We start from the raw sequence: 55679 nt of genomic DNA, 5'->3' as shown, positions 1-55679 counted from the left end.
TGGGATGCAGGAAGGGTTCGCCTAGAGAAATGGACGGAAACTCCAGCGGCAAACCTCCCGCGGCCAGCACACCGCGCTTGACGGCCTCAATCAGCTCCGGGAAATGGCGATGGCAGTTATTGAAGTCACTGCGGGAGCTGGCGATGCCGATGACCGGACGCTTGAGCAGGCGCTTCGAATACCCCATCGATTGCGCGAACGACATCCGTAGGTATTCAGAGAACGCCGTGTCTCCGTAATGCGTGAGACCCTTGCGTAGTCCCTCGTAGGCCGAGTTGTCCTCCATCGCGTCACACCTTGCGCGGCCAGAGGTTTTCGTTGACCAGGGCGCGCGGGCGCTCTCCATGCAGGCCAAGAATGAGATTTTCCACAGCCAGATCCATCATGGCGCGGCGCGTTTCTACCGTGCCGCTGCCCACGTGCGGTTGCAGCACGACGTTGTCGAGTTGGCACAAGGGGTGGTCGGCGCCGATAGGCTCGACTGTCATCACGTCTAGGCCCGCGCCGGCGATGCGGCGTTCCCGCAAGCAGGCGATCAGCGCATCTTCGTCCACTACCTTTCCGCGAGCGGTGTTGATGAGGAAAGCCGTGGGCTTCATCCAGCCGAGTTCGCGCGCCCCTACGCACCCAGCGGTTTCAGCACTCAGGGGCACATGCAGGCTCACCACGTCAGATTCGCGGAACAGCGCCTCGCGTTCGACCCAATTGGCCAGCCCGGTCCGCTCAGCTTCTTCATCCTTCCTGCGATTGTGATAGATCACTTTCATGTCGAAGGCTCTTGCTCGGGCGGCCACCATGCGGCCGATGCGGCCCATGCCGAGCAAGCCCAGCGTCTTGCCCGCTAGGTCAGTACTGAGCGGCAGGGCACCCTTCATCCACTTTCCCTCGCGTACAAAGTTGTGGGCGCGCACCATGTCCCGCATTGTGCAGAGCACCAACCCCATGGTGAGATCGGCGACGGCCTTGTCCAGAACCCGGGGCGTATTGCAAACCAGGACGTCGTGCCGCGTGGCGGCGTCGACGTCGATGTTGTCAAAGCCGACGGCGTAATTGGAGACCACCTCGACGCCGGGATATTTGGTAAGCAACGCGTCGTCCACCTTGAGCCGCAGCGTGCCAAGAAGTCCGTGGATGCCGTTGCGCATATCGACGGGAACCACGTCGTCGATGTTGCCGCCGACCGGCAGGTCGATCAGCTCGAATTCGCGCTCCAGTCGCTCGCGCAGGTCTTGAGGTACCGTCAGGCTGACGACGACTCGTTTTTTTGATGCGGCCATACTGCCTCGCTTGATCAAAGAAAGAGAAAGAGGGTCGATGTCTCAGTCCCGCCGCGACTCGAACCGGTCTTGCAGGCGGGCTTCGGTGTTGTCGATGTGGCGGCGCGCCGCTGCAAGCGCGCGCTCGGGATCCTCATCCCGAATGGCCTCGAATATGGCCCGGTGCTCGCGTTGCGCGTCGAGCGGACGGCCTGCGATCCTTGCCGATCGCCGGCGCGAGACTTTCAGGCCGTTACGGAGCAGCTCCGCGAGAAAACTGAAGAACAACTGGTAGTTCTGGTTCTCCGTCGCACGCGCGATGGCAGCATGAAACTGCAGGTCGGCCTCCACGCCTTTATCGATCTCTCCTAGCGCATTGGCGGTCTCCATGTCTTCCAATGCCTGGCTCATCGCCTGGATGTCTTCGTCTGTCCTGCGCAGTGCAGCGAGCCGTGCCGCTTCCACCTCGAAGCCGCGTCGCAGCTCGACGAGAGCCACGACCTCAGCACGATTCTCGGCGTCCGCTTCGTGTAGCCGTAACACCGCACTCGGCGTATTGGATACGACGATTAATCCCCGGCCGGGGCGGCTCGACACCAAACCGTCAGCCTTCAAGCGCGCCAGCGCTTCGCGCAGTACCGTTCTCGATACGCCAAGCCGTTCGGCGATGACGTGTTCGGACGGCAGTACTTCTCCCACGGCGTAATCGCCACTCGTAATTTCGTCGCGCAGCCGTTTCGCGACCCGATCCGAAAGTAGATCGGAACTTTCGTTCGTCTCAATTTTCTTGAGCAGATTCAAAACTCGAACTCCTGTTGTTTGGAGCACCGGCGCGCCTTGTTGTAGCCCCGGCATGCATGGTTGCTCCCTCCGACCACAAAAGCACATCGGAGCGCCGCTGTGCCACAAAGCGAACCGGTGACTCCGGCCCCGCAGGTCGATGAGCGACGACTCCCACAGGCCCGGGTGACTCGTGCAAGAGTTCACTGGCGCCTTCACGACCATGACAGCGCGCGTCTCGGCTCGGGCAATAGTAGTATTTATTTGTCATACAAACTTGCATATCCGGAGTACTACTACGGCTCAGTTTCCCGGCCTTCAAATCGGGCTTATGCCCACACTTTCACCAGCACCAGATTTGCTCGCCCGCCCGGAGTTGGAGACTGCAGACCCGGCGTACCCACACGCGGGCCAACTGTTCGAATCGCAGTGGGGCGGCCACACGCTGATCGCGTGGCTAACTTCGGCCTACAGGCAAAGTTCGATGACCTTGGGACCTGGTTCCCGCATGGCGCGGGCGAAGGCCCCGTCCAGTTCTTCGTTGGTGCCCACGCGCACGCTCTCCACTCCCAGCCCGCTCGCCACCGCGACCCAGTCAATGGTCGGATTGCCCAAATCAAGCAAGGCTGACACATCCGGCGTCGTCAGGACGTGTCCCGTGCGCCGCATTTCGTCCACCAGGATCTGGTAGCGTCGATTGGCAGCGATGCAGACAGTCACGTCGCTCCCGGTCCGGGCCAAGGTCCACAGTGCCTGCAGCGTGTACATGGCGCTTCCGTCCGATTGCAGCGCCACTACTTTGCGGTCCGGCGCGGCGATCGCTGCGCCCAACGCCGCGGGAAGGCCTTGGCCGATGGCGCCGCCGGTGAGGACAATAGCACTGTGGCGATTCGCCAAATGGGCGATACGGTTGAAGGGGAAAGCCAGCGTCTTGCCTTCGGCCGAAATGATGGCCTGCTCGGGCAAATGGCTGGCGATAACCAACGCAGCCGACTCTGCAGTGAGACGGTTGTCCAGCCCGCGCCAATCCGGCAAAGCCTCATGGACGGAAGGTCCGCTAGCCGGGGCAGGCCCCACTGCTTCCACCAGTGCCGCCAGCGCCTCCCCCGCGCCTTTGCCGCCCGCATGTAGCGTGACGAATTTCTCGCTGTCCCCAAGGAAGCTCGGCACGCCCTCCTCTCCAAAGAATGCGACGGGCCGCGCAGCCCCAGCCAGCACCACGAGCTCGAAGCCTTGTAGCCACTCGTGGGCGCGCTTGGCATCAGGATACAAGCGGCCGATCGGAGGCAGCCCCCTGCCATGCTCGCTGCGCGCCGGGAACGTTTCGCCCATGGCCGAGACGTTCTCCCACCGAAGCAGCTTAGCCACGTGGCGCAGCGATGCCTCGAATAAGGCGTCCCCTCCCAGCAGCAGCAATATCTTGCGGCTCGCCCGGATGGCCTGCGCAGCGACGTCCAGGCCGGCTTCGTTCTGCCGCAGGACATGTGTGCTGCGGGGCGGACAATAAGGCGCATACGCCACGGGCGCATTCTGGATGTCCATCGGCATGGCGAGGGTGTGGATCCCACCCTCTTCGCCTAATACGCCGTCGAGCGCCGCTGCCCCGGACCGTTGCAGCGCGTCGACCGAATCGGCTCGGTAGTACGCCCGCGACACCGGAGCCGCTAGCGAGGCAATATCGGAGGCCAGCGGAGGATCTGCGTCCGCGTGCCATGTCATGTGGTCGCCGATGACGTTGAAAACGCTCGAGCCTGCGCGCCGCGCATTGTGCAGATTGGCGATGGCATTGGCGAACCCAGGCCCCAGGTGCGTGAGCGTCATGGCCGGGCGCTGGGCGATGCGATAATACCCGTCGGCCGCGCCGCTGCATACTCCTTCGAACAAACACAAGATAGGCCGCAGCGTGGGGACGGACTCCATCGCCGCCACCAGGGGCAGCTCGGTCGTGCCAGGGTTGGCGAAGCAAGTATCAATGCCTGCGCCCGCCGCGCTTTCGAACAGCCACGACGCACCGTTGCGCCTTGCCAAATCCGTCATTCGTTAGTTTCCTTGGGTAGCCGCCTCGAGCGCAGCAGAGAGTATCGACAGCCCTTCCTGGAAAGTAGCGTCGTCAGTGTTGAGCGGATACAGGAAGCGGATTATGTTTCCGTGCACGCCGCAAGTGAGCAGGATGAGGCCACGCGCCCGGGCTTCGGCCTGGACTTTGCCGGCCATTGCGCCATCCGGTTCGCCGGCAGGCGAGACGAACTCCACGCCCACCATAGAACCCAGGCCCTTGATCCGGCCGATGCAGGAGAATTTTTTCTTGGCCTCGGCCAAGAAGGCGCGGATCGTGGCCGACAAGCGCTCCCCTTGCCCGATCACGCCTTCGCTTTCGTAGATATCGAGCACCGCGTGCGCGGCGGCAATTGCCATCGGCGCACCGGCGTAGGTGCTGCCCAGACCGCCTGGGATCACCGCATCCATGATCTCGCTGCGGCCCACGACCGCCGACAGCGGCGTGCCGCCGGCCAGGCTCTTCGCCAGGGTAGTGATATCGGCATGGACGCCGAAATGCTCCATCGCGAAGAGCTTGCCGGTGCGCCCCATGCCGCACTGGATTTCGTCGGCAATAAACACGATGCCTTCCCGCGTGCACAAGTCGCGCAGCGCCCGCATGAACGCGGGGGGCGCGGCATTGAAGCCACCTTCACCCTGGACGGGCTCGATGATGACGGCGGCGACTTCGGCGGGATCGATCTCGTACTTGAAGAGTCGATCTAAGGAAGCCAGCGCCGCGGCAACCGCCGCCTCGCTGTCGTCCTCCGGGAACAGGGCCTTATAGATATCGCCGGCGAATGGCCCCACCCCGACGCGATATGGCTTGACCTTGCCAGTGAGTGCCAAGGCCAAGTTGGTACGGCCGTGAAACGACCCTGTGAAGCTGACCAGGGCGCGCCGCCGCGTGTAGGCCCGCGCGATTTTGACGGCGTTCTCGACCGCCTCGACGCCGGTCGAGAAGAACGCCGTCTTCTTCGCATGGTCTCCCGGCGCCAGCCGGTTCAGTCGCTCGGCCAGGGTAACGTAAGACTCATAAGGGATCACCTGCGCACAGGTGTGCAGGAAGCGGTCGGCCTGCGCCTTGACCGCGCCCACCACCCGAGGGTGATTGTGGCCGACGTTCAGCACGCCAATACCACCGGCGAAATCGATATAGGTACGCCCCTCGTTGTCGGTAAGGTGGCTGCCCCTGGCCGATGCGGCGAAAATGTTCGTTCCGAAGGCCACCCCCCTCGGCACGGCCGCGGCGCGGCGGCTGGTCCAGTCGTTCGACATTGCATCCCCTCAGAAGAAAACCGTAAGCGCCTTGCCGAGCAGCACTGATTGGTCAAGGAAAATAGACCGCTTGATCACTTTCCAGCCACCCTCGGTCTCGATGAGTGTGTCGTCGCGCTTGCCCACGAACAGCACGGTCTCGGTTTCCAGCCGATTCTGATAAACGAGGAAGCGCGAGCGGACCTGTGCGCGGCGACGGCCGTCGCTGTCCTGTTCCACATCCAGGATGCGAACATTGGTGACCAAGTGTGACACGCGCGACACGGGCTCTTCAGCCCAGTGCATACCCGTTCGTAACTGCTCCACCCGCTGACGCAGCGTTTCGATGCCCTCGTCGAACCAAGCCGTATCCATACCCGGCCGTGTGTATTCGTTGGCTACGGATCGGCTTTGCACGTTGCGCGTGAGGGGCATCCAGTAATGGATGCGCTCATCGAGGGTTGCCAGCCATCCCTCGTAATCGCGGGAATCCAGCATGTCGCACTGCTGGTAGTAGAACTGCTCAATCGACTGCTGCAGCAGCAAGTCGGCCAGCTGGGTATCGACGTTTCGCTCGACAACGGTGGACATGTCACACCCCCTGTTCGGCCCTGGAAGCCGCCATCAATTCGTCCCACGACAGCCCGCGCACGAACTGGCTCCACCGCTTGTAATAGTTGCGGTTGTTTTCCTCAGTGAACTCTCCGGTCGTGACGGCCCCCCGCAGCCCAGGCACTGGCTGCGCATGGCCGAGACCCATTTGATAGTTAAACGGCATCTTGCGGGCAATGCTGCCCTTGCAGGCTTGAGTGGCATAAGTCCAATTTTCGGTGTCATCCGACTCCGTCATCCCGCCCGGCCCGGAATAACGCAGGTAATAATGGCGGTGCGCATCCTTGACCGCTTGCGGCGCATCCTTGTCGACAAGAAAGAATCGCCACATCTCAGTTTCGGTCGGGCTGATGGGATGGAAGACGCCGATAGTACGCGGCTGGCGGCCGTGAACCGACGTGTTCGGGAAGATGGCGCCTACACTGTGTAGCACTCTCACTTTCCCGGCAAGCAGCACTTCCCGCTTCTCATGGAGGCTGCGGTAATACGCCTCCGCTTCAGGATGATTGGCAAACAGGGGCCGATAAGGGCCTTCTGTGTCATACGGAGCGCGCCCGATGACGCCATGCCCCAGGTGTTTGAACGAGATTGACGTACGTTCGGGCGTCGGGTCGCGGCGCCCCTTCCCGCCCGGCCCGATGCCGATGGTGTCCACCGACCGGTGGCTGATGTCGTGGTAGAGGTCGCCGTTGAAGTTCTCGGCGATAATCTTCCAGTTCGTGCCGATGCGCCACTTCTGCACACCGGCAATGACCTCCGAGCCTCCCGGGCTGCCGTCGCGATGATCGAGGGCATAGTCCAGGTAAAGCCTCATGTCGCCCAGGTATTCCTCGAAATCCGGCGCATCCGGGTCCCAGGTTGCCCAGATAGTGCCCTTGTAATTGACCAACTTTCCTACGCGCCGCAAGCGCCACGCCGAGGTATCGAGTTCTCCGTAGTAATGCTTCTTCAGGCCGGGCACGCCGGTAAGCGCGCCGGGAATCGGCGAGAGCTTGCCGTCAGTCGTGAACGACCAGCCGTGATAAGGACAGGCGAAGATGCGCGTATTGCCCTGATCCTCACGACACAGCTTCATGCCCCGATGGGTGCAAGAATTGAGCAGCACCTGGATCTGATTCTGGCGATCCCGGGTGAGAATAACGGAATCGGTACCCATGCGGCTGACAAAGAAATCGTCTGGGTTGGGCACCAGGGACTCATGGCCAACGAACAGCCAGGCGCGGGAGAACAGGTATTCCTGCTCGAGGTCGAACAGCTCCTGGCTGACGAACAGCTCCCGGCTGACCATTCCAGCCTCGGCGTCGACCAGCTTGTCGAGTGAAAGTGACATCGATATTCCTCCGGCACGGCCTCTGCCGCACCCGGAGGAACGTTAAGGAATGGCTGCGAAGGAGTCTATCGAACGCCGGACATACCGACTATGCACCGCCGACATACTCGGGCATGCGCCCAGCGGATGGTAGAAAGCGGCGCTCGCCGTGAAATGCCAGGCGCCTCGGCGTCGCGGTCCCCGAGGCATGCCCCCCCGCCTACTCTTGAGCAAAACCCGGCACGTCGACCGTGTAGTTCAGCGCCAGGCGGCCACCGTCCACGAATACCGTCTGCCCGGTCACGTAGCTGGCGTCATCACTGGCGAGGAACACGGCGGCGCCCGCCACTTCTTCCGGCCGGCCCAGGCGCATCATGGGAATACGCGACAGCACCGTGCGCATGGCCTTGGGATCGGAGGTGATCGTGGCCATGATGTCGGTATCGATGCTGCCCGGACCCAGCGCATTCACGCGCACGCCATGCGGTGCCATCGCGAGGGCCATGGCCTTGGTCATCTGCCGGACCGCCCCCTTGCTCGCGCCGTAGGCGAGCTGGTTGGGCATGGCCAGCTCGGCCGTCATGGACGAGAGCGTGATGATGCTGCCGCCCCGCCCGGCGCGGACCATGGACTTCGCCGCTGCCTGCGCCACCAGGAAAGTGCCGCGCACGTTGACGTTCATGACGAAGTCCAGGTCTTCCAGGGTCATGTCCAGGAACTCGGCGGCCCGGATGACGCCCGCGTTGCACACGCACACGTCCACGCCACCGAACTCGCGCTCGCAGAGCGCCACCATCTCGGCCACTTGTTCCGGCACCGTGACGTCGCCCCGCATGGCGCGCGCCGGGCCGGCCATGGCCGCCAATGCTTCGGTCTCGACCTTTTCGGCGCGATCCACCAGCACGACGTTGGCGCCTTCCTGGCTATAGCGCTTGGCGATCGCCAGTCCGATACCCCCTGCAGCGCCGGTAACCAGCGCCGTCTTGTCCTTTAATCTCACGAGCAAGTCCTACAGAGAATCCGCGCCGCGTGACCGGCTGGATCGGCCGGGCGCGGGCGAGGTCAGACGCCCACGTACTGGGCGATGAGTTCGGGACGCGCCGACAGTTCGGACGAGGTGCCGCGCCAGACCGTCACACCCTTGTCCAAGATGAAGTTATGGTCCGACAAGCGCAGCAGCGCCTTGGTGTTCTTGTCCACGACGATCATGGTCAGCCCGTCTTGCTTGAGCTTGGCCAGCACGTTCCAGATCTCGGCGCGAACGATGGGGGCCAGCCCTTCGGTGGCCTCGTCGAGCACCAGCAGGCGCGGATTGGTCATCAGCGCGCGGCCGATGGCGAGCATCTGCTGCTCGCCTCCCGACAGCTGCGTGCCGAGGTTCGTGCGCCGCTCCTTCAGGCGCGGGAACAGCTCGTAGATTCTCTCGAGCGTCCAGGATGAAGAACCTTCACCGCGCTTGGCCGTGGCCACGAGGTTCTCTTCGACGGTCAGCGTGGGAAAGATCTGGCGCCCCTCGGGAACCAGCGACAGGCCCAGGCGCCCCACGCGGTAAGGCGCCATGCCGTTCAGGACACGTCCGTCGAATTTGATCTCCCCGGCAACCGGCTTGAGCAGGCCGAACAAGCAGTTGATGACGGTGGTGCGTCCCATGCCGTTGCGGCCGATCAAGCCGACCACTTCGCCACGCTTGACCTCCAGGTCGATGTCGAACAGCGCCTGGCAGGACCCGTACTTGGCCGCCAGCCCTTGTATGGAAAGCATGCGTGAACTCCTGCCTCAAGCATCGGCGTCGTCGCCGAGATAGGCGCGACGCACTTCGGGATGGTTGCGGATTTCCTCGATCGAGCCGGTGGCGACGATCTTGCCGTAGACCAGCACGCTGATGCGGTCCGCCAGCGAAAACACGGCGTTCATGTCGTGCTCGATCAGAAGAATGGTGTAGCGGCCCTTGAGCGACCTCAGCAGCTCGATCGCGGCAGCACCTTCGGCCGCGCTCATGCCGGCCATGGGCTCGTCGAGCAACAGGATCTTCGGGTCTGCCGCCAGCGCCATCGCAACTTCCAGCTGGCGGCGCTGCCCGTAGGCCAGGTTTGAGACGACCGTATCGGCCACTTCGCCCAAATGGCACTGCTCGATGATGGCGCGGGCCTTTTCCATGACGTCCGCGTAGGCGGACATAGGCTTCCACACCGCCCAACGCACGCCGCGCTTGCGCATCGCGGCGAGGCAGACGTTCTCGATCACGGTGAACGCATCAAAGATCGAGGTGATCTGGTAGGAGCGCAGCAGCCCCATGCCCACGCGATGCTGGACGGGCGTGCCGCTGACCTCTTCGCCGCCGATCTTGATGCTGCCCTCGTCCGAGCGCAGCTCGCCCGTCAGCAGATTGATCAGCGTCGTCTTGCCCGCCCCATTGGGACCGATGATGGCATGCAGTTCTCCCGGCCGGATCTCCAGGGATACGCCGTCAGTCGCGCGCAACCCGCCGAAGCGCTTGACCAGGTTCTGGGTGCTCAGTCCGATCAGGCTCATTGCGCTTCTCCTGCGGGGACTGCCGCGGCCTTGGCGGGTACCTCGCCCGCGACCGGCGCCCTGGTCTGCGCCGATTGGGCCTCGCGCTGGCGCGTCAGCCAACCGAAGCCGTTACGGGTCAGCAAGGCAATGACGACGATGACGGGCCCCATGATGAGCATCCAGTGTTGGGTGAGCCCCTTGAAGAATTCCTCCATGACCAGGAAGGCGACGGCGCCGATGATCGGCCCCACGATGGTTCCGAGGCCGCCGATGACCAGCATCACGATCAGGTCGCCCGACACGGGCCAGGACATGTAGCTGGGAGAGGCAAAGGCCGTGAGATTGGCCAGCAACACGCCCGCCACGCCGGTAAGCACGCCGGATATGACGTAGGCGGCCAACTGCACGCGGAAGACCGAATAACCGAAGGCGTTGACCCGGCGCGGATTGATGTGGGTCGCGCGCAGGACCATGCCGAAGGGGGATTTCTTCAACCGCGCCATGAACACCGTGGCCGCCAGCAGGACCACCCACGTCGCCCAATACACCTCGCTGCTGCCCGACAGTTCGAACAGCCCGAAGTTGCTCGGCTCATTGATGTTCAGGCCGTCGTCGCCGCCGAAGGTCGTCATGCTCACCATCAGGAAATAGAACATCTGGGCAAACGCCAGCGTGATCATGATGAAGCCGATGCCCGAAGTGCGCAGGCATACGCTGCCCACGACCAAGGCGACCAACGCGCAGACCGCCACGGCCACGCCCAGCTGCAGCCATCCGTCGCTAAAGCCGTAGTAGGTCAGGATCCCGACTGCATAGCAGCCCAGCCCGATGAACATGGCATGCCCGAAGCTGACCAGGCCGGCAAAGCCGAGCACGAGGTTCAGCGCGCAGGCGGCCAGGGCATACACCAGTACGCGAGCGAAAAAGGTGATGTAGAACGGTTCGCCGATGGCCTGCGCGACGAACGGCACGCAGGCGAGGAGAAGAAACAGGACCGGTATCAACCAAGCCCCGAGTTTGACGCGGTTCATGTCGTGTACCTTGCAGAAATATGCATGATGGCCCGGCCCCAACCGGGGCCAGGCGGCTCCTCAGCGCTTGGCAGGCGCCAGAATGCCATTGGGTTTGAAAGCCAGCACCAGCGCCATCAGCACGTAGATCAGCATGGACGCCAGGGCCGGCCCGACGGCGTTGGCCGTGGCGGGCTTCATGAAGGAACCCAACAGCTGCGGGATGTACGCACGGCCGAGCGTATCGATGACCGCAATGACCATGGCCGCCACCAACGCGCCCCGAATCGAACCGATGCCGCCGACCACGATGACGACCAAGGCCAAGATCAGCACGGGTTCGCCCATGCCGGACTGCACGGACAAAATGGGGCCGGCGAGCGCACCGGCCAGCCCGGCCAGGCCTGCGCCGAGCATGAAGAGCAGCTTCTTGAGCAAGTCGATGTTGACGCCCAGCACGCTCACCATCGGCGAATTGCTCGCGCCTGCCCGGATCAGCATGCCGAACCGCGTCTTCTGGATGAGATACCACGCGCCCAGCGCCACGAGCACGCCCACCGCGATGATCAGGATGCGGTAAATCGGATACTGGGTGCCGAACAGCGTCACGGCGCCGTCGAGCGCAGAAGGAATGGCAGCGTAATACGGACGATTGCCGAATATGACGATGGCCAGCTCGTTGAAGAACATCATCAGGCCAAAGGTGGCGAGCACCTGGTACAGGTGGTCGTGCCGGTATAGGGGTTTGGCGACCACGTGTTCGAGCAACAGCCCGACCAGGCCGGATGAAATGATGGCGGCGGCGATGGCGAAAATGAACGAACCACTCGCGTTGTACGTGGCCGCGCCGATGAATGCGCCGACCATGTACAAAGAGCCGTGCGCAAGGTTGATGAAATTCATGATGCCGAAGATCAGGGTCAACCCTGACGACAGCAGGAACAACAGCACGCCGAGCTGCAAGCCATTGAGCAACTGCGACAAAAACAGCGAACTATTCATTGACAGACTTCCGTGTCATAACAACCGGGACTTCCCCCGCACGCCCGGCTCCCGTGTGCCCGGCACCAGCGCTTGCGCCGCCCTCGGCGGCCGCGCCCAGAGCATACCGGTCCACGCTCCCGCGGACCATCGGTGCCACCCCTGGGTGACGCCATGTGATTCGCCGGCCGGACCGCAGTCATCCAACCGGCGCGGCCCCTGCACGACCCAACGGCAACGCCCTGGCCGCGGGCGGATGCGGCCAAAGCCGATCCTTCCGCGGCCGGACGGCACGCCTGGGGCGACGGGGGTTACTTCAACGGGCACTCAGCCGCGTACGCGTCCTTGTGATCGGTCAGGACTTGCGCGAGCAGCTTGTATCCGACGCCGTCGCCGTTCTGCACGATCTCATAGGCGTAGTAGTTCTGGATGGCAACGTTGTTGTTATTGAAGGCGAACTTGCCGCGCACCGACGGGAACTTGGAGCCGAGCTCCTTGACCGTGGCCGCGAAAGCCTTCTTGTCCGACACCTTGCCGCCCAGTTTGGCGATGGCCGCATCCAGCAAATAAGCCGCATCATAAGCTGCTGCCGCGTACTCGGTGGGAGGCCGGTTGTACTTGGCTTCGTAGCCCGACACGAATTTCTTATTTTGGGGATTGTCCAGCACCGGTGCCCACGGCGTGCCGAAGATGGACCCGACCGCTTGCTGCTTGAGGGCCGCGAGCGAGTTCGAATCGATCAAGCTTTCGGAGAGGAACGGAAGCTTGCCCATCAGCCCTGCCTGGTTGAGCTGGCGAACAAAGTTCACGCCCACGCCGCCGGGATAAAAGACGAACAGCGCATCGGGCTTGGCGTTCTGCACGGCGGCGATTTCGGCCGCGTAGTCGAGCTGTCCCAGCGGCGTATAGACTTCGTGCTTGATCTCGCCGCCATAGAACCGCTTGAAGCCCGCGAGCTTGTCCTTGCCCGCCTGGTAGTTGGACGTCATCAAATAGACGTTCTTGTAGCCCTGCTCTTTGGCATATTTGCCCATGGCTTCGGACATGCCGTCGTTCTGCCATCCCATCACGAACAGGTTGGCCATGCAGCCCTTGCCCGCGATAGGCGCCGGCCCGGCGTTGGTGCTCAATGCCAGTACGCCGGAATCCTTGATGCGACGGACCTCGGCCATCAGCACGTTCGAGAAGCCCAGGCCTACGATGGCGTCGACTTTGTCTTTCTCGATGAACTTCTGGATGATCTGCGCACCGACATCGGGCTTGAGCTGGTCGTCTTCGCGCAGCACGGTGACAGGCTGGCCACCCAGCTTGCCGCCCAGCTGTTCGACCGCCAGCATGAAGCCGTCGTACTGGTCCTGCCCCAGGGCCGCCATGGGCCCGGAGAGCACGCCGGAGAAACCGATCTTGACATCCGCCTGGGCAGATCCCGCAGCCATCAGGGCCGCCGCGACAAACGCGGCGGTTCTCTTTTTCATCATTTCTAACTGTCTCCTTCTTGGGGGGAAAGCGGAATCAGCGTCCCAGCGCCTTCGCTGTCTTGCCGCCTATTCCGAAATTCGTCTTCGGCACCTCCACCAGCACCACCCGCACGGACTCGCGGGGAGCGCCGATGGCGCGATGCGTCGCTTCGGTGAGCTCTTCGATGAGGGCGGCACGCTGTTCGTCCGTCCGCCCTTCCATCAGTTGCACTTGAATGATGGGCATGGTCAGCTCCTCATAGCTTCACGCAAACGTTGCGCAGCTCGGTGTAAAACTCCAGCGAATGCACCCCGCCCTCGCGGCCGATGCCGGATTGCTTGGCGCCACCAAAAGAAGTGCGCAGGTCGCGCAGGAACCAAGAATTGACCCAGCAGATGCCCACGTTCAGCGCCTTGCCCATGCGGTGCGCGGTTCCCACGTTCTGGGTCCACACGGTCGCGGCGAGGCCATACGGCGTGTCGTTGGCCAGGGCAATGACCTCTTCCTCGGTATCGAAGGGGGCGATGTGGCAGCAGGGCCCGAAGATTTCTTCGCGGATCACCGAAGCGGTCTCGGGCAGTCCGGTCCAGATCGTCGGCTGGACCCACGCGCCTTCGGCCATCTTGCCGGGCATGTCGGGCACGCCGCCACCGGTCACGATGGTGGCGCCTTCTTCACGTGCCTTGGCGTAGTAGCTCAGCACTTTCTCGCGGTGCACATGCGAGACCAGCGGACCGAAGTTGGTGGAGTGGTCGTGCGGGTCGCCCAGCTTGAACGACTCGGCCTTGGCCTTGAGCGCCTCGACGAACTTCTCGAAGATGGGACGCTGCACGTACACGCGCTCGGTGCCCAGGCACACCTGGCCGCTGTTCTCGAACGCGGAACGGGCGATGCCGGCGACGGCCTTGTCAAAGTCTGCGTCGGCGAACACGATGCCGGGGTTCTTGCCACCCAGCTCGAACGAAACCGGACGCACGCCCTTGGCCGCGGCGCGCATGATGGCCTCGCCGGTGCGGGTTTCACCGGTGAAGGTAATGCCATCGACGTCCGGATGCTGGGTCAGGAACTCGCCGGCCGAATCGGGCCCGAAACCGTGCACCACGTTGTAGACGCCGGGAGGCACGCCAACCTCGTTCATTACCTCGCCCAGCAGCGTGGCGGTGGCGGGTGTTTCTTCGGACGGCTTGACCACGACCGTGTTGCCGCATGCCAGGGCCGGGCCGACCTTCCAGGTCATCAACAGCAGGGGCAGGTTCCACGGGCAGATGACGCCGATCACGCCGCGCGGCACGCGCACCGCGTAGTTCAGCGCAAAGCCGTTGTCGGGCGTTTCCATGTCGAAGGTCTCGCCCGGCACGTTGCGGATCAGGTCGGCGAAGACCTTGAAATTGGCAGCGCCGCGCGGGATGTCGACGTGGCTGGCCAGCACGTGCGGCTTGCCCGTGTCGGCGATCTCGGCGTCCAGGAAGTCGTTGAAGCGGCGGTTGATGCCGTCGGCAATCGCATGCAGCATCTCCACGCGCTGCTGCACTTTCATCTTGGCCCACGGCCCGGACAGCGCGGCGCGCGCGGCCTTGACCGCAGCGTCGACTTCGGCGCGGCCCGCCTCATGCACCGGGCCGATGAGGCTGTTGTCGACCGGGTTGCGGTTCTCGAAAGTCTTGCCCGTGGCAACCCACTGGCCGTTGATGAAGTTCTTGAATTCTTTCATGAATGCACTCCTGAAAATGGTTCCGCGCGCTCGCGCGCGGGCTGCGCCGGGTTGCCGAGCGCTCAGATGACGTCCGCGAACTCAGGATCGCCGTCGCACAGGTATTCCCACATGCGCTCGAAGATGCGTCCCGCACCGGTAGCACGACGGGCGGCCTCTTCCGGCGATAGGATCGGACCGTCGGCCAGGCCTGCGGCGCGCAGCTGCAACTCGATGCGCGCGGCATCTTCCAAATACCAGGTCAGGACGACAGCCTGTTCGATGCTTGGCGCAGCCACGACGGCACCGTTGCCGCGCATGACGACGGCCCGCGCGTTACCCAGCGCAGCCGCCACGCCGGCCGCCTGCTCGTCGCTGCGCACCAATTGCGGGTCGTCCCAGAGCGGCACTGCCGGCGAGAAATACGACCCCATGCCATGCCTCGGGGCAGGCGTGATGCGTGCGCTCGACAGCGTCATCACGTCTCGCGGCATGCTCCGGACCACGGCGCCGACGTCTTCCCGCAGGCGGTAAATATGCTGATGGATGCGGACTTCGCCGAGAACGCCTTCGGGCAGCTCTCCGTGGACGGGAACCACCGTCCCTGCCTCGTGCGGCGCAATCATGCCCATGGGCTTGGCAGCGCAGACGAGGAAATGATCTTTGTCCAGGCGCAGGCTGCAGTGGCCGTACGCGTGGGCCAGGTTGGCACGCGCCAGGGCGCGGGCCGCCGCCCGCACCAAGCTTTGCTGGCGCGGGGTCGGCACGATGGAGGGCGCGCTCAAGACTTGAACTCCGGAATGTCGGGTTTGGAGCCCCACATGCAGAACCCCGTGGGATCGGCCGGGAAATTGCGCGGACGATAGTTCTTCTCGTCTTCCTCAGTGATGAGGCGCACGCCCGTCGAATACTCGTAGATCATGCCATCCGGGCCTTCGAAGTACAGGAAGATGGCGCTCGACGTCGGATGACGGCCCGGTCCGAAGCGGATGGGAATGCCCTTTTCCTGCAGCACGTAGAAGGCACGCATGATGTCGTCGATGCTTTCTACTTGGTGATTGATGTGCTGCACGCCCGGATAGGCGGAAGGGAAGAGCGCGATCTTGTGGTGTACCTCGTCGATGCGCAGCAGCGGCGCTTCGCCGATGCGGTCGCTGACCTTGGCGCTCAGCAGGCGCGTCCAGAAAACTTCGTCGCGGCGCGCGTCCAGCGTGCGCAGCCCGATATGGCTGAACCCCGTGATGCCCGCATCCCGCGAAGGGAAGTAGCGGCGGCCGCTATGCAGGGGCGCATATACGAGGTCGACGCTGTTCCCCGAGGGGTCCTTGAAGTTGATGAACTCGCGGACATAGCGCTGCTCGGCTTCGGCGGCCTTGCCGCGCGTGGCCTGGTAACCCGCCCGCTCCAGTTGCTCCAAGGCCTGCTCGAGCTCTTCAGGAGTGTCGACTTCAAAGCCCGTGGTGTGATCGCGGGGATCGCCTTCGAAATAGCAGAGCGTGTGATCCCGGCTGTCCGACTTGAAGTAAACGGCCTTGCCTTCGCGCCGCGCCACTTGCAGGCCCAGGATCTCCGTGGCGTAGCGAACGGCGCCGTCCAGGTCGGGCGTGCCGAGCCGCACGTAGCGGATGTCGTGTAGATGAATCACCAATGTCTCCCAGCTTGGGCCTAGAGGCCCGCCATCTTTCGTAGCGAACACAATACGCCACAAAATCTCGGTTGAAAATATTTTTATCGAGATTTTATGGTTTTCCCTAATACTGACGGTTTTACTCGATAATCCACTAGAATTTCACCAGTAAACAACGAGAGGGGGCAATAAGCCGCCCGTACCATCAGACATGCCTGGAAGCCCATTGGAACTGCCCCCGCTGGCTCACTCGGCCACCCCCACTACGCTGGTCGGGACGGCTTACGCGGCATTGCGCCGCGACATCATCGAAGGCCGGCTCGCCCCGGGTTCGCGCCTGCGCGTCGAGCATTTGAAAGATTCGTACGGCGTGGGGGCCGGCACGCTGCGCGAAGCCCTGTCGCTGCTCGTCTCAGACGCCCTGGTGGTCTCCCAGGGGCAGCGCGGCTTCCACGTAACGCCGATTTCGATGGAGGATTTCTACGACATCACGCGCAACCGCATCCTGCTGGAATGCGAAGCGCTGCGCCAGGCCATCCAAACCGGCGACGACGTCTGGGAAAGCCGCATCATCGCTGCCTTCCATCGGCTGAGCCGGGCCGAGGAGCGACTCGCCTCCAATCCAATCAATCGCTTCGACGAATGGGAAGACCGCAACCGGGAATTCCATCAAGCGCTGATCAGCGCCTGCACCTCGCGCTGGATGCACCACTTCCTCGGCATCCTGTACCAGCAGGCCGAGCGCTACCGCCGGCTGGTCGTCACCCGCAAGCCCATCCCGCGCGACGTGCATGACGAACATCGCGCCATCCTGGAAGCCGCCTTGGCTCGGGACGCAGATCGCGCCAGCGCCCTGCTGGCCGACCACATCAGCACGACCTACGAGGCCGTCAAGCACCTGCCTCCGGACCTCTTCACCAACCACGGACAGGCAGCGGAAAGCGCACCGGCCGCCTGAGGCGGGCGACCTTGCAAAAAAAAAGGACGATGCCTGGAGAGGCGTCGTCCTTTTTTCGCTTCGGCAGTGGCGGCCCGCACGGTGGCCGCCCAGGCATGATCAAAGATCCAGCACCAGCTTGCTTCCCTTGCAACCCGAGACGCAGACCATCATGGTCTTGTTCGACTCACGCTCGCGCTCGGTCAGCACCGAATCCCGATGGTCGGGGATGCCGTCCAGCACGGCGGTCTCGCAGGCGCCACACACCCCTTCGCGGCAGCTGTAGTCGGCATCGATGCCCGCTTCCAGCAGCGCATCGAGCAGCGACATGCCGGCCGGCACGTCGATGACCTTGCCGGACTTGGCCAGCTCGACCTGGTAGCTGCCCTCTTGCGAGGCCGTCACCTCGCCCGCGGCGGCAAAGCGTTCGATGTGGACGTTGGGATAACCCAATTCCTTGCAGGCGGCCTCGAAGGCGTCCAGCATGGGCGTGGGACCGCAGCAATAGAAGTGCGTATCGGCCGGATGCGAGGCCAGCAGCTCGCGCAGGTTCGGCGGACCGCCCGCCTCGTCGTCGAAGCGCAGCGTGACCTTGCCGCCGGAGGCGACGAGCTCATCGACGAAGGCGGCCTCTTTGCGGCTGCGGGCGCAATAAATCAACTCGACCGGCTTGCCGATGTCGCGCAGCCGGTTGTACATGCAGAAAATGGGCGTCACGCCGATGCCGCCGGCCAGCAGCACCGATTTGGGCGCCGACTCGTCCAGCTCGAAGTTGTTTCGCGGCGGCGCGATCTTGATGGTCGATCCCACGCGCAGCTGCTCGTGCACGAAGCGCGAGCCCCCCCGGCTATTACGGTCGTTCAGCACCCCGACCACATAGCGATGGCGCTCTTGCGGCGAATTGAAAAGCGAGTAGCTGCGCACGAGGCCGTTGGGCAGATGCAGGTCGATGTGGGAACCGGCCTCGAAAGGCGGCAGTTCATCGCCAGTGGGCGAGCGGAGCTCGACACTGACAATGCCCTGCGCTTCAAGGCGGATGGTGTGAACCAAAACCGTTAGGAGTGAGCTGCTGTTCATGAAGGGTCAACAAAAAGCGGTTATGCGTCGGCACGCAGGGTGACGTCGAGCCGCGCGAAAGCGTCGATCTCCACGGTCAACCCCGGGAAAACAAGGCCGCGCACCTCGACCAGTGTCGAACACGGATAAGGCGGCTGGAAGAACTCTTTGCGAGCGCGACCGACTTCGTCCTTGTCCTGGATGTTCGTCACGTAAATCACCAGTTTATAAATATTTTGCACCCCTCCGCCAGCCGCCTCGACCAAAGTGCGGATTTTCCCCAGGATGACGAGGGTCTGCTCATAGGTGCTCAACGGGGCCTCGGGCTTGGACTCCGGATTGGCAGTCATCCCGGACATCGCGATTTCATTACCCAAGACCAGGCAATTGGACCAGGTCGCCGTCTCGCGCTCTGGTATGGACGGCGCGATCACGCGCCGGGCTACGCTAGCTTGATTCATTGCATCTCCGAGGCGGGACGATCCCCTCCCCCGTCACGGCAGAGGAGGATCGTCCGCTAGCGCTGCTTACAGCAGGCCCTGGCCCTTGAGCCGCTCGAACTGCTCGGTGGCGAGGTTGCGCAGGTGACGGCGCAGGCGAACCAGGCCGATGTCGTGTTGGTACAGGTTCTCGCGCTGGTTGGCGTCGGGTTCCATCGACTCCAGCACTTCGCGGTCCTGTTCCAGCACCGCCCAGTGGCGCGCCTCGAGGCGGTTCTTGTACAGGAACTGCCACGCATGGCGCTGCCAGCCCGAAACCCGGCGGCAGCGCCAGTGGAACACGGCGCACAGGTTCTCGGAAATAGGCGTATAGGTGCCGACGATGCCGAAGCCGCCTCCCGGGCCGCCGGTGGGCGGATACGGGATCTCGAGGCGCAGCCAGTGCAAGCCAGTGTTGCCCCACTCCGTCCAGTCGAAGTTCACGCCGCGCTGCCCCTTCTTCTCGAAAATGAAGCCGTGCTCGGTGTCACGCACGCCGAACTCGGCCACGGTCGAGCCTTCCGACATCGAGTGCGACTGCTTGTGCAGGTAGGTCCCGTGCATGGGATCCATGACGTTGTCGATGACGTAGCGATAATCGCCGCGCCATTCGGTGTAGCAAAGGAAGGAAGCGAATTCGTCCGAGGCCAGCTCTTCCGGCAGGGTGAAATCCGGCGCTTCGTCGACGTTGGTCGCCGAGTTGTAGAGGAAGACGACCTCATTGCGCTCGACCACGTGGAACGAGCGGGCGGCGCGCTTGCCTTCCAGGCTGCAGCCGGGGCTACCGGGAACCTTGGTCACCACGCCGTCGGCGCGCACCTGCACGCCGTGGTAGGGGCAGCCGACGCGGTCGCCCAGGATGACGCCGCGCGACAGGGGCGCGCCGCGGTGCGGGCAATGGTCTTCCAGGGCGTAGAGCTTGCCGGCTTCATCGCGCCAGAGGGCGATTTTCATGCCGAGTCGGCGCAGGGAAACGGGCTTGTCCTGAATGAAGCTGGACGGACAGATCGCGTACCAGGTATCTTTCAGGCCGTTCGCCAACAGGGCGTCAGGGCTGTCGATCTTGATCATGACGGATTCCTCAAGCGTTCTCGGCCAGGCGGGCCAATTCGGATTTCAGCAGTTCTTCGGTCCAATCCACTCCATTGGGAGCCGGGGGCCCTGCCTGGTTCAAGTACTCGACGATGGGGGCGAGTTCATGCTTGCCGGCGGCAAAGGCGCGCTCGAGCGAATCGCCGAGCAGGTTTTCCCATTCGGTGGGGGGACGGCGCCGCGCCTGAAGCGGCTCCAGATAACGATCTTGCATCATTTACCTCCGTTGCGTACGCGTTCGCGGATGCGCTCGCGAACGGGAACAAAGTCATAAGTGGGATAGCACTCGGTGCGGAATACGCCCCAAGCCGAGCGTTCGAGTTCTACGTTCACCGTCGCGAGCAGATGCGGGGGCACCTCCAGGGTCACGATTTGCCCCAACCCCATCGCAACGGTCCAGGAAACAATCTTCACGCCTTCGGGCGGGAACCGCTCCCACCAGTCGGCCTCTTTCAATTTGGTCTGGACGGCGTCCAGGTTGTTCGACTGATCGTGCTTGAGCAGCACGGTCAACAGGATGTTCGCGGGATCCGCCATATCGCTCACCTAGCTTCGCGCTCGTCCGGGCCCGCCGCGTAGGGCGGGCCTCGTCCGGACGCTCAGCGCTTCTCCGTCAAGAATTTCCCGTCAGGGGCCTTCGCATTCTTCTGGCGCCGGGTATGGCCGTCCAGCCCACCCTCGATCGCCCACTCGGCGAACACCGTGGGGCCGGGCTCGAACTCGCGCGCCTCCCACTCTGCATCCAGGTAGTCTTCGTCGGCGTAGTACTCGATCAAGCCGCCGCCCGGGAAATTGAAATACCAGAAGTAAGCAGACGAGATCGGGTGGCGGCCGGGCCCCAACTGGGTGGACCAACCTTGGCGCGCCATGGCCATGCCGCCACCAAACACTTCATGGATGTCGCGCACGGTGAAGGCGACGTGGTTCAGGCCGGACCGAGGCTGGGGCGGCTGCAGCAAGAACAGGTCGTGGTGACCGCCCTCGGCCGAACAGCGCATGAAGGCACCGCGATTGGGATAGCGGTCGGAAGCGACGAAGCCGAAGTTCTCTGCATAGAACTTCTCGCATGCCTTCACGTCCTTGACGAAGAACACCACGTGCCCGACTTCGATGGGCGTCGCGCGCTCGTAGATCGGGCCGGGTTGGTTACGCCGGGCCTTCTCGTTCCAGGTATTCATTCCCGGCGTGTCGAGCTTCAGGTCGATCTTGCGGGTTTTCTGGAACCGCACGGCCAAGCCGTTCGGGTCGGTGCAGCCGACCCGGCCTTCCGCGTTCACATATCCCGGCAAGTCCTTGAGCTTGGCGGCGAAACGCTCCACCACTTCGTCGCTGGAAACGCCCCACACCACTTCGCGCAAGGTCGGGCCTTCCTCGATGGCGGGCGGCAGGCCGGGATAGTCGGTGGTCTTGACGATCACCCGGCACTTGTTCATCGACTCGAAAACGAGCGACTTGTCGGTCTCTTCGACCAGGTTCAACCCCCAGTCGAGCAGGAACCGCTTGCACGAGGCCAGGTCGTCGGCCCCGTAGGTGATTTCGTCAATACCCAATACGTCCATCATATTTCTCCAAACGCGGTGCTTCGCACCAAGTTGCCTTGCAGCCCGGGGCGCAAGGCTGTCGTTTCCGCCCCGGGCGCCCGGCGCTTCAGCGCGCCGGGGGCCTCAGTTCGCCCAGGGCAAGGGTTGCTCGTTCATGCCCCAATACATGCTCTTCTGCTCCATGTACTGCAGGATGCCGAGCCGTCCTTTCTCACGGCCGATGCCGCTGTCGCGCCAGCCGCCGAACGGCGTCGAGATCGAGAAGAGCTTGTAGGTATTGATCCATACCGTCCCGGCCTGCACGGCGCGGCCAACCCGCCAAGCGCGTTTGTAGTCGCGGGTCCAGATGCCCGCGGCCAGCGCGTAGACGCTGTCATTGGCCTGCTCGATCAGGCTGGCTTCATCGTCGAACGGCATCGCCACCAGCACGGGCCCGAAAATCTCTTCCTGGCAGATCCGCGCCCGATTGTCGAGGCCTTCGATGATGGTCGGACGATAGAAATAACCCTTGTCGTAGATGCCGCCTTCGGGACGGTGCCCGCCGGTGCGGATGCGTCCTCCTTCCGAGACGCCCAGTTCGACGTAACGCTCGATCGACTCGCGATGGCGCGCGGTAATCAGCGGGCCCATCTGCGTGCGCTCGTCGGCGGGATCGCCGATGCGCAGCGCCGAAGCGCGCTGGACGAGGCGATCGACGAACTGTTCGTAGATCGACGACGCGACGAACAATCTCGAACCGGCGATGCACGATTCGCCCGAGGAACTAAAGATGCCGTAGAGCACGCCGTTGACCGCATGGTCCAGATCGGCGTCCTCGAACACCATCGTAGGCGATTTTCCGCCCAACTCCAGCGACACGGGCATCATTTTGTCGGCGGCGATGTGCGCGATGTGCTTGCCGGTCGTGGTGCCTCCGGTGAACGAGACGCGCTTGACCAGGGGATGCTTGGTGATCGCATCGCCGATGACCGAGCCTTTGCCGGGCAACACGCTCACGAGGCCCTTGGGCACGCCCGCCTCTTCGCAGATGCGGGCCAGGTCGAGCGCCATCAACGGCGTCACTTCGGCGGGCTTGACCACCACTGCATTGCCCGCCGCCAGCGCCGGGGCCAGTTTCTGCGCCTCGCTGGCAATGGGCGAGTTCCAGGGCGTGATGGCAGCCACGACCCCCATGGGATCGTACACGCTCATCGATACATAATCGCCGCGGGAAGGCGTGATGACTTCTTCGAGCGTTTCGCAGGCAGCGGCGAAAAACTGGAAGGTGCCGGCCGCGCTGGCAACCAGCGCGCGCGTCTCGTTGATCGGCTTGCCGTTGTCCAGGCGCTGGCGCTGGGCCAGTTCCTCGGCCCGCTCGCGGATCAGCTGCGCGATGCGGTAGAGCACTGCCGCCCGCTCATGCGGCTTGCGCTGGGCCCAGCCGCTGGTGAGGAAGGCCTGGTGCGCGCCCTGGATCGCTTCTTCCACGTCATCGAGGCTGGCCGCATTCAAGTAAGCGACGGCCTCGCCCGTGGCGGGATATAGGGTGGCATAGCGTTCGCCACCGCCTTCGCGCCAAACGCCCGCCACGCAGATCGGTAGGGTCTTGTCGGAAATCATCATGGTTCAAGCCCCCGTTTTCTCGGCCGCTGCCTTGACCGGAGGACCGGCGAATTTGGTATTGAAGCCACCGACGGACAACATGTCGATTTCGACGATGAACGGCCCCTTGACGGATAGGCCTTGTTTGATCGCGGCCTCGATCTCGTCCGCGTGCTTGACGCGGATGTGTCCCAGGCCCATCGACTGCGTCAACAGCGCATAGTCCGGCGTATGCAGCTGCACGTAGTGCTTGCGGCCGCCGTACACGGCGTCCTGGATGTTCTTGATGACGCCGTACGATTGGTCGTTCATCAGGATGATGAGCATGTCGGCCTGCTCCTGGACGGCGGTCGCCAGCTCTCCCAGGTTCAGGATGAAGCCGCCATCACCTGCCAGCGTAAAGGTCTTCTTGCCGGAACCGGTCACGGCCGCGCCGACGGAGGCGCCCACGCCCATCGCCAGGCCCAAGCCGATGCCGCCGCCCAGGGCATGCACGCCGGCGCGCGGGTCGTGCAGGCACGGCAGGCGATTGCCCCAGATGCTGTTCGAGAGCGTGACGTCGCGCACCCAGTTGAAGGACTCGCCAACCACGGATTGCAAAGCATCGATGAGCTTGGTGTAGGGACCGACGTCGTCGCGCAGCTTGGCCAGCGCAGCACGCTTGGCAGCCTGGATGTCGTCGAGGAACACCGGGTCCACCGCCATCTTGCCTTCCAGGCGGTCGGCCAACCCCTTGAGCGCCAGCGTGGCATCGCCATTGACGAAGAAATCCGTGGTGTAGGCGCGGCCGTCCGCCGTCGGGTCGGCGTCGATGCGATAGCGCGTCTGCGGCAGCTTGAGCGCGTACTTCAGCGTTTCGTTGCTGCGCAGCCGCGAACCGACCACCAGCATCGCATCCACGGTCTGGTAGAGATTCTCGACTGGCTTGACGGCGGTGAACGAACCCAGGCAGGCCGGGTCATTCTCGGGGATCACGCCGCGGCCCTGCGTGCTGGTGACCACGCCAAAGCCCATCTTGACCAGGCGGCGAACCTGTTCGCCTGCCTTGCGGGCACCGCCGCCGAGCCACAACAGCGGGCGCTTGGCCTTGGCAAGGCGATCCGCCAGTTCGTCCAGCGCGGCTTCGGAAGGCACCAAGTCAGCGACGGGCAGCGGGGTCAGGTCCGCAGGCATGTCGATCAGGGCTGCCTGCACGTCGATGGGGATCTCGACGCTCACGGGCCCCGTGGGCGCCGTCATCGCGATTTGCACGGCCCGCTTGATGATGCCGATGGCCGTCTCCGGCGTCCGGATGCGGAAGGCAGCCTTGGACACGGCCTGCAGCATTTCGAGCTGGTGATTGGCTTCGTGGATGAAGCCCAGGTTCTGGTCCAGGTAGGGGCTGTCGATCTGGCCGGTAAGGTGCAGCAACGGCGTGCCGGCCGTGATGGCCTCCACCATCGAGCCGGCCGCGTTGCCTGCTGCCGTGCCGGTGCTGGTCACGGTCACGCCCAGGCCACCCGTGGTGCGCGCGTAGGCATCGGCCATGTTGGTGGCGCCTGCCTCGCCCCGGGCCATCACGAAGCGGATGTTGCCGCGTTCGCCGAAGGCGTCGAGGATGGGCATGTTGTGGATCGAAATGACGCCAAACGCCGCCTTTACGCCGCAGTTCTCGAGAAACTGGGCAATGGCTGCGCCCACGGTGATGCGATTGGCATTAGGCATGACGGCAAACCCCTCCGGATACGTCGATATGGCTGCCCGTCGTGTAGGAAGACAAGGGCGTAGCTAAGAAAAAGATGGCGCGCGCAGGCTCTTCGGGACGGCCGAGGCGGCCGAGCGGGATCTGCTTCTCGGCCGCGATCCGCGCCGTCCACTGCTCCCAGGTGAGCGAACGGTCTTTGCGCTCTTCGTAGCGGCGGCGCCACTGGCCCGACTCCACCAAGCCCAGCAGGATGCCGTTGACGCGGATCTTCTTGGGGCTCAGTTCGAAGGCCAGCGAGCGCACCAGGTTGTGAATGCCTGCGCGGGCAGCGGAGGTCGCCACCATGTGGGGCTCCGGCTGGATGGCAAGCAGCGAGTTCACGCAAACGATGGCCGCGTCTTCGTTTTGTTCCAGTTGGGGAATGAAGGCGCGGGTGGGATTGATCACCGAGAAAAACTTGAGCTGGAGCTCGTCCAGCCAGGCAGAATTTTCGGTGCTGGCGAAGGTGGACACGCGCCCCTGGCCGGCGTTGTTGACCAGGATGGTCGCAGGCCCGAGCTCACGCTGCACATCGGCAGCGAAAGCCTCGACTTGTTCGGGCACGAGCACGTCGCAGCGCGCCGCATGGATGCGCGCATTGGGGAAACGCGCGAGCAGGCCGTCGCGGGCCTGCTTGAGCTTGTCCTCGTTGCGGCCGCAGAAAGCCACGGCGGCGCCCGCTTCGAGCAGCAAGCCGACCGTGGCCAGGCCAATGCCCGAGGTGCCGCCCGTAACGACGGCGACTTTGCCGTCAAGGTTGTACATAGACATTAAGCAACCATCCCGTTCAGTTTTTCATGAAGACCGTAAGCCACGGGCCCACGGTAGTTGAGCAATGCGGAAAGCTCGGCGGCGCTTTCGCAGACGGCGCGCGCCAAGCGTTCGAGTCTCGAGGCTTCGATGGGCACCGCCGGCATCGCAACGCCCAATGCGGCGGCAATGGCGCCGCCTTCCTGGCGCACCGGCGCAGCAAGAGTGGAAATACCCGACTCGAAAAAACCTTCGTGGAGCAGATAGGGACGCTCGCGATCACGTTGCAGCAAAGCGTAGAGCTGCTCGACGGTGCGCGGCGTGAAAGCGTTGACGGTGGGCAGGACGCCTTCGGGGTAGAGCTCCCGGAGCTGTTCCAACGACATATCCGCCATCAGGACCCGGCCCAGCACGGTGGCATGGGCAGGCAGGCGCGTTCCGACGTTGACGGAGCTGGCGAGCGGCGTGTTGGCGGCGGCCTTGGCGACATACACGATGTCCGGCCCGTCACGCACGACGAGATGGCAGGACAGATTGAACTCGTCGCGGACCCTTTCCAACAGAGGCGCGCCCAGTTGGGTGAGCTCGAGGGACGCCAGGTACTCGAAGCCCAGCCGCAGCACCGCCATGCCGAGCGAATAATCGCGGCCATTTTCGGCGCGCTGTACGAAGCCCAGCCGTTCGAGCGTTGCCAACAGCCGGAATACGGTGGTGCGGGGCACTCCCAGCCGCCGCGCCAGCTCAGGCGCCGTCGCCCCACCCTTGCCGCGCCCGATCTCGCAGAGCACGCGCAGGCCTCGTTCCAATCCTGGAACGACATATTTGTCTGGCGCGGCGTCCATGGCGGTGGGCGGATTCACGAGCGGCGAGGCGGTCAAGAGAGGTGGATGGGCTTCGTTTCAAATATGAACTAGCAGTCCATACACGAAACACGGTTGAAATATAGCCGCTCGGCCCACTGCACGCGACTAGGGTAAACCCTAGGTTCACGCAAAATGGCCCAGCCTGTTGCTCAAAGCCCGCGATCATCCAGCCCGTAGGCTTTCAACAAGGCGCGCAGGCGACGGATTTCATCGCTCATTTCGAAGATCAGGGCGGCCGCGTCGAGGTTGACGTCGAACGCGCGCTGCAGCGACCTGACCCGCAGGGCGCAGCGCAGGGCCGCACTGTCGAAACGCCAGCTTGCGAGATCTCCGTGCGCGTCCAGGATGCCTGCCTCCACCAGCTGCGCGACCCAGCCCTCGTCCGCCCGGCAAGCCTGCGCCAACTCCCGTGCGCTGAGCGGTTTTTCGTACCCCACGAGGGTGGCCGTAAGGGTCACGGTGTTCATCGGACTCCTCCAAGATTCCGGCGCGGGTCGAACGACAATTCCTGCGCCAGCTTTTTGTAGGCCTGCCGCGCCTTCTCGGTATCTGCCCGGGGCCAGACGACGTCAAGCACGAGGTAAAGGTCGCCGGGTGGGCTGGCCGGTATCCCACGCCCTTTCAGGCGCAGCCGCCGCCCGTGCCTGGAATTGGCCGGCACGGTCACCTCCACTGGGCCGAGCGGCGTCGGCACGCGCACGGTGGCGCCAAGGGCCGCCTCCCATGGTGCCACCGGCAGGTCCATATACAAATCGCGTCCGTCGACCCGGTAGCGGGGATGCGGCTTGAAGCGAACTTCCAGATAGAGGTCCCCGTTCTCCGCTCCTCCCGTGCCGGGCGAGCCCTGGCCTGCGAGGCGGATGAACTGCCCTTCTCTCACCCCTGCGGGAATGCGCACGTTGAGGGTGCGCTCGCGGACGTGCGGCCGCCCCTGCGCGTCGTACTCCACGGAACGCAGCGTGACGTCCCGGGAAGCGCCGCGCAGCGCATCCTCCAGGTCGATTTCGATCGCGGCGTGCCTATCCTCCCCGCGGGCGCGCGCCGTGGCGCGCGCGCGGCGACCACCGAACAGCGACGAGAAAAACTCGCTGAACAAATCATCGTCCGCCCCGCGGGCCCCATAAAACTCGAAGCCGCTATCCCAGCCCGGCGGAGGACTGAAACCGCCCGCCGACGACACCCCTGCGGCAAGCTGGTCGTAGGCCGCCCGCTTTTCCGGGTCTCCGAGGACTTGATAGGCTTCGTTGACCTCCCGCATGCGCTGCTCGGCATCGGGCTCCTTGCTGACATCGGGGTGATACTTGCGCGCGAGCCTGCGATAGGCGCGCCGGATCTCGTCTTCCGACGCGCCTCGTTCCACACCAAGCGTAGCGTAGTAGTCCTTGAACTCCATGGCCGCTCTCTCGCAAGTCAGATCCCGGCGGCCTTCCCGGCCGCCGGCTTCTCATGCCTTTAGATGAGGGCGGTGCGGACGGATTCAATCGATCGAGGGCGGCCAGGCGCGAGCTCCCCCGCGACTCCCCGCCCGACGGTGCTCACGGCAGGTCGAACAGCAAGACCTCGGCGCCCTTGCCACCGTCGATGACAAGGCTTGCCTCGTCCTCGATCGCCGCGGCGTCGCCTTCGGACAACGCCTCGCCATTGACACGCACCGCGCCTCGCGCCACGTGCACCCAGGCCCGGCGCCCTGGCGCCAAGGCATGCTCGGCATGTTCTTCACCGTCAAACAGCCCGGCGTAAACCCGCGCATCCTGGTGCATGCTCACCGAACCGTCGGCCCCATCCGGCGATGCAACCAGCCGTAACCGGCCCCGCTTGTCCGCCTCGGAGAATGCTCGCTCCTCATAACCGGGTGCAACCCCCTTGCGATCCGGCAGGATCCAGATCTGCAAGAGGTGTGTCATGCGCTGCGGATCGGGATTGAACTCCGAATGCATGACGCCCGTGCCTGCGCTCATCCGCTGGACGTTGCCTGGCCGGATGATCGAGCCGTTGCCCATGCTGTCGCGGTGCTCGATCGCCCCCTCCAGTACGTAAGTGATGATCTCCATGTCCCGGTGGCCGTGCATGCCAAAGCCACTTCCCGGCGCGATATGGTCGTCATTGATCACGCGCAGCGGGCCGAAGCCCATGTGGGCAGGATCGAAATAGTCCGCGAAAGAAAACGTATGGGCTGTCTGGAGCCAGCCGTGATCCGCCCTGCCCCGTTCGTGACTGCGTCTCAAGGTCAACATGATGTTCTCTCCTTTCGGCCTGCCTCTCGCTCGCGGTTGGCAAAACCATGCCGTGATGGAAGCATTGTGGTCTATCGGCAGGCGGGGTTGTGTCGTATCCTTTGAGGAAATCATTCAAATTACTTGAACGATCTTCCCCCCATGCCTGCGCTCTCTCCTGAATCGCTCCAAATGATCGACGCCATCGCGCGGCATGGCAGCTTCGCCCGGGCGGCACGCGAGCTGGGCAAAGTCCCGTCGGCCCTCACCTATTCAGTACGCAAGATCGAAGACGAGCTGGATGCACTCCTGTTCGACCGCAGCGGGCACCGGGCGCGGCTCACGCCCGCGGGGGAGGAGCTGTTGCGCGAGGGGCGCCCGCTGCTCGAGGCCTTCGAAGCGCTCGCCCAGCGGGTGCATCGTTATGCAACGGGCTGGGAAACCGAGCTGCGTATTGCGGTCAACGGCGCGCTCAATTGCTCGGCGCTGCTGGACCTGGTCGACGACTTCGAAGCCCTGGGCACGGGCACCCGCCTGCGCTTCAGTTACGAGGTGCTGCGGGGCAACTGGGATGCCTTGCTGTCGGGACGGGCCGACATCACCATCGGCGCGGATGCCGACAACGCGCCTGCAGAAGGCTTTCAGTCGCGCGCGATGGGCGCCCTCCCCTTCGTTTTCTGCATGTCTCCCCACCACCCCTTGGCCAAGGCGCAAGAGCCGCTACAGACCACCGACATCGACCGCCACACGGCCCTCGTGGTAGCCGATACGGCGCGACGCCTTCCCGCCGGCACCAAAGGCCTCCTATCCAAACAACACACGATCACCCTGCCTACCATCGAACTGAAAATCCAGGCGATGATCCGCGGCCTGGGTTGCGGCTACCTGCCGCAGCCACTGGCCACCGCCCCCTTGGCGCAAGGCCTGCTGGTTGCGCGCGCCGTGGAAGGCCCACCCGCGAGCGAGCGGCTCGTCTATGCCTGGCGGGGGCCAGCCGAAGGACGGGCAATGAAGTGGATGCTCAAGAGGCTGCAATCGGCGCGCCTGCACGCCGCCCTGCTGTCCCCGCCCCAGGCGTCCGCACACGTGGCGGGGGCGGCATGATGGCGTACGTCGGCCGCTTCGCCCCTAGCCCCACCGGCCCCCTGCACCAGGGCTCCCTGGTCGCCGCGCTGGCCAGCTACCTCGACGCGCGTGCGCACGGCGGCCGCTGGCTGGTGCGCATCGAAGACCTCGACGCGCCGCGGGTGGTGGAAGGCGCGGACCGCACCATCCTGCAGCAATTACAGGCCATGGGCCTGGCCTGGGACGGAGACGTCCTGTACCAGTCCTCGCGCCACGCTGCTTACCGCGAAGCGTTCGATACGCTTCGACAAGCCGGCGCCGCCTACCCGTGCGCTTGCACCCGGAAAGAAATCGCGGACTCCATCCTGAACCTGCGCGGCCGCTTGCCCTCTGGCGAGCTGCCCTACCCTGGCACGTGCCGCAACGGTTTGAACGGCCGTCCGGCGCGAGCTTGGCGCCTGCGCGTACCGCAAGGGCGCACGCGCATCGTGGACCGATGGGCGGGGCTCGTGGAACAAGACGTGGAATCCGAAGTCGGCGATTTCGTGCTCTTCCGGGCCGACGGCATGTGGGCGTATCAACTGGCCGTGGTCGTGGACGACGCCGCACAAGGCATCACCGACGTCGTCCGCGGAGCCGACCTGCTCGGTTCGACACCGAGGCAGAAAATCCTGCAGGACATGCTGCAGCTACCCAACCCCCGCTGGATGCACGTACCCATCGTGGTCAACGCGGAAGGTCAGAAACTGTCGAAACAAACTGGCGCCGCTGCCATTGACGCCGCCCGCCCCCTGGCGGCGCTGGAGGCCGCATGGCGCCATTTGCAGTTCGAGCCGTTCCAGGCAGCCGACGTGACGGCGTTTCTCGCCGAGGCGACCCGCCGCTGGGCGCGGCGGTGGCAAATCGAAAAATTTCCGGCGTAACGCCGTTAGGACGACGAGGTGTTCTTCCTGCCCGGCCCGCCCAGGAGCACGGCCAAGGGCCGCTTGGTGGCCGCACGCGACGGCGTAGCGCCCGCTTCGGGCTTGGACGGCGCGGGATCGGCCGGCGGCTCGTAGGGACGATAGAAGAAATCGTCGACCGGCGCCGCCTGCACCTGGTGACGATAACGCTCGCCCCGGCCGCCGGCACCACGCGCGGGACGCTCCCTGCGCGAGGATGACGCAAGCACCGATGCGGGCAAGTCCAGGCGACCCCGCGGAATCTGCCGCTTGATCAGTTTTTCGATCTCGAGCAGGAAACGCTCTTCGTCGTCCGTGAAGAGAGAGATCGCTTCACCCGAGGCCCCTGCACGCCCCGTGCGGCCGATGCGGTGCACGTAATCCTCGGCGTTGTAGGGCAAGTCGTAATTGATGACGCAAGGCACGCCTGCCACGTCCAGGCCGCGCGCTGCAACGTCGGTCGCGACCAGCACTTCCAGCTCGCCGGACTTGAAGGCCTCCAGGGCCTTCATGCGATCTGCCTGCGACTTGTCGCCGTGGATGGACTCGGCGCGCACGCCGTCGCGCTCGAGTTCGCGCGCCAGCCGGGCCGTGCCGATCTTGGTGTTCGAGAACACGATGACCTGCTTGAGGCCGCGCGACTTGACCAAATGCACCACCGCCGCGCGCTTGGCATCGCTGCCCAGCTTATAGGCCACCTGGGTGACGGTGTCGGCCGTCGCGTTGCGGGCGGCCACCTCGATTTCGACGGGGTAGTTCAGATACGACCGCGCCAGCTTGCGGATATCGTTGCTAAACGTGGCCGAAAAAAGGAGCGTCTGCCGCTGCTGGGGCAGCAGCCTGATGATGCGCTCGAGGTCGGGCAGAAACCCCATGTCGAGCATCCGGTCGGCCTCGTCCAGCACCAGCATGCCGACTTGGCCAAGGTTGACCGTTCTCTGCTCCACGTGGTCGAGCAAGCGCCCCGGCGTTGCGATGAGCACTTCGCAGCCGCGCCGCAATTCGTCCTTCTGGGGACCGATGTCGACCCCGCCGAACACCACCGCCGAACGCAACGGCGTGAACTGGCTGTAGCGCTTGACGTTCTCCGCGACCTGGTCGGCCAATTCGCGCGTGGGCGTCAAGATGAGCGCCCGCACCGGATGGCGTGCCGGCGACGCGCTCGTGTTGGCCAAAGGCATGAGCCGATGGAGTATGGGTAGGGTGAACGCCGCAGTTTTTCCGGTTCCGGTTTGCGCTGCGCCCATCACGTCGCGACCGGTAATGACCACCGGTATCGCTTGCGCCTGGATAGGCGTAGGAGTGGTGTACCCGGTGGCGACGACTGCCTTGAGTATGTCGGGGTGCAGGCCGAAATCGGCAAAAGAACTGGGCCCTAATGCCGCTGTATCTGTCATGGTGGGCGGACCACCAATGCCGCAACTCACTTGATGCGTATCAATAGTCCAGAAAAATCAAAGACTTAGATTTTACCCTAAATCTGGGCCCGCTCCCACACGCAAAGCCCGCCCCGTTGCGAGCCGTTTCCGGGCTCGGCCGTGCTGTAATGGCGGTCTCACCACACTGCTTTGCCGCGCCATGCGCTTGTCCGTCATCATCATCACCCGCAACGAGGCCAGCAACATTGCCGACTGCCTGGAGTCGGTGCGCTTTGCCGATGAAATCATCGTGCTCGACTCGGGCAGCGACGACGACACGGTGGAGATTGCGCGCAGGCATGGCGCTCGCGTGACCGTCGCGCCGGACTGGCCCGGCTTCGGTCCCCAGAAGAATCGGGCGCTGGATTTGGCGACCGGCGACTGGGTGCTGTCCCTCGATGCCGACGAGCGCGTGACGCCGGAACTGGCCGGCGCCATCGCGCAGGTATTGCGCCAGCCGGAACACGACGCCTACGACATGCCCCGCCTCTCGAGCTTTTGCGGGCGTTTCATCCGCCACAGCGGCTGGTGGCCCGATCGGGTATTGCGCCTGTTCCGCCGCGGCAGCGCGCGCTTCAGCGACGACCTGGTGCACGAAAAACTGGTTGCTACGGGCAGCATCGGCCATCTCGAGCCCCACCTGATCCATTACACCTACCCAGACCTGGACACGGCCGTCGCGAAGATGAACCGCTACTCCACCGACAGCGCCCGCGCCCTGCACGCCCGCGGCCGGCGCGCCTCGATAGGCACGGCGATCGGACATGGACTGTGGACCTTCGTGCGCCTATACGTCTTCAAGCGCGGATTCCTCGATGGTCGCCACGGGTTCCTGTTGGCTGCGACGGCCGCTGCCGGCAGTTTCTACCGGTACGCGAAGCTGAGTCTGCTGTAGGAGCGCGTACCCGGGTTTTCCGCTCTCATGCGCAAGATCATTCATTGCGACTGCGACTGCTTTTACGCGTCGATCGAAATGCGCGACGACCCGAGCCTGCGCGGCCGCCCGCTGGCGGTCGGCGGCCGCCCCGAAACGCGGGGCGTCGTGGCCACCTGCAATTACGAAGCACGCAAGTACGGCATCCACTCTGCCATGTCGTCGGCGCGTGCGCTGAGGCTATGTCCGGACCTGCTGATCCTTCCGCCCGCGATGGAGAAGTATCGCGCCGCGTCGGCGCAGATCATGGCGATCTACCGGGACTACACCGCCCTGGTAGAGCCCCTGTCGCTGGACGAGGCCTATCTCGACGTCACCGGCACCGACAAACTGCGCGGCAGCGCCACGCTGATCGCGGAAGAGATCCGCCGCCGCGTGAAAGAGACCGTGGGCATCACCGTGTCGGCCGGCGTTGCGCCCAACAAATTCGTGGCCAAGATCGCCAGCGATTGGAATAAGCCGGACGGCCTGTTCGTCGTGCCTCCGCAGGACGTCGACGCATTCGTGGCCGCGCTGCCGGTCTCGAAACTGCACGGCGTAGGCAAGGTCACCGGCGCACGACTCAAGGCGCTCGGCGTCGAGACGTGCGCCGACCTGCGTACATGGGAGCTGGAGAAGCTGCGCGAGCACTTCGGCAGTTTCGGCGAGCGCTTATATGATTTGTGCCGCGGCATCGATAACAGGGAGGTCTCGCCCACGCGCGAGCGCAAGTCGGTCAGCGTGGAACAGACGTTTGCCACCGACCTGACGTCCCTGGACGCCTGCCAGGCGCTGCTGCGCGGAATGCTGGACCAGCTCGACGCGCGCGTGCGGCGCGCCGACGCCCAGCATCGCATCCAAAAGGTGTTCGTCAAATTGCGGTTTTCGGATTTCTCCCGCACCACGGCCGAAGGGCTGGGCACCTCCCTCGACGAAGAGCAATACCGGATTCTCCTCGCCACCGCGTTTCACCGCAATCCGCGGCCCGTGCGGCTGATGGGCGTCGGCGTGCGGCTCGGAGCGCCCGACGGGCAACTTGCCCTGTTCGGCGCTCAGCCCAGCGTTTCCGACTCCGACACCGTATAGCCTGCCTCCTGGATCAAGCGGGCTACGCGCGCGGCATCATCGGCACGCTCGACGCGGACACGCCCCGAATCGAGGTCAACCTCCACGCGGGCATCGGGATATGCGGATTGGACGGCCTGCGTCACGGCCTTGACGCAGTGCGCGCAGCTCATGCCTTGTACCTGGAATTGCAGCATAACGAGACTCCTCATGAGATCTCGTACAGTATCACCCTTGCCGCAATGGGAAGGTCAAGCGGGCGAGCCCGCTGGAGCGCCGTGGCCCGCGGCCAGCCACCGGGCCGCGCCCTGCCCCGCCCAATGGCCGCTCGCCAGGCAGGCCGTCAGCAGATAGCCTCCCGTCGGCGCTTCCCAATCCAGCATTTCGCCGGCGCAGAACACGCCTGGAAGGCGCGTGAGCATGCCACGCTCATCGAGTTCGGAGAAGGCCACGCCCCCCGCGGTACTAATGGCTTCCTCGATCGGCCGCGGCGCGCGCAACGTCAGCGGCAGGGACTTTATCCAGCGCGCCAGGCGCGCGGGCTGGTGAAAATCGGCGGCGGGAACCACCTCGCGCAACAAGCCCGCCTTGACCCCGTCGACACGGACGCGCGCACGCAGGTGGTTGGCCATGGATTTGCTGCCGCGAGGCCAGGCGAGCTCCTCGGCGACGCGCTCCAGGCTCATTCCCGGCGTCAAATCGAGCGTAACGTTGACGCTCCCGTGCCGGGCGATCGCGTCGCGCAGCATGGCCGAGGCGGCATAGACCAGGCTCCCTTCCAGGCCGTATTCTGAAACGACGAACTCTCCCCGCCGGTGCCATGCCTGCCCGGGCCCTTCGCCCAGCGAGAGCGCCACCGCCTGCACCGGGTGGCCGGCGAAGCGCTGGCGGAAATGCTCGCTCCAATCGACCTCGAAACCGCAATTGGCTGGCGCCAGCGGCGCAATGGCCACGCCGCGCTCGGCAAGCCACGGCACCCACGCCGCGTCCGAACCCAGGCGCGGCCAGCTCGCCCCGCCCAATGCCAGTACGGTGGCGGCATGGCGATGCACGAGGGGGCCGCCGGGCGTATCGAACAGCAGGCCTTCATCTCGCCAGCCGCACCAGCGATGGCGCATGTGCAGCCGCACCCCCTGCCCGCGCAACCGATGCAGCCAGGCACGCAGCAAGGGCGCGGCCTTCATTTCCTTGGGAAAAACGCGGCCCGATGACCCGACGAAAGTCTCGATGCCCAGCCCGGCAGCCCACTCCCGCACCTGTGCGGCGCCAAAGGCCGAAAGCATGGGCGCAAGCACGTGGGCACGCTCGCCATACCGCGATAAAAACCGTTCCGGGGGTTCCGAGTGAGTGATGTTCAGGCCGCCTATGCCGGCCAGCAAAAACTTGCGTCCAGCCGACGGCATGGCATCGTAGACGTCGACCGGGACACCTGCACGGGCGAGCACCTCCGCCGCCATCAGCCCGGCAGGGCCGGCGCCGATGACTGCAGCGGAAAATGTCGTTGCCGTCACGCGCAACTCCCCTTGCCCATGAGGCGGCCCGAGCGCACGCACGTCATCGCGCCGGCGCCAGATATTGCGCCGCCCCGCACGTCACAGGTTGGCAACCTTGCCCATGGCCTGCATTTTCTCGGGCGAATAATTCAGTAGCCTGGACAGCTCCATGGCCGTGCTGCGCACTTTGGTCACCAGCTCGTCGATGCGCTCCGGATCGAAGCGGGACGAGGGTATCGTGGCGCCCAATGCAGCCACGATGCGGCCGCTCGCGTCGCGCACCGGCGCGGCAACGCTGGATACCCGCGCCTCGAAGAATGCTTCTTCGAGCACGTAGCCGCGCTCGCGATCCTTTTGCACCATCTCATAGAGCTGCTTGACCGTGCGCGGCGTGCTTGACGAAAACACCTCCAGCTCTTCCTCGGGAAAAAGCTCGCGCAGCTCCTCCAGCGTCAAGTCCTCGAGCAGGATGCGACCGAGCACGGTCGCATGGGCCGGCAGCCGCGTCCCGACGTGGACCGAACTGGTGAAAGGGGTCGGGGCAGATGACTTAGCCACATAGACGATCGAGCGCCCATCGCGCACCACCAGGTTGCACGAGAACCCGATTTCCCCGCGCAGGCGCTCGAGCAGCGGCGTACCGAGCTCCGTGAGCTCGAGCGAGGCAAGATACTCGAACCCCAGGCGCAAGACAGCGAGCCCCAGGCGGTAGTCGTGCCCACCCTCGGCCCGCTCCACGAACCCCATGGACTCCAGCGTCATCAGCAAGCGGAACACGGTGGAGCGAGGCAGGTTCAACCGACGAGCCAACTCAGGCGCCGAAAGCCTCCGGTCCCGGTGGTTGAACTGGCCCAGCAAAAGCAGCCCGCGCTCCAGTGCTGGGACCAGATACTTCTCTTGTGCGGCTTCCGATACGTTCCCTTTGCTCATGTGTGACCGACTCATTCACTCGTTGCTTGCGGGACGAAATGATACCGGCCCGGGAATGCGCGGCCGGTCACACCGCCGCTTTTTTTTCAATTCATCACGAATCCGCCGTTGACCGGCAACAGCTGTCCCGTCACGAACCGGGCGAGGTCCGACAAGGCGAACAAGACGGAGCCGCTCACGTCATCCGGCACCTGCTCCCGGCTGATCGCGCGTTGATCGTGATACAACCGGTGCCGGGACTCCGGCACGTACTCGGTCGCTTCGACCAGGGTGAGTCCCGGCGCGATGGCGTTGACGGTGATGTTGTCGACGCCGAATTCGCGGGCGAGCGAGCGAGTCATCGAGATCACGGCGCCCTTGCTCGCCACGTAGGCGAGCAGGTTGGGGGCGCCCCACAGCGCGGTGTCGGATGCAAGGTTGACGATCGCACCCCGCCCCGAGGCTTTCAGCGCGGCGTGACAGGCGACCGACATGAGCCACGTGCCGCGCACGTTGACCTGCATGACCCGGTCCCATACCTCGATGTCCAGCTCGTGGGCACTGCGCCCACCCGAATTCGTGATGGCGGCATTGTTGACCAGGCCGTCCAGGCCGCCGAACACTTGGGCTGCCTCGGCGGCGCACCGCTCGATCGAGGCCGGATCGGCAAGGTCTACCTCAATGCCGTGCACCGAAAACCCGCGCGCCTGCAGCGTTTCGACCGATTTCTTCAGCGTGTCGGCCAGGATGTCGGCCATCACCACTTTCGCACCGGCCTCGCACAGCCGGACGGCGAACTCGTAGCCCAACCCCCGTGCTGCCCCGGTTACCAGGACGCGACGGCCCTGCAAGAGATTACTGATATTGCTTGAATCCAACGTTGCTCCCATGACCTGCGCTCAGACCGTGGTGGTCGATGCGCGAGGCAAATAATGAAGGACGCGTTTTTCCGCCCAAACGACGCCTGCGTAGGCAATGATGCCGATCAGCGTCAGCATGGCGATGGTGACGAACACGGCAGCGGTATTGCCTTGCCCTTCCCCATCGACCAGCAAGAAGCCCAGCCCCAGGTTACCGCCCACGAGTTCGCCCACGGTCACGCCGATGACTGCCAGCGTCGATGCGATCCGCAGGCCCGAAAACAGTGCCGGCAACGCCGACGGAAACTCGACCAGGCGGAAAATCTGCCACCGGCCAGCGTTGAGGGTCCGGACCAGGTTCACCATGTCAGGATCCACGGTGCGCACGGCTGACAGCACATTGATCATGACCGGGAAGAAGACGATCAGGATCGCGACCAGGATTTTCGGATAAATGGTGTAGCCGAGCCACATGACGAACAGGGGCGCAAACGCTACCTTGGGCGCGATCTGTAGCGCCAGGATGTAGGGCGAAAGAATGGACTCCGTCCTCGGGGAAAGGCCGAGCACCACGCCCACCACCAGCCCCAGCAGCGCGCCGAGGATGAAGCCGACGATGACCTCGAACGCGGTGATGCCGCTGTGCATCAGCAGGTCGCTGTTCTGCCACATATGCCCGAACTCCTGGACCACGCGGCTAAAGCGCGGCAGGATGAATTCAGGCATGTTCAGCAGGCCCGGCCCCCACTCCCAGATGGCCAGGAAGCCCAGGAGGACCAGCACGCTGCCGCTGACCGTGGCGACCTTGCCCGAGAAAAGCGAACGCGCCGGCGGCGCGGCATGGCGCGCCTCCGACGCAGCTTCGTTGGATACCGAAACCGACATTACCGATCAACCCCGACGAACTGGTTCGTATAAAGATCGGACAAAGGCGTGGCCTTGGAGACGATGCCTTCCGAAACGTAGAACTTCTGGACCTCGGCAAGGCGCGCGGCATCCATTTGGCCGAGCACCTTCTGGTCGGCGTACACGTACTGGTTGTACAGGCGCAGGATGCGCTCGAGCTTTTCCTCCTTGCCCTTGAAGGCCGGCGCCGCCTGGGCATAGGTTGCAGCCGCGCTCTTGGGATCTTTCATCACGTCCTGCATGCCGCGCAGCGTCGCGCGCACCAGTCGCTTGATCAGGTCGGGGTTCTTCTTGATGGTCTCGTCCGAAGCCAGGATGGCTTGCGCCATGCTGTTGAACGGCCTGTCGATCTTCAGGTACTCGACGTTGCCATTGGTCGCCTCGTCCGCGTCGACCAGCCAATCGGGCGTTGCGGCCATGCCTTCGGCCTTGCCCGCGGCGAACAATTGCCATACGCCCGCCGGACCGGCTGCCTGGATCGACACGTCGCTCTTGGACAAGTTGTATTTCTTGAGCGTGCCCAGCAGCGCGTAATACGTGGTGTCGCTATACGAGATCACGGTCACGGTCTTGCCCTTGAGGTCGGAGACCGACTTGATCGGGCCATCTTTCTTGACGGCGAGCGAAGACAGCGAACCTGCACCGAGCACCGCGACGGCCTTCACCGGCACGCCGTTGGCACGGACGATGATGGGCGTATCGCCGATGGCGCCACCGATCACGGCGTTGCCGGCACCGATCTGCTTGGCCACGTCCACGCCGCCCTTGCCAAGCACGAAGTTGACCTTGATGTTTTCATCGGCGTAGTAACCGCGCTGCTGTGCCACCATCCAGGGGGCAAATGCGGGCAGCGTGGGCGGAGCCGGCAGCAGATAGTTGATTTCTTCCGGCGCCGCATGGGCGACGAATGGCGTAGCGGCGGCCGCGGCAATGGCAGCCAGTTTGAAGCTGAAGGAGACCAGAGCTTTTTTCATAAGGCTTCCTATGTGAAAGCGCCACGGGCGCAACGTGCGTTGATGAAGATGAACGGATTCAGTGCAGTTCGGCGGACTCTTTGCCCACCTTCAGCAGCTCCATCAGGCGGCCCTGGAGCGGGCCGATTTCAGGAAGCTTGCGCCGCTCCAGCGGATTGTCCCGCAAAGGCAGGTCGACGATGATTTCCTCGATGATGGTGCCAGGACGCTCGCTCATGACCAGCAGTCGATCGGACAGCGCGATGGCCTCCACCAGGTCGTGGGTAATGAAAAGCGCCGTCTTGCGCTTTTCGTAGAGCATCTTCGCCAAGTCTTGCTGCAAGACCATCTTGGTCTGGGCATCGAGCGCCGAGAACGGCTCGTCCAGCAGCAGCACCTGCGGATCGACCGCCAAGGTGCGCGCCAGGGCGGCGCGCTGGCGCATGCCCCCGGACAATTGATACGGATAGTGTTCCTCGAACCCCTTCAGGTGGCACTTGGCCAGGAGCTCGTCTGCCACGGCCTTGCGTTCGCGGGGCGCAACGCCCTCGATCTCCAATCCCAATTCAACGTTGGCGCGTATCGTGCGCCAGGGCATGAGCAGGTCTTTCTGCAGCATGAAGGCGACCTTGCGCACCGGCTTGGTCACGCGCTCCCCGCCCACATAGACCTCTCCCTCGCTCGGGAGGTACAGCCCGGCACCCATGTTCAACAGCGTGCTCTTGCCGCAGCCCGAGGGGCCGATGATAGAGACGACCTCGCCGCTGCGGACGGTCAGGTTGACGTCGGTAACCGCGGCACGGGGTTGCCCCGTCTGCCGGTCCAGGAATCGCTTGCCAACCTTGCGGAACTCGATTTCATTCATGTTGCGGGGCCTGTATTGATCGAGGAAGCATCTATTCGACGACGGCTCCGGGGGATGGACGACCGCCGAAACGCGAAGCCGCCACGGCCTTAAGATGGTGTATCAAACCATCCCGCCTTAGCGCGGTCAACGTCTTAAATACGAAACCTCATCTCATCTACGAAACAAAAGAAAAAATATAGCGCCTCGATTTTGGGGGCGCGACTGGGGTAAACCACTACGAAAACTCAAGCAAAGACCGGGCCAGGCCATCCGCTCCCGGTGGCTCAGGCCGGCATTGTCCCATCATCGGTGCATCCCCGCCTTCTCGCGGTGCGCAGCCTGCGCCGGGGCGGCTCCCCGGACAACCACGACGCCAGGCGTGGGACGCGAGTGGGAGGCCTCAACGAATAAGGCCCAGGAACTCCGCGCGGGTCGCGGCATTGTCGCGGAACGCGCCAAGCATGACCGAGCTAACCATGGAAGAGTTCTGCTTTTCCACGCCACGCATCATCATGCACATATGCTGCGCCTCGATGACCACCGCCACGCCATGGGCGTCCGTCACCTTCTGCATGGCCTCGGCGATCTGCAAGCACAGGTTTTCCTGGATCTGCAGCCGGCGGGCGAACATGTCTACGATGCGGGCGACCTTGGAAAGCCCCAGCACCTTGCCGTTCGGCAGATACGCCACGTGCGCCTTGCCGATGAACGGCAACAAATGGTGTTCGCATAGCGAGTAGAGCTCGATATTCTTGACCAACACCATCTCGTTCGTGTCGGACGAGAACAGCGCGCCGTTGACGATATCCTCCAGGTTCTGCGTATAGCCTTGGCAAAGATATCGCATGGCCTTGGCGGCGCGCTTGGGCGTATCCCTCAGGCCCTCGCGATGCGGATCCTCGCCGAGCTGTTCGAGTATGGAGGTGTAATGCTGTTCGAGCGACATGGAGGCTCCTGTGGATTTCCTGGAAACGCGGCACGAGGCCTGCCGGAGTCGGGTCGACCATCGGCACAGAGGCGTGAGAATACCCCATCGAGCCCAGCTGGACCGGAAAATCCCTAGTCGCCTCCCCGACGCTCGGACACCTCAGCAGTAGGCGGGCGGCAGCTGCCGCACCTCGACGGCCTGCCCACTCAGCCTCGCGATGCGACGCGCCGCCTCGCCAGCCGCCCCACTGGCCAGGTAGCGCACCGTCCCCATCCCGCCCGCCGACTCCCGCGCCAAGCCACGGACCACCAGCTGCCGGTGGAGCTGGCGGGCAAAAGGCTCACCGGTTTCGAGCACGACGACCCCGTCTCCGGCATGACGACGAATGGGTTCGATCAGGAAGGGGAAATGCGTGCACCCCAGCACCAGCACGTCAGCGCCTTTGCCGAGCAGTTCCGACAGCGGCTCGGCCACGATGTGATCCCGTTCCGGGGTCCACCCCTCTTCGGCCAGCGCAACCCAGCCGGGGCAAGGCTTGAGCAACACCTCGATGCCGGGCGCCTCGCGTTCGACCAATCCGCGGAAGCGTTCGCTGGCGAGCGTACCCGTCGTCGCGAGCACCCCGATCACGCCGGACCGGGTGAGCTTGGCCGCGGGCTTGACCGCCGGCTCGATGCCGACGATGGGCAGCTCCGGATACCGCCTGCGCAGCGCATCGACGGCTGCCGCGGTTGCCGTGTTGCATGGGATGGCGATGGCCTTGGCTCCCTGCTCCAGGAAAAAGGCGGCCAAGCGCTGGGCGCGCGCCTCGATATAGGCACGCGGTTTCTCTCCATAGGGCAGATGCGCACTGTCGGCGACATAGATCAAGTCTTCGCCGGGCAAGATGCGCCGGATGGCATTCAGCACACTGATGCCCCCCACGCCGGAATCAAATACGCCTATGGGCCCGCGAGCAACCGGGGTCATCGCAATACGGTGGATCAGGAAGCCAACTTCAAGCCGATGATACCCGCGACGATCAATCCTAGGCTCGCGAGCCGCGCCAACGTGGCGGCTTCGCCGAAGAGCACGATCCCCAGCGCAGCGGTTCCCACCGCGCCCACGCCCACCCAGATCGCGTACGCGGTGCCGACCGGGAGCGTACGCATTGCAACACCCAGCAATACCACACTGGCTATCATGGCAATGGCGGTTCCCAGGGACGGCCACAGCCGGGTGAAGCCATCGGTGTATTTCAAGCCGATAGCCCAACCGACTTCTAGCAAGCCGGCGACGATCAATAGCATCCAAGCCATATCGCTTCCTGACGGGAGCGCCTCCACGCGGCTGCGTTCATGCCGCCCATGGTACGTCCCTATTTTTATTGAAAAACCACGGAGAAATATCGCTCCGTCCCTTTTTAAAAAATCGCACAAAATGAGGGCCTAAAGCCAACATTTAGCAGCATGATGACGAAAAAAGATGATTACAATGCCGCATTTTTCCGGTGCACGATGCACCGGTTTAGCGCAACACCGCACGTATTAGGTGCAACCTTCGGCGCCGCGCCGCCGGCGGGATGGCCTAGCGCCCGGATATCCATCGGAGCCGTAATTGAAACACACCAGCCTAGATAGTTTTCTCGCGCGCGTCGCCCAGCGCGACCCTCACCAGCCGGAATTCCTGCAAGCCGTCAAGGAAGTCATGACGAGCCTTTGGCCGTTCTTGCAGAAGAACCCGCGCTATGCCGAACAGGGCTTGCTCGAACGCCTGGTGGAGTCGGAACGGATCATTCAATTCCGCGTCTGCTGGGTGGACGACCGCGGCCAAACGCAAGTCAACCGCGCCTTCCGCGTCCAACACAACTCCGCCATCGGCCCCTACAAAGGTGGCATGCGCCTGCATCCCTCGGTCAACCTGTCCATCCTGCGCTTTCTGGCATTCGAACAGACCTTCAAGAACTCGCTCACGACCCTGCCCATGGGCGGCGGCAAAGGCGGCGCCGACTTCGACCCCAAGGGCAAGAGCGATGGTGAAGTCATGCGCTTCTGCCAGGCCTTGATGCTGGAGCTGTACCGCCACCTCGGCCCCGACACCGACGTGCCCGCCGGCGACATCGGCGTGGGCGCGCGCGAGGTGGGCTTCATGGCCGGGATGATGAAAAAACTATCGAACAGCTCGGCAGCGGTGTTCACCGGCAAAGGACTTTCCTTTGGCGGCAGCCTGATGCGCCCCGAAGCCACCGGCTACGGCACCATCTACTTCGCCGAGCAGATGCTGCACCGGAAGGCCGAAAGCTTCGACGGCAAGAAGGTCTCGATCTCTGGCTCCGGCAATGTTGCACAGTACGCCGCCGAAAAAGCCATCGACCTCGGGGCCAAGGTCCTGACGATGTCCGACTCGGACGGCACCCTGTACGTCCCCGAAGGCATCAGCACCGACCTGCTCAAGGAAATCATGGAGTTCAAGAACGTCCAGCGCGGCCGCCTTGCCGACTTCGCCGCACGCAATAAGCTGGCGTTCGAAGCCGGCAAGCGGCCGTGGCACATCCCCGTGGACATCGCCCTGCCTTGCGCCACCCAGAACGAGCTCGACGGCCAAGACGCCGAAACGCTGGTGCGCAACGGCGTGGTGTGCGTGGCCGAAGGCGCGAACATGCCATCCACCCTCGAAGCCGTGGACGTATTCGTGAAGGCCGGTACGCTCTACGCGCCGGGCAAGGCGAGCAACGCCGGCGGTGTCGCGGTGTCGGGGCTGGAAATGGCGCAAAACTCGCAGCGCGTCTCTTGGCACCATGCCGAAGTCGACGAACGGCTGCGCGCCATCATGAAAGACATCCACGAGAACTGCGTTCGCCACGGCACCCGGCCCGACGGCAGCATCAACTACGTGGACGGCGCCAACATCGCCGGCTTCGTGAAGGTCGCCGACGCCATGTTGGCACAAGGGATCTACTGATCCGACACCCGCTCCCCCTGGTGGCCCTCCAGGGGGCAGGAAAGCTCGGCGCGGGGGATCTCTCTCACCCACTCGCGCCAGATGGCGACCAGCAGCGCCATCAGCACGGGGCCGACGAACAGGCCCACGAGCCCCATGGTCTGGACGCCCCCCACGAGGCCGATGAAGGTCGGCAGGAAAGGCAGCTTGACCGGCCCGCCGACCAGTTTCGGGCGCAATGTCTTATCGACGATGAAAAGCTCGAACGAGCCCCAGGCGAACAGGCCGAGCCCAGCCACGAGCTTGCCGGACGCGATCAGGTACAGCGACACCATGGTGAACGCCACGGGAGCGCCGCCCGGCACGAGCGCCATGAATCCCGTGATCAAGCCCATGAGCGCCGGCGACGGCACGCCCGCGATCCAATAAGCCGTGCCCAGCACCACGGCTTCGCCGATGGCGATCAGCCCCATGCCCGTGACCGTTGCGCTGATGGTGGCAGGCACGACGCGCGAAAGCCGCGTCCAGCGGGCCGGCAACACGCGCTCGCCCACGATGTCTAGCTGGGCGACCATGGCCTCGCCGTCCTTGTAGACGAAAAACAGGATGATCAGCATGAACACCACGGTCAAGGCAATGTGGAACGCATTGCCCGTGGCCGAGAGCACGACGCGGTAAATATTGCCGAGGTGTTCGCCGCTGACGAGCTGCACCCAGGAACCGAGGGCATGCGGCCTTCCGAGATACTCCTCCCAGTAGCCGGCCAGCCTGTCGCCGATCACGGGCAAGGCCGTCACCCACTGCGGGACGGGCAACCCGTCGCGGTTCGCCTCGAGCAGCCAGCGGATCAAGTTGCTGGCCTCCTGGATGGCATAAGAGACGCCGAAGGCAAAAGGCACGATCAGGCCGACCACGATGACGAGCAGCGCCGTGCTGGCGGCCAGCGCCCGACGCCCCCCGCACACGTGCACCCACCGCCGGTACAACGGCCAGCTCGCAAAGCCGATGATCAGCGCGGCCAACCCCGGCACGAGAAATCCGCTGAAGAAATAAGCGCCGGCCAGCAACATCAAGACCAGCAGCCAGCGCGCGACGAGGCGGGCAGAAAAGACGGGAGGCGTCATGAAAGGCGGATCGAGGGACAAATACCGAATAATGTCGCCGACAACTGTACCAGCTGCGCGGAGCGTTGCGGGCGAAAGAACGATTGCCTCGTCTCCCGATCCCGGATGCGGCGCCGGCCCCGGGCCCGCAAGCCGTCAAAGCTTGCGAGACCCGATCACCGCCTCGGCAACCTGCCGGGGCACTTCGGCGTAGTGCTTGAACTCCATGGTGTAAGTCGCGCGGCCCTGAGTCAGCGACCGCAGGACGGTGGAGTAGCCGAACATTTCCGCAAGCGGCACTTCGGCATGCACGACCTTGCCACCGCCTGCGATGTCTTCCATCCCCTGCACCATGCCGCGACGGGACGACAGGTCTCCCATCACGTTGCCCATGAATTCCTCCGGCGTCTCGACCTCGACGCGCATCATGGGTTCGAGCAGCACGGGGTTGGCCCGGCGCATCGCCTCCTTGAACGCCATCGACGCCGCCGTGCGGAACGCATTCTCGCTCGAATCCACGTCGTGATAGGAACCGAAGGTCAAGGTCACTTTCACGTCCACCACGGGATAGCCGGCCAGCACGCCGGAAGCCAGGGTGTCCTGGATGCCCTTGTCGACCGCGGGAATGTATTCGCGCGGCACGACGCCGCCCTTGATGGCGTCCACGAATTCATAGCCCGTGCCCGGGGGCTGCGGCTCCACCGTGATCACGACGTGGCCGTATTGTCCGCGGCCGCCCGACTGCTTGATGAACTTGCCTTCCACGTCCCGTACCGTGGACTTGATGGTTTCGCGGTAGGCGACTTGCGGCTTGCCGACTTTTGCCTCGACGCCGAACTCGCGTCGCATGCGGTCGACGATGATCTCCAGGTGCAGTTCGCCCATGCCCGAGATGATGGTCTGCCCCGATTCTTCGTCGGTCCGGACGCGGAAAGAGGGATCCTCCTGCGCAAGCCGGCTCAGGGCCAGGCCCATCTTCTCCTGGTCGGCCTGGGTCTTGGGCTCCACCGCCTGGGAAATGACTGGCTCGGGGAACGCCATGCGCTCCAAAATGATGGGATGGTCCGGATCGCACAGGGTATCGCCGGTCGTCGCCTCCTTCACGCCCACGGCCGCCGCGATGTCACCGGCATAGACTTCCTTGATTTCCCGGCGCTCGTTGGCGTGCATCTGCACGATGCGGCCGATCCGCTCCCGCTTGCCCTTCACGGGATTGAAGATGGTGTCGCCCGACCGCACGACACCGGAATACACCCGGAAGTAGATCAATTGACCGACGAACGGGTCGGTCATGATCTTGAACGCCAGCGCGGAAAACGGCTCGTCGTCGGAAGGATGGCGTTCGGCCTCGCGCTCGCCCAGGTCGACGCCCTTGATGGCGGGCACGTCCACCGGCGAGGGAAGATAGTCAATGATGGCGTCGAGCATTGCCTGTACGCCTTTGTTCTTGAAGGCGCTGCCGCACAGCATGGGTACGATTTCACCCGCCACGGTGCGCTTGCGCAGCCCGCGCTTGATTTCTTCTTCGGTGAGGGGCTCCCCGCCGAGGTACTTGTCCATCAGCGCCTCCTCGGCCTCGGCCGCCTCGGCCACCATTTTGTCCCGCCACTCTTCGGCGGTTGCCAGCAGCTCTGCAGGGATGTCCCGATATTCGAAGCGCACGCCTTGGCTGGCCTCGTCCCAGATGATGGCCTTCATCTTGACGAGGTCGACGACGCCCTCGAAGTGGTCTTCGGCGCCCACCGGGATCTGTATTGGCACGGCACGCCCTTTCAGCCGCTCCACGATCTGCCGCTGCACGCGGAAGAAATCGGCGCCGACGCGGTCCATCTTATTGACGAATGCAATGCGCGGCACGCCGTACTTGTTGGCCTGGCGCCAGACGGTCTCGGATTGCGGCTGCACGCCGCCGACCGAATCGTAGACCATGCAGGCGCCGTCGAGGACACGCATGGAGCGCTCCACTTCGATGGTGAAGTCGACGTGCCCAGGGGTGTCGATGATGTTGATGCGATGTTCGGGGTAATTGCCGGCCATGCCCCGCCAAAACGCGGTGGTGGCCGCCGACGTGATCGTGATGCCGCGCTCCTGCTCTTGCTCCATCCAGTCCATGGTAGCGTTGCCGTCATGGACTTCCCCGATTTTGTGGTTGACCCCGGTATAGAACAGGATGCGCTCGGTGGTCGTGGTCTTGCCTGCATCGATGTGGGCACTGATGCCGATGTTTCGGTAGCGCTCGATTGGGGTCTTGCGGGCCATGGCGATCTCGTCGAAAGGTGACAAACGAAATGCGAACCGCGCCGGTTGAAGAGAAGCCGGCTCAAAACCAAGAAAAACGAGTTTGCACGATTTCGCCCCGGCCGGGAAAAGCGCGCGCCTGGGCTCCCTGCCGCCGGGGCGACCTCGTATCAACTTGCATTGGCCCAAATATGGGCGCATTCCCAAAAATCAAGCCTCCCGCCTGGTTCCCCCAGGGCTGGGGGCCCGGTGCCGCGGGCCATTCCCGCCCCTTCAGGCCAGGTACGCCTAGGTGGCGGTCGGGCCGGGTGCGTAAGCGGAACGCTTTTCCGGAGCCCGCATTTGGGCGGATACTGTAGACGTCGCGACACGGACCTCCCGCGGCCGCTCGCCCGGGTTCCAACCGTCAACGAAGGAAGAAGAGGAAGGAGATACGCATGAACACCGTACGAAAATGGGTAGGAGCCGTCCTCGCCGCCGCGCCGCTCCTCGCCATGGCCGCGCCCGCCAAGGTGATGGCCCCTGGCGGCCCGGGCGGTGGCTATGACGGCGCCGCGCGCATTCCGCTCCAGGTCATGCAGCAGACCGGCATCTTCACGGATGGATTCCAGGTCACGAACCGGGGCGGGGCGGGCGGCACGATCGGGCTCGCCGAGTTTTTCCGCACCAGCAAGGGCGACGACAACGCCATCATGTCCATCGGCGCGATCCTCGTCGGCGCCATCATCACCAACAAATCCCCCGTCACCCTGGACCAAACCACGCCCCTGGTGCGCCTGACCGACGACGCCGGCGCGATCGCGGTGGCCGCCAACTCACCCATCAAGACCATCGCCGATGCCATCCAGGCCCTGAAGGCCAACCCCGGAGGCACGGCCGTGGCCGGCGGCTCCATTGGCGGCACCGACCATGTCACTGCCGCCCTCCTCGCCAAGGCGGTCGGCCTGCCTCCCACCAAGGTCAACTACCTGCCCTACACCAGCGGCGCGGAGGTCGTCACGTCCCTGGCGAGCGGCCAGGCGAAAATCGGCATCTCCGGGATTTCGGAGCTGAAGAACTTCGCCGACCAGGGCCGCATCCGCCTTATCGCCGTTTCGTCCGAGAAGCGCCTGCCCGGCATCGACGTGCCCACGCTCAAGGAGAGCGGTTTCGACGTCGTCATCGGCAACTGGCGCGGCATCATCGGCCCACCGGGGATGAGCCAGGCCGGCCGCGAGATGTGGCTGCAACGCTATGCCAAGCTGCACGCCACCCCCGAGTGGAAGAAGACCCTCGCCGACAATGGCTGGGACGACGCCTACCTTGCCGGCGACGATTTCGCCGCGTTTCTCGAGAAAGAAAAAGCGCGCCAGGCCGAAGTGCTGAAGTCCGTCGGGCTGGTCAAGTAGCGGCCCGACTGAAAGTCCGGGGCGAGGCGCTCGCCCCTTGGAGGCTACGCATGGGTACTCCCCCCAGAAAACCCTGGTGGCTGGGCCTGGCCATCGCAGGCGTCGGCGCGACCTGGGTCTACCAAGGCAGCACGCTGCCCCAGCTGGGCGGCTACGCGGCGCTCGGCCCTGGCTTTTTCGTCAGCGCCGTGGGTGCCGTCCTAATGTTGCTGGGCGTCCTGCTGCTGGTCCAGATCGCCCGGGGCGAAACCTTTTCCCCGCAACAAGCCGAAGACGCGGCAACCGAGGCCGGTGCCTCGTGGCCCGCCCTGCTCTGGGCGGCTGCAGGCGCCGCCTTGCCGCTGCTCACCATGAAACCTCTCGGTTTCCCGTTGACCGCGATGGGCTCGTTCGCCCTGGTCACGCGGGCGTTCGGGTCGCGGCGCGTGCTGTTCGACTGCGCGGTGGGCCTGGCGCTCGGGGCGATCTGCTGGCTCGGCTTTTCGCGACTGGGCGTCGACCTCGGCGGCGCCTTTCCCCTTGTCGGGTGGTGACCGATGGAAGCCCTTCAATCCCTGCTTTCGGGCTTTGGGGTCGCGTTGCAGCCCGTCAACCTGTTCTGGGCCTTCCTCGGCTCGGCGCTCGGCACCGCCATCGGCGTGCTGCCCGGCATCGGCCCGGCGCTCACCATCGCCCTGCTGCTGCCGGTCACGGTCCAAATCGCGCCGACCTCCGCCTTCATCATGTTCGCCGGCATCCTCTACGGCGCCATGTACGGCGGCTCGACGACGTCCATCCTGCTCAATGCGCCGGGCGAAAGCGGGTCCATGATGACCGCGCTCGAGGGAAATAAGATGGCGCGGGCCGGACGGGGCGCGGCCGCGCTCGCCACTGCGGCCATCGGTTCCTTCGTCGCCGGCACGCTCGCCACCCTGGCCCTGAGCTTCGTGGCGCCCGCCATCGCCGAACTGGCCTTCGTGCTTGGGCCGGCAGACTACTTCGCGCTCATGGTGCTGGCCTTCACCTCCGTCTCGGTCGTGCTCGGTGCCTCGCGCGTGCGCGGCTTCACCTCGCTTTTCCTCGGGCTGTCGATGGGCGTAGTGGGCATAGACGGCCAGACCGGCCAGGCCCGGCTGACGTTCGGCTCGGCCGACCTGCTCGACGGCATCGAACTGACCGTCGTGCTGGTCTCGCTCTTCGCCGTGGGCGAAATCCTGTACGTCGCAAGCCGCTACGCCAAGGCACCGCCGCGCATCAACCCGCTCGCGGGCGGCACATGGATGACCGGGCAGGATTGGAAGCGCTCCTGGAAACCCTGGCTGCGCGGCACGGCGCTGGGCTTTCCCATCGGCGCGCTGCCCACCGGCGGGACCGAAATCCCGACCTTCCTCTCCTACGCCATCGAGCGCAAGCTGAGCAAACACCCCGAAGAGTTCGGCCACGGCGCGATCGAGGGGGTGGCAGGCCCCGAGGCGGCAAACAACGCCGCGGCCGCGGGGGTCCTGGTGCCCCTGCTGACGCTGGGCCTGCCTACCTCGGCCACCGCGGCCGTCCTGCTTGCGGCCTTCCAGAGCTATGGCTTGCAACCCGGGCCGTTCCTCTTCGCCAACAGCGGCGAGTTGGTGTGGGGCCTGATCGCTTCGCTCTACATTGGCAACCTGATGCTGCTGGTGTTGAACCTGCCGCTCGTCGGCATGTGGGTGCGGTTGCTGCTCATCCCCCGCCCCTACCTGTACGCGGGCATCCTGGTTTTCGCCCTGGTCGGCATCTGGGGAGTGGCCAACTCGTGGACCGACCTGGCGCTGATGTTCGGCATCGGACTCATGGGCTACGCGATGCGGGTCTACGACTTCCCCATCGCGCCCGTCCTGATCGGCCTCATCCTCGGACCCATGGCGGAGACGCAGCTGCGGCGCGCCCTGGCGGTGGGCGAAGGCGACCCGCTCATCCTGGTCTCGACGCCGGTATCGGCCACGCTGTTCGCCCTGGCCCTCGCAGCGCTCGTGCTGCCCTGGCTGCTCCGGCGGCTCAAGCGCGCGGCATGACGTGGGCCGGTGCAGCCGCTCGCGCAGGCCAATGCCTGGTCAATGGGGATCGGGGCCGGCGGGCACCCGTGCGCGCGATTGTTCTAGCTTGCGGCGGATTTCCTCCTCCCCATAGGGGCGCGGATCCTTGACACGCAAGCTTTCCGCCCACTCGCGGGAGAAGTCCCGCTGCAGCCAGCGGTTCACCGCCGCCGTGACCAGCATGGCCAGCGCCGCGCCGGCCGCCGCCAGCAGCATGTCTTTGTGCGCGTCCCAAACGTCGCCCTGGGTGCCCAGGTACGCGACGCCCAGGTCGCCGCCGAAGAGCTCGGCCGCCGCCCACTCGAAGAGCTCAAACATGGCCGAGGTTGCCAGCGTGAACTCCAGCGGCAGGAAGTATCCCCAGAAACCCTTGGCGTCCGCCACGCGCAGAAATACCTCTCGGATCGGATACGCGAGCAGCAGCCCATACGAAAAGTGCACAGCGCGATCGAAATGGTTGCGCTCCCAGCCCCAGAGACTGTTGAAGCTGCTGCCGGCCAAGGCCTGCCACCAAGCGTCATAGGGCACCTTGGCATAGGTATAGTGGGCACCGATGGCGTGCAGGCACAAGAAAATGAAAATCAGCGTGTAGGACAAGCGCGAGAACCGGAAATGCCGCCAAGACAGCGCAAGGCCGGCACAGAACACGACCACCAGCACGTTCTCCAGCGCCCAATCGCCGCGATCGAGTGGGCGAATGGCGAGTGCGAGCCAAATGAGCGCGTAGGCCGCCGCGAGCGCCTGCACATAGCGGCGATACCCCGCGCCCAAGCCCATTTCCATGCGTCCTGCGTCAGCCATGTCCAGTTTTCCGTTGACGTTGGCGCCCTCCGCCGCCTTCCTTTTTTCCGTCGCGGCCAGGCAATTCTTACATCTTCCGGGGTGCCCCCCATCGGACGCGGCGGGGCACATCGCTTGCTACCTCCACCGAGGCTCGCGCAGCTTAACGGAGAGATCCATGGAAGACCAAACGGACGTCGTGCCGGAGCTACCCTCGGAATGGGAAGCGGAATGGCCTGCATCGGCCGACCTCAACGTGGGGCCGGCCGAGCGCATCGGTTCAGCGGCGGGAGGCGCCCTGCTCCTAGTGTGGGGGCTGCGCCGCGGCGGCTTATTGGGCGACCTGGCGGCGGCGGCCGCCGCGGGGCTGTTCTGGCGCGCCGCGACCGGCAGGTGTCCGGTCAAACAAGCTGTCACGCCTTCGCCCCTGGAGCGCCGCATTGCCCGCGAGCAAGGCTGGATCTCTGCCGCCGCAGCGACCCATGCCATCGTCATCGACCGACCGCGCGAGGAAATCTACCGCTTCTGGCGCGACTTCTCCAACCTGCCGCGCTTCATGCAGCACATCGTCAACATCGACGTCATCACCGACATGCGCTCCAGGTGGACGGTCAAGGCGCCCTTCGGCAAGACGGTCGAATGGATCGCGCACGTGGTCGAGGACATCCCCAATGAGCGCATCGCCTGGGAGGCCGAAGCCACGGCAGACATTCCGAACACGGGCTGGGTGGAGTTCCGCGACACCGCCGACGGCAAAGGCACCACGGTGCGGGCCATGATCGCTTACCAGCCGCCGCTGGGCCAGGCCGGCCGGGTGGCCGCCCGCCTCTCGCGCGAGAACCCCTCGCGACAAATGGCCGAAGACTTGCGGCACTTAAAGCTTTACCTCGAGGCGGGTGCTGCCGCGGCACGAACCGCGGGGGAGCCACCGGCCCCGACCTCAGGTGAAACAGCGCCCGGGACGACCTGACCTGCTTCCCCCTTTCTGCCGGACCCCACGAGCTTTCCTTCCCCCAGGGAGGCTCCCGGCAGCTTAGGCGGTTCGCCCTTTCCCGAGGGGTGCGAACCGCATTCTTTTTTGTGTGCTCCTCGCCGGAATTTATTTCCAGGAGGAGACATTGTTTCACTCGTGAAACCGCAAACCCCTGTTAATCGCTTACACTACAGCGTCACGCACCCGGCGGCCGCGACGCAGTCCGCGGCTCATCCGGATCGCCGCACACCCTGCGGTGCCCGCCACGGCGCGGGTTGTACAAGCGCCGCTACTGGCTCTCTTTATTACGTATGGTTATCAAGATGTACTCGCAATTCCAGTCCGGCCGACGCGCCCTGCTCGTCGCCGCCGCCGGCGCCGCCGGTGCAGCCGCCATTTCCTCCCCCGCCATGGCCGCCGATTATCCGACGCGACCGATCACCATCGTAGTCGCCTACGGGGCGGGTGGCGATACCGACGCCATGGCGCGCCTTTTCGGCGAAAAATTGACGGAACGCCTGGGCCAACCCGTCATCGTCGAGAACCGGGCGGGTGCCAGCGGCATCATCGGCAGCAACTACGCCGCCCGCGCCAAGCCAGACGGCTATACCCTGCTGCTGGCACCGAGCACCTTCTCGATGGCGACCCACGTGGTCAAGACCAACGGCAATACCTACCATCCTGCCAACGACTTCGCCCCGATCACGCAAACGGCCGACCAGCCTTTGCTGCTGGTCGCCAGCCAGGCTTCGGGCTACACCTCGGTTGCACAGGTCATCAAGGATGCCAAGGCAGGCAAGGCGCTGACCTACGCCACCCCCGGCTCGGGCTCGCCCATGCACATCCTCGGCGAGATCTTCAACCAAGCCGCCGGCATCAAGCTCGTCCACATCCCCTACAAGGGCGTCGCCCCTGCGGTCAACGACCTGCTGGGTGGCCACGTCGCGCTGAGCTGGATGACCTTCGGCCCCGTGGAGCCGCACCTGGCCTCGGGCAAGATCCGCATCCTGGCCAATGGCGCCCAGACCCGCACTCCGCTGGCACCGGACGCGCCCTCCATGGCCGACCTGGGCTACAAGGTCAACGTTTCGGCCTGGCAAGGCCTTTACGCGCCCAAGGGCACGCCGGACGAAATCGTCCGCAAGCTCAATGCGCACATGGCCGAAATCCTCAAGATGCCCGACGTAGTCGAAAAAATGCGCGTCTTCGGCGCGTTCGCCAAAGCGAGCACGCCCGAGCAGCTGGGCAAGCTGACGGCGGACGAGCATGAATACTTCGGCAAAGTCGTCAAGGAATTCGGCATCCAAGCCGACTGAGGCAAGCCACGCCGTGACGGCGGCGGGGAACCTCCGGCGGCTCCGGCTTTCTGAAGCAGCATGAGGGTCCGCCGCTACGCCGCCTTAGCCTGCACCGTCGCGCTAGCATGCGCGGGCTACGTCGCACTCGACCGCTGGCAGCGCCAACTGATCTTCTCGGTCGAAATGGGCGAACGCTCGTGGTGGCGGGAGCCTCCGGCCGGCACGGAAATCTACGACTTGCCCGTTCCCGGCGGCGGCGCCATACGCACCTGGTACTGGCGCCACCCGGACCCCGCCGCCCCCACCATCCTGTACCTGCACGGTTCCCGCTGGAACCTGAACGGCAGCGCCTTCCGCATCGACCACTGGACCAACCTCGGTTATTCCATCGTCGCCATCGACTACCGCGGCTTCGGGGCTTCTTCCCCCAGGCTGCCCTCCCAGGCGAGCGTCCGGCAAGATGCCCGGACCGCCCTCGAGGAACTGGCACGGCGCCAGCCGGATCCGTCACGCCGCTTCGTCTATGGGCACAGCCTCGGCGGCGCCATCGCCATCGACCTGCTGGCGCGCACCGACGCACCCGAAGTGGCCGGGCTGATTGCCGAAGCAACGTTCACCCGCATCCGCGACATGATCGCCACCACGCGGTGGCGCGACGTCCCGGGCATGGCGCTGCTCGTCACCCAGCCCTTCGACTCCCTGGATGCTATCGCCTCGCTGCGCATCCCCATCCTGCTCATCCACGGCACCAACGACCAAGTCGTTCCGCACACCATGAGCGACGAGCTATGGAGTGCGGCGCGCAGCGCCCGGTTCAAGCGCCTGGTGAAAATCGAGGGAGCTTCCCACTCGGGCGCGAGCCGCACCGGCCCGCTCTATGACGACGCCGTGCGCGCATTCGTGCAGTCCGCCTCGGCAGCCTACGCGGGCGCAGAAGCCGAGCAGAACGGCTAAGGCGACGCGAAGGCCGGCCCGCACCGCGTCACGCGAGCGCGACCAGAAAAACCACTCCCCCCAGCCCCAGCAATAGGAACGGACTCACCCGCGTCAGCATCAACGCGGCCGTCGACGCCGCGGCCACGCCCCACGCCCAGATGCCGCCCTCCGCCACCCTCAGCACCGTGCAGGAGGCGGCCAGCACCATGCCCGTCGCCACCGGGATCAATCCTGCCTCGATGGCGCGTATCGCCGGCTTTTCCCTAAAGCGCGTCCACAAATGCGCCAACCCATACACCAAGAGCGAGCTGGGAATGAAAATCGCGGCCGACGCCACCAGCGCCCCGGCCAGCCCAGCCGCCTGCCATCCCACCAGCGTCACCAACAAAGCGCCCGGCCCGGGGAGAATGCGCGACAAGGCGTAAAGATCCATGAACGCCGCATTGCTCATCCACCCGTAGACGTCGACCGATTGGCGGTGGACGTCGGCCACGATGCTCTGCCCCCCTCCCACCGTCAGGAACGAAAGCGGCACGAAGACCAGCACCACTTCCAACAAGGCCTTCCAGTTCATGTTCCCTCGCGAGCGCGCACGCGCAGATAAGCCAAACCGATCGAAAGCGGCGCCATCGTACCGACCACCCAGAGCAACGGCAGGCGCAGGAAAAAAATCCCGACGAACGTCATGACCATGATCGCGATCGCCGCCACGCTCTGCGTCGCCCGCCGCGCGGCGCGCAGCCCCATTTGCAAAGACAGGCCGACCGCCGCGGCCGCCACGCCGGCCAGCGCCACGTGCACGTGATGCGACTTGGCCGCCGCCGAAAACCCCACCAGCACGGCCACGGCCACCATCATGGTGTATTGACCCAGTGAAATCCTGCTCACGTCATAATCGAGGAAACGACGTTGAGCACGAAGATGGAAGAAGACAT

At 64.5% G+C, this 55679-nt stretch carries 57 protein-coding genes and 1 pseudogene (1 of these 58 running past the window's edge); 12 read left to right on the top strand and 46 right to left on the bottom strand.

Going from position 1 to position 55679, the window contains the following annotated elements; translation table 11 throughout:
* The 17 genes from Q0319_RS05755 to Q0319_RS05675 all read right to left on the bottom strand — a co-directional run.
* A protein-coding gene (locus Q0319_RS05755) for an IlvD/Edd family dehydratase (protein WP_299451407.1) crosses the window boundary here: on the bottom strand, positions 1–286 show its 5' portion. 1436 nt of this gene lie to the left of the window's left edge; only the first 286 of its 1722 coding nucleotides appear in the window; it begins with the start codon at positions 284–286; its stop codon lies off the left edge, out of view.
* Positions 287–290: 4 nt separating this feature from the next.
* Positions 291–1277, bottom strand: a complete 987-nt coding sequence (locus Q0319_RS05750) for a D-glycerate dehydrogenase (RefSeq protein WP_299451406.1) — start codon at positions 1275–1277, stop codon at positions 291–293.
* A gap of 42 nt (positions 1278–1319) precedes the next feature.
* Positions 1320–2057 (bottom strand): FadR/GntR family transcriptional regulator, encoded by a 738-nt coding sequence (locus tag Q0319_RS05745; RefSeq protein ID WP_299451405.1) that lies wholly within the window; start codon positions 2055–2057, stop codon positions 1320–1322.
* Between the two features lie 447 nt (positions 2058–2504).
* On the bottom strand, positions 2505–4073 hold the full coding sequence (locus tag Q0319_RS05740) for an acetolactate synthase large subunit (RefSeq protein WP_299451404.1): 1569 nt from the start codon (positions 4071–4073) through the stop codon (positions 2505–2507).
* 3 nt (positions 4074–4076) lie between these two features.
* Positions 4077–5351 carry a 4-aminobutyrate--2-oxoglutarate transaminase gene (gene gabT, locus Q0319_RS05735; protein WP_299451403.1) on the bottom strand — a complete coding sequence of 425 codons (1275 nt, stop codon included), beginning with the start codon at positions 5349–5351 and terminating at the stop codon, positions 4077–4079.
* Between the two features lie 9 nt (positions 5352–5360).
* Positions 5361–5921 (bottom strand): 3-phenylpropionate/cinnamic acid dioxygenase subunit beta, encoded by a 561-nt coding sequence (locus Q0319_RS05730; RefSeq protein WP_299451402.1) that lies wholly within the window; start codon positions 5919–5921, stop codon positions 5361–5363.
* Position 5922: 1 nt separating this feature from the next.
* Complete coding sequence (locus Q0319_RS05725) at positions 5923–7272, bottom strand: aromatic ring-hydroxylating dioxygenase subunit alpha (RefSeq protein WP_299451401.1); 1350 nt, start codon at positions 7270–7272, stop codon at positions 5923–5925.
* Between the two features lie 199 nt (positions 7273–7471).
* A complete protein-coding gene (locus tag Q0319_RS05720; RefSeq protein WP_299451400.1) occupies positions 7472–8251 on the bottom strand; it encodes a glucose 1-dehydrogenase in 780 nt (259 codons plus the stop codon).
* A gap of 62 nt (positions 8252–8313) precedes the next feature.
* Complete coding sequence (locus tag Q0319_RS05715) at positions 8314–9012, bottom strand: ABC transporter ATP-binding protein (RefSeq protein WP_296463890.1); 699 nt, start codon at positions 9010–9012, stop codon at positions 8314–8316.
* 15 nt (positions 9013–9027) lie between these two features.
* Entirely contained in the window at positions 9028–9783 is a 756-nt protein-coding gene (locus tag Q0319_RS05710; protein WP_296463888.1) for an ABC transporter ATP-binding protein, read from the bottom strand.
* Positions 9780–10796, bottom strand: coding sequence for a branched-chain amino acid ABC transporter permease (locus tag Q0319_RS05705; protein ID WP_299451399.1), 1017 nt, complete (start codon positions 10794–10796; stop codon positions 9780–9782). The genes Q0319_RS05710 and Q0319_RS05705 overlap by 4 nt, the downstream gene beginning before the upstream one ends.
* 60 nt (positions 10797–10856) lie before the next feature.
* Complete coding sequence (locus Q0319_RS05700; protein WP_296463884.1) at positions 10857–11777, bottom strand: branched-chain amino acid ABC transporter permease; 921 nt, start codon at positions 11775–11777, stop codon at positions 10857–10859.
* A 290-nt stretch (positions 11778–12067) separates the two neighbouring features.
* Complete coding sequence (locus tag Q0319_RS05695; protein WP_296463924.1) at positions 12068–13231, bottom strand: ABC transporter substrate-binding protein; 1164 nt, start codon at positions 13229–13231, stop codon at positions 12068–12070.
* A 37-nt stretch (positions 13232–13268) separates the two neighbouring features.
* Positions 13269–13460 (bottom strand): 2-hydroxymuconate tautomerase, encoded by a 192-nt coding sequence (locus Q0319_RS05690; RefSeq protein ID WP_296463882.1) that lies wholly within the window; start codon positions 13458–13460, stop codon positions 13269–13271.
* Between the two features lie 10 nt (positions 13461–13470).
* A complete protein-coding gene (locus Q0319_RS05685) occupies positions 13471–14925 on the bottom strand; it encodes a 2-hydroxymuconic semialdehyde dehydrogenase (protein ID WP_296463880.1) in 1455 nt (484 codons plus the stop codon).
* 62 nt (positions 14926–14987) lie between these two features.
* Positions 14988–15689 (bottom strand): class II aldolase/adducin family protein, encoded by a 702-nt coding sequence (locus Q0319_RS05680; RefSeq protein ID WP_299451398.1) that lies wholly within the window; start codon positions 15687–15689, stop codon positions 14988–14990.
* Positions 15686–16549 (bottom strand): VOC family protein, encoded by an 864-nt coding sequence (locus Q0319_RS05675; protein ID WP_296463875.1) that lies wholly within the window; start codon positions 16547–16549, stop codon positions 15686–15688. Before Q0319_RS05675 ends, Q0319_RS05680 begins: the two co-directional genes overlap by 4 nt.
* 208 nt (positions 16550–16757) lie before the next feature.
* Between Q0319_RS05675 and Q0319_RS05670 the strand changes: the two genes are divergently transcribed.
* Positions 16758–17489 (top strand): FCD domain-containing protein, encoded by a 732-nt coding sequence (locus Q0319_RS05670; protein ID WP_363322244.1) that lies wholly within the window; start codon positions 16758–16760, stop codon positions 17487–17489.
* Positions 17490–17588: 99 nt separating this feature from the next.
* Here Q0319_RS05670 and Q0319_RS05665 read toward each other — a convergent pair whose 3' ends face one another.
* From Q0319_RS05665 to Q0319_RS05605, 13 genes are all read right to left on the bottom strand, one after another.
* Positions 17589–18545 carry a PDR/VanB family oxidoreductase gene (locus tag Q0319_RS05665; protein ID WP_087782252.1) on the bottom strand — a complete coding sequence of 319 codons (957 nt, stop codon included), beginning with the start codon at positions 18543–18545 and terminating at the stop codon, positions 17589–17591.
* A 20-nt stretch (positions 18546–18565) separates the two neighbouring features.
* Complete coding sequence (locus tag Q0319_RS05660; RefSeq protein ID WP_296463869.1) at positions 18566–18985, bottom strand: RidA family protein; 420 nt, start codon at positions 18983–18985, stop codon at positions 18566–18568.
* Between the two features lie 66 nt (positions 18986–19051).
* Positions 19052–20074 carry an aromatic ring-hydroxylating dioxygenase subunit alpha gene (locus tag Q0319_RS05655; protein ID WP_296463866.1) on the bottom strand — a complete coding sequence of 341 codons (1023 nt, stop codon included), beginning with the start codon at positions 20072–20074 and terminating at the stop codon, positions 19052–19054.
* A gap of 10 nt (positions 20075–20084) precedes the next feature.
* A complete protein-coding gene (locus Q0319_RS05650) occupies positions 20085–20312 on the bottom strand; it encodes a recombinase-like helix-turn-helix domain-containing protein (RefSeq protein ID WP_296463864.1) in 228 nt (75 codons plus the stop codon).
* Positions 20309–20632, bottom strand: coding sequence for a hypothetical protein (locus Q0319_RS05645; protein ID WP_296463862.1), 324 nt, complete (start codon positions 20630–20632; stop codon positions 20309–20311). The genes Q0319_RS05650 and Q0319_RS05645 overlap by 4 nt, the downstream gene beginning before the upstream one ends.
* Positions 20633–20694: 62 nt before the next feature.
* On the bottom strand, positions 20695–21654 hold the full coding sequence (locus tag Q0319_RS05640; RefSeq protein WP_296463922.1) for a VOC family protein: 960 nt from the start codon (positions 21652–21654) through the stop codon (positions 20695–20697).
* A 105-nt stretch (positions 21655–21759) separates the two neighbouring features.
* Entirely contained in the window at positions 21760–23235 is a 1476-nt protein-coding gene (locus Q0319_RS05635; RefSeq protein WP_296463920.1) for an aldehyde dehydrogenase, read from the bottom strand.
* A 6-nt stretch (positions 23236–23241) separates the two neighbouring features.
* On the bottom strand, positions 23242–24921 hold the full coding sequence (locus Q0319_RS05630; RefSeq protein ID WP_299451397.1) for a thiamine pyrophosphate-binding protein: 1680 nt from the start codon (positions 24919–24921) through the stop codon (positions 23242–23244).
* Positions 24914–25711 (bottom strand): SDR family oxidoreductase, encoded by a 798-nt coding sequence (locus Q0319_RS05625; protein WP_296463858.1) that lies wholly within the window; start codon positions 25709–25711, stop codon positions 24914–24916. The genes Q0319_RS05630 and Q0319_RS05625 overlap by 8 nt, the downstream gene beginning before the upstream one ends.
* Positions 25711–26532, bottom strand: coding sequence for an IclR family transcriptional regulator (locus Q0319_RS05620; protein ID WP_296463919.1), 822 nt, complete (start codon positions 26530–26532; stop codon positions 25711–25713). The genes Q0319_RS05625 and Q0319_RS05620 overlap by 1 nt, the downstream gene beginning before the upstream one ends.
* A gap of 170 nt (positions 26533–26702) precedes the next feature.
* Positions 26703–27020, bottom strand: coding sequence for a chaperone modulator CbpM (locus Q0319_RS05615; RefSeq protein ID WP_296463855.1), 318 nt, complete (start codon positions 27018–27020; stop codon positions 26703–26705).
* Positions 27017–27946, bottom strand: a complete 930-nt coding sequence (locus Q0319_RS05610) for a DnaJ C-terminal domain-containing protein (protein ID WP_299451396.1) — start codon at positions 27944–27946, stop codon at positions 27017–27019. Before Q0319_RS05610 ends, Q0319_RS05615 begins: the two co-directional genes overlap by 4 nt.
* Before the next feature lie 142 nt (positions 27947–28088).
* Positions 28089–28787 (bottom strand): pirin family protein, encoded by a 699-nt coding sequence (locus Q0319_RS05605; RefSeq protein ID WP_299451395.1) that lies wholly within the window; start codon positions 28785–28787, stop codon positions 28089–28091.
* Between the two features lie 141 nt (positions 28788–28928).
* Between Q0319_RS05605 and Q0319_RS05600 the strand changes: the two genes are divergently transcribed.
* Both Q0319_RS05600 and gluQRS read left to right on the top strand, forming a co-directional pair.
* Positions 28929–29870, top strand: coding sequence for a LysR family transcriptional regulator (locus tag Q0319_RS05600; protein WP_299451447.1), 942 nt, complete (start codon positions 28929–28931; stop codon positions 29868–29870).
* Positions 29870–30754: a tRNA glutamyl-Q(34) synthetase GluQRS gene (gluQRS, locus tag Q0319_RS05595; protein ID WP_299451446.1), complete on the top strand. Its 885-nt coding sequence runs from the start codon at positions 29870–29872 to the stop codon at positions 30752–30754. Before Q0319_RS05600 ends, gluQRS begins: the two co-directional genes overlap by 1 nt.
* A gap of 5 nt (positions 30755–30759) precedes the next feature.
* On the opposite strand, the gene Q0319_RS05590 is transcribed toward gluQRS, so the two are convergent.
* The gene (locus Q0319_RS05590) at positions 30760–32169 is read right to left on the bottom strand and encodes a DEAD/DEAH box helicase (protein WP_299451394.1); all 1410 of its coding nucleotides are present in this window, start codon (positions 32167–32169) and stop codon (positions 30760–30762) included.
* A gap of 181 nt (positions 32170–32350) precedes the next feature.
* Here Q0319_RS05590 and Q0319_RS05585 point away from each other — a divergent pair, with 181 nt between their 5' ends.
* Both Q0319_RS05585 and dinB read left to right on the top strand, forming a co-directional pair.
* Positions 32351–33085 carry a glycosyltransferase family 2 protein gene (locus Q0319_RS05585; RefSeq protein WP_296468259.1) on the top strand — a complete coding sequence of 245 codons (735 nt, stop codon included), beginning with the start codon at positions 32351–32353 and terminating at the stop codon, positions 33083–33085.
* A gap of 27 nt (positions 33086–33112) precedes the next feature.
* Positions 33113–34189, top strand: a complete 1077-nt coding sequence (gene dinB / locus Q0319_RS05580; RefSeq protein ID WP_296468261.1) for a DNA polymerase IV — start codon at positions 33113–33115, stop codon at positions 34187–34189.
* On the opposite strand, the gene Q0319_RS05575 is transcribed toward dinB, so the two are convergent.
* From Q0319_RS05575 to sugE, 10 genes are all read right to left on the bottom strand, one after another.
* Entirely contained in the window at positions 34156–34380 is a 225-nt protein-coding gene (locus tag Q0319_RS05575; RefSeq protein ID WP_296468263.1) for a heavy-metal-associated domain-containing protein, read from the bottom strand. The genes dinB and Q0319_RS05575 overlap by 34 nt on opposite strands.
* Positions 34381–34419: 39 nt before the next feature.
* On the bottom strand, positions 34420–35679 hold the full coding sequence (locus tag Q0319_RS05570; protein ID WP_299451393.1) for a TIGR03862 family flavoprotein: 1260 nt from the start codon (positions 35677–35679) through the stop codon (positions 34420–34422).
* A gap of 81 nt (positions 35680–35760) precedes the next feature.
* The gene (locus Q0319_RS05565) at positions 35761–36591 is read right to left on the bottom strand and encodes an IclR family transcriptional regulator (protein ID WP_296468266.1); all 831 of its coding nucleotides are present in this window, start codon (positions 36589–36591) and stop codon (positions 35761–35763) included.
* A gap of 86 nt (positions 36592–36677) precedes the next feature.
* Entirely contained in the window at positions 36678–37460 is a 783-nt protein-coding gene (locus Q0319_RS05560; protein WP_299451392.1) for an SDR family oxidoreductase, read from the bottom strand.
* 9 nt (positions 37461–37469) lie between these two features.
* A complete protein-coding gene (locus Q0319_RS05555; RefSeq protein WP_296468271.1) occupies positions 37470–38315 on the bottom strand; it encodes an ABC transporter permease in 846 nt (281 codons plus the stop codon).
* Positions 38315–39310 carry an ABC transporter substrate-binding protein gene (locus Q0319_RS05550; RefSeq protein WP_296468273.1) on the bottom strand — a complete coding sequence of 332 codons (996 nt, stop codon included), beginning with the start codon at positions 39308–39310 and terminating at the stop codon, positions 38315–38317. The genes Q0319_RS05555 and Q0319_RS05550 overlap by 1 nt, the downstream gene beginning before the upstream one ends.
* A 58-nt stretch (positions 39311–39368) precedes the next feature.
* Complete coding sequence (locus tag Q0319_RS05545) at positions 39369–40154, bottom strand: ABC transporter ATP-binding protein (RefSeq protein ID WP_296468275.1); 786 nt, start codon at positions 40152–40154, stop codon at positions 39369–39371.
* Between the two features lie 382 nt (positions 40155–40536).
* A complete protein-coding gene (gene folE, locus Q0319_RS05540; protein WP_296468277.1) occupies positions 40537–41082 on the bottom strand; it encodes a GTP cyclohydrolase I FolE in 546 nt (181 codons plus the stop codon).
* Positions 41083–41223: 141 nt separating this feature from the next.
* On the bottom strand, positions 41224–42033 hold the full coding sequence (gene murI, locus Q0319_RS05535; RefSeq protein WP_299451391.1) for a glutamate racemase: 810 nt from the start codon (positions 42031–42033) through the stop codon (positions 41224–41226).
* Positions 42034–42047: 14 nt separating this feature from the next.
* Positions 42048–42362 (bottom strand): quaternary ammonium compound efflux SMR transporter SugE, encoded by a 315-nt coding sequence (gene sugE, locus Q0319_RS05530; protein ID WP_299451390.1) that lies wholly within the window; start codon positions 42360–42362, stop codon positions 42048–42050.
* Between the two features lie 298 nt (positions 42363–42660).
* Here sugE and gdhA point away from each other — a divergent pair, with 298 nt between their 5' ends.
* Positions 42661–44004, top strand: a complete 1344-nt coding sequence (gdhA, locus tag Q0319_RS05525; protein ID WP_296471221.1) for an NADP-specific glutamate dehydrogenase — start codon at positions 42661–42663, stop codon at positions 44002–44004.
* Here gdhA and Q0319_RS05520 read toward each other — a convergent pair.
* Together Q0319_RS05520 and fusA are read right to left on the bottom strand one after the other, a co-directional pair.
* The gene (locus Q0319_RS05520) at positions 43998–45107 is read right to left on the bottom strand and encodes an AI-2E family transporter (RefSeq protein WP_299451389.1); all 1110 of its coding nucleotides are present in this window, start codon (positions 45105–45107) and stop codon (positions 43998–44000) included. The two genes, gdhA and Q0319_RS05520, sit on opposite strands and share 7 nt — an antisense overlap.
* A gap of 135 nt (positions 45108–45242) precedes the next feature.
* The gene (gene fusA, locus Q0319_RS05515) at positions 45243–47345 is read right to left on the bottom strand and encodes an elongation factor G (RefSeq protein WP_296468825.1); all 2103 of its coding nucleotides are present in this window, start codon (positions 47343–47345) and stop codon (positions 45243–45245) included.
* 416 nt (positions 47346–47761) lie between these two features.
* Here fusA and Q0319_RS05510 point away from each other — a divergent pair, with 416 nt between their 5' ends.
* From Q0319_RS05510 to Q0319_RS05500, 3 genes are read left to right on the top strand one after another with little or no spacing between them, the layout of a single operon-like run.
* Entirely contained in the window at positions 47762–48712 is a 951-nt protein-coding gene (locus Q0319_RS05510) for a tripartite tricarboxylate transporter substrate binding protein (RefSeq protein ID WP_299451388.1), read from the top strand.
* 50 nt (positions 48713–48762) lie between these two features.
* On the top strand, positions 48763–49245 hold the full coding sequence (locus tag Q0319_RS05505; RefSeq protein ID WP_296468829.1) for a tripartite tricarboxylate transporter TctB family protein: 483 nt from the start codon (positions 48763–48765) through the stop codon (positions 49243–49245).
* 3 nt (positions 49246–49248) lie between these two features.
* On the top strand, positions 49249–50736 hold the full coding sequence (locus tag Q0319_RS05500; RefSeq protein WP_296468831.1) for a tripartite tricarboxylate transporter permease: 1488 nt from the start codon (positions 49249–49251) through the stop codon (positions 50734–50736).
* A 39-nt stretch (positions 50737–50775) separates the two neighbouring features.
* Here Q0319_RS05500 and Q0319_RS05495 read toward each other — a convergent pair whose 3' ends face one another.
* Complete coding sequence (locus Q0319_RS05495) at positions 50776–51558, bottom strand: DUF2238 domain-containing protein (RefSeq protein WP_296468833.1); 783 nt, start codon at positions 51556–51558, stop codon at positions 50776–50778.
* A 157-nt stretch (positions 51559–51715) separates the two neighbouring features.
* Here Q0319_RS05495 and Q0319_RS05490 point away from each other — a divergent pair, with 157 nt between their 5' ends.
* The 3 genes from Q0319_RS05490 (at position 51716) to Q0319_RS05480 (ending at position 54762) form a co-directional block, all read left to right on the top strand.
* Positions 51716–52507 carry an SRPBCC family protein gene (locus Q0319_RS05490; RefSeq protein WP_299451387.1) on the top strand — a complete coding sequence of 264 codons (792 nt, stop codon included), beginning with the start codon at positions 51716–51718 and terminating at the stop codon, positions 52505–52507.
* A 326-nt stretch (positions 52508–52833) separates the two neighbouring features.
* Positions 52834–53826 carry a tripartite tricarboxylate transporter substrate binding protein gene (locus Q0319_RS05485; protein ID WP_296468838.1) on the top strand — a complete coding sequence of 331 codons (993 nt, stop codon included), beginning with the start codon at positions 52834–52836 and terminating at the stop codon, positions 53824–53826.
* Between the two features lie 60 nt (positions 53827–53886).
* Entirely contained in the window at positions 53887–54762 is an 876-nt protein-coding gene (locus tag Q0319_RS05480) for an alpha/beta fold hydrolase (protein WP_299451386.1), read from the top strand.
* A gap of 28 nt (positions 54763–54790) precedes the next feature.
* On the opposite strand, the gene Q0319_RS05475 is transcribed toward Q0319_RS05480, so the two are convergent.
* Together Q0319_RS05475 and Q0319_RS05470 are read right to left on the bottom strand one after the other, a co-directional pair.
* Positions 54791–55318 (bottom strand): chromate transporter, encoded by a 528-nt coding sequence (locus tag Q0319_RS05475; protein ID WP_299451385.1) that lies wholly within the window; start codon positions 55316–55318, stop codon positions 54791–54793.
* Positions 55315–55679 (bottom strand): annotated as a pseudogene (locus Q0319_RS05470) (hypothetical protein); the annotation flags it as partial. The pseudogene Q0319_RS05470 and the gene Q0319_RS05475, both read right to left, overlap by 4 nt.

This window comes from uncultured Pigmentiphaga sp. (assembly GCF_937950555.1).
GTDB lineage: Bacteria > Pseudomonadota > Gammaproteobacteria > Burkholderiales > Burkholderiaceae_B > Pigmentiphaga.
This window is presented reverse-complemented; position numbering and strand designations above follow the sequence as displayed.

Excerpts from the sequence above, each read along its gene's own strand:
- Q0319_RS05640 (WP_296463922.1), bottom strand. The coding sequence starts at position 21,654 with ATGGACGTATTGGGTATTGACGAAATCACCTACGGGGCCGACGACCTG.
- Q0319_RS05555 (WP_296468271.1), bottom strand. The coding sequence starts at position 38,315 with ATGTCGGTTTCGGTATCCAACGAAGCTGCGTCGGAGGCGCGCCATGCC.
- Q0319_RS05690 (WP_296463882.1), bottom strand. The coding sequence starts at position 13,460 with ATGCCCATCATTCAAGTGCAACTGATGGAAGGGCGGACGGACGAACAG.
- Q0319_RS05695 (WP_296463924.1), bottom strand. The coding sequence starts at position 13,231 with ATGAAAAAGAGAACCGCCGCGTTTGTCGCGGCGGCCCTGATGGCTGCG.
- Q0319_RS05560 (WP_299451392.1), bottom strand. The coding sequence starts at position 37,460 with ATGGGAGCAACGTTGGATTCAAGCAATATCAGTAATCTCTTGCAGGGC.
- Q0319_RS05715 (WP_296463890.1), bottom strand. The coding sequence starts at position 9,012 with ATGCTTTCCATACAAGGGCTGGCGGCCAAGTACGGGTCCTGCCAGGCG.
- folE (WP_296468277.1), bottom strand. The coding sequence starts at position 41,082 with ATGTCGCTCGAACAGCATTACACCTCCATACTCGAACAGCTCGGCGAG.
- Q0319_RS05610 (WP_299451396.1), bottom strand. The coding sequence starts at position 27,946 with ATGGAGTTCAAGGACTACTACGCTACGCTTGGTGTGGAACGAGGCGCG.
- Q0319_RS05630 (WP_299451397.1), bottom strand. The coding sequence starts at position 24,921 with ATGCCTAATGCCAATCGCATCACCGTGGGCGCAGCCATTGCCCAGTTT.
- fusA (WP_296468825.1), bottom strand. The coding sequence starts at position 47,345 with ATGGCCCGCAAGACCCCAATCGAGCGCTACCGAAACATCGGCATCAGT.
- Q0319_RS05710 (WP_296463888.1), bottom strand. The coding sequence starts at position 9,783 with ATGAGCCTGATCGGACTGAGCACCCAGAACCTGGTCAAGCGCTTCGGC.
- Q0319_RS05520 (WP_299451389.1), bottom strand. The coding sequence starts at position 45,107 with ATGACGCCTCCCGTCTTTTCTGCCCGCCTCGTCGCGCGCTGGCTGCTG.
- Q0319_RS05490 (WP_299451387.1), top strand. The coding sequence starts at position 51,716 with ATGGAAGACCAAACGGACGTCGTGCCGGAGCTACCCTCGGAATGGGAA.
- gabT (WP_299451403.1), bottom strand. The coding sequence starts at position 5,351 with ATGTCGAACGACTGGACCAGCCGCCGCGCCGCGGCCGTGCCGAGGGGG.
- Q0319_RS05485 (WP_296468838.1), top strand. The coding sequence starts at position 52,834 with ATGTACTCGCAATTCCAGTCCGGCCGACGCGCCCTGCTCGTCGCCGCC.
- Q0319_RS05590 (WP_299451394.1), bottom strand. The coding sequence starts at position 32,169 with ATGACAGATACAGCGGCATTAGGGCCCAGTTCTTTTGCCGATTTCGGC.
- Q0319_RS05620 (WP_296463919.1), bottom strand. The coding sequence starts at position 26,532 with ATGGACGCCGCGCCAGACAAATATGTCGTTCCAGGATTGGAACGAGGC.
- Q0319_RS05575 (WP_296468263.1), bottom strand. The coding sequence starts at position 34,380 with ATGAGGAGTCTCGTTATGCTGCAATTCCAGGTACAAGGCATGAGCTGC.
- Q0319_RS05500 (WP_296468831.1), top strand. The coding sequence starts at position 49,249 with ATGGAAGCCCTTCAATCCCTGCTTTCGGGCTTTGGGGTCGCGTTGCAG.
- Q0319_RS05510 (WP_299451388.1), top strand. The coding sequence starts at position 47,762 with ATGAACACCGTACGAAAATGGGTAGGAGCCGTCCTCGCCGCCGCGCCG.
- Q0319_RS05685 (WP_296463880.1), bottom strand. The coding sequence starts at position 14,925 with ATGAAAGAATTCAAGAACTTCATCAACGGCCAGTGGGTTGCCACGGGC.
- Q0319_RS05750 (WP_299451406.1), bottom strand. The coding sequence starts at position 1,277 with ATGGCCGCATCAAAAAAACGAGTCGTCGTCAGCCTGACGGTACCTCAA.
- Q0319_RS05625 (WP_296463858.1), bottom strand. The coding sequence starts at position 25,711 with ATGTCTATGTACAACCTTGACGGCAAAGTCGCCGTCGTTACGGGCGGC.
- Q0319_RS05730 (WP_299451402.1), bottom strand. The coding sequence starts at position 5,921 with ATGTCCACCGTTGTCGAGCGAAACGTCGATACCCAGCTGGCCGACTTG.
- murI (WP_299451391.1), bottom strand. The coding sequence starts at position 42,033 with ATGACCCCGGTTGCTCGCGGGCCCATAGGCGTATTTGATTCCGGCGTG.
- Q0319_RS05725 (WP_299451401.1), bottom strand. The coding sequence starts at position 7,272 with ATGTCACTTTCACTCGACAAGCTGGTCGACGCCGAGGCTGGAATGGTC.
- Q0319_RS05660 (WP_296463869.1), bottom strand. The coding sequence starts at position 18,985 with ATGAATCAAGCTAGCGTAGCCCGGCGCGTGATCGCGCCGTCCATACCA.
- Q0319_RS05635 (WP_296463920.1), bottom strand. The coding sequence starts at position 23,235 with ATGATTTCCGACAAGACCCTACCGATCTGCGTGGCGGGCGTTTGGCGC.
- Q0319_RS05615 (WP_296463855.1), bottom strand. The coding sequence starts at position 27,020 with ATGAACACCGTGACCCTTACGGCCACCCTCGTGGGGTACGAAAAACCG.
- Q0319_RS05650 (WP_296463864.1), bottom strand. The coding sequence starts at position 20,312 with ATGATGCAAGATCGTTATCTGGAGCCGCTTCAGGCGCGGCGCCGTCCC.
- Q0319_RS05740 (WP_299451404.1), bottom strand. The coding sequence starts at position 4,073 with ATGACGGATTTGGCAAGGCGCAACGGTGCGTCGTGGCTGTTCGAAAGC.
- gluQRS (WP_299451446.1), top strand. The coding sequence starts at position 29,870 with ATGGCGTACGTCGGCCGCTTCGCCCCTAGCCCCACCGGCCCCCTGCAC.
- Q0319_RS05475 (WP_299451385.1), bottom strand. The coding sequence starts at position 55,318 with ATGAACTGGAAGGCCTTGTTGGAAGTGGTGCTGGTCTTCGTGCCGCTT.
- Q0319_RS05700 (WP_296463884.1), bottom strand. The coding sequence starts at position 11,777 with ATGAATAGTTCGCTGTTTTTGTCGCAGTTGCTCAATGGCTTGCAGCTC.
- sugE (WP_299451390.1), bottom strand. The coding sequence starts at position 42,362 with ATGGCTTGGATGCTATTGATCGTCGCCGGCTTGCTAGAAGTCGGTTGG.
- Q0319_RS05550 (WP_296468273.1), bottom strand. The coding sequence starts at position 39,310 with ATGAAAAAAGCTCTGGTCTCCTTCAGCTTCAAACTGGCTGCCATTGCC.
- dinB (WP_296468261.1), top strand. The coding sequence starts at position 33,113 with ATGCGCAAGATCATTCATTGCGACTGCGACTGCTTTTACGCGTCGATC.
- Q0319_RS05705 (WP_299451399.1), bottom strand. The coding sequence starts at position 10,796 with ATGAACCGCGTCAAACTCGGGGCTTGGTTGATACCGGTCCTGTTTCTT.
- Q0319_RS05545 (WP_296468275.1), bottom strand. The coding sequence starts at position 40,154 with ATGAATGAAATCGAGTTCCGCAAGGTTGGCAAGCGATTCCTGGACCGG.
- Q0319_RS05645 (WP_296463862.1), bottom strand. The coding sequence starts at position 20,632 with ATGGCGGATCCCGCGAACATCCTGTTGACCGTGCTGCTCAAGCACGAT.
- Q0319_RS05585 (WP_296468259.1), top strand. The coding sequence starts at position 32,351 with ATGCGCTTGTCCGTCATCATCATCACCCGCAACGAGGCCAGCAACATT.
- Q0319_RS05665 (WP_087782252.1), bottom strand. The coding sequence starts at position 18,545 with ATGAACAGCAGCTCACTCCTAACGGTTTTGGTTCACACCATCCGCCTT.
- Q0319_RS05495 (WP_296468833.1), bottom strand. The coding sequence starts at position 51,558 with ATGGCTGACGCAGGACGCATGGAAATGGGCTTGGGCGCGGGGTATCGC.
- Q0319_RS05600 (WP_299451447.1), top strand. The coding sequence starts at position 28,929 with ATGCCTGCGCTCTCTCCTGAATCGCTCCAAATGATCGACGCCATCGCG.
- Q0319_RS05480 (WP_299451386.1), top strand. The coding sequence starts at position 53,887 with ATGAGGGTCCGCCGCTACGCCGCCTTAGCCTGCACCGTCGCGCTAGCA.
- Q0319_RS05505 (WP_296468829.1), top strand. The coding sequence starts at position 48,763 with ATGGGTACTCCCCCCAGAAAACCCTGGTGGCTGGGCCTGGCCATCGCA.
- Q0319_RS05655 (WP_296463866.1), bottom strand. The coding sequence starts at position 20,074 with ATGATCAAGATCGACAGCCCTGACGCCCTGTTGGCGAACGGCCTGAAA.
- Q0319_RS05565 (WP_296468266.1), bottom strand. The coding sequence starts at position 36,591 with ATGAGCAAAGGGAACGTATCGGAAGCCGCACAAGAGAAGTATCTGGTC.
- Q0319_RS05605 (WP_299451395.1), bottom strand. The coding sequence starts at position 28,787 with ATGTTGACCTTGAGACGCAGTCACGAACGGGGCAGGGCGGATCACGGC.